This window comes from Streptomyces sp. NPDC050759, from assembly GCF_044456945.1.
In the GTDB taxonomy this organism is placed as follows: Bacteria; Actinomycetota; Actinomycetes; order Streptomycetales; family Streptomycetaceae; genus Streptomyces.
This window is the reverse complement of record NZ_JBITGI010000007.1, coordinates 398502-448484: the sequence shown is the minus strand read 5'-3', so window position 1 is coordinate 448484 and position 49983 is coordinate 398502. Positions and strand designations below refer to the sequence as shown.

Annotated in this window: 48 protein-coding genes and 1 rRNA gene (1 of these 49 cut by a window edge); 34 read left to right on the top strand and 15 right to left on the bottom strand. The window is 71.3% G+C overall.

Features of this window, described 5'->3' with window-relative positions; genetic code table 11:
- Positions 1–105: ribosomal RNA gene (rrf, locus tag ACIBJB_RS23445) — 5S ribosomal RNA — on the top strand; the annotation flags it as partial.
- 29 nt (positions 106–134) lie between these two features.
- Here rrf and ACIBJB_RS23440 read toward each other — a convergent pair.
- Positions 135–1118 carry a hypothetical protein gene (locus ACIBJB_RS23440; protein WP_398933053.1) on the bottom strand — a complete coding sequence of 328 codons (984 nt, stop codon included), beginning with the start codon at positions 1116–1118 and terminating at the stop codon, positions 135–137.
- Positions 1119–1376: 258 nt separating this feature from the next.
- On the opposite strand from ACIBJB_RS23440, the gene ACIBJB_RS23435 reads away from it, so the two are divergent.
- Complete coding sequence (locus tag ACIBJB_RS23435; RefSeq protein WP_398933049.1) at positions 1377–2159, top strand: hypothetical protein; 783 nt, start codon at positions 1377–1379, stop codon at positions 2157–2159.
- 54 nt (positions 2160–2213) lie between these two features.
- Here ACIBJB_RS23435 and ACIBJB_RS23430 read toward each other — a convergent pair whose 3' ends face one another.
- Positions 2214–3506 carry a DUF1015 domain-containing protein gene (locus ACIBJB_RS23430; RefSeq protein ID WP_398933037.1) on the bottom strand — a complete coding sequence of 431 codons (1293 nt, stop codon included), beginning with the start codon at positions 3504–3506 and terminating at the stop codon, positions 2214–2216.
- A 72-nt stretch (positions 3507–3578) separates the two neighbouring features.
- Here ACIBJB_RS23430 and ACIBJB_RS23425 point away from each other — a divergent pair, with 72 nt between their 5' ends.
- The 4 genes from ACIBJB_RS23425 (at position 3579) to ACIBJB_RS23410 (ending at position 7641) form a co-directional block, all read left to right on the top strand.
- Positions 3579–4607 carry an HAD hydrolase-like protein gene (locus ACIBJB_RS23425; RefSeq protein ID WP_398933036.1) on the top strand — a complete coding sequence of 343 codons (1029 nt, stop codon included), beginning with the start codon at positions 3579–3581 and terminating at the stop codon, positions 4605–4607.
- Positions 4608–4697: 90 nt separating this feature from the next.
- A complete protein-coding gene (locus tag ACIBJB_RS23420) occupies positions 4698–5741 on the top strand; it encodes a FecCD family ABC transporter permease (protein ID WP_398933035.1) in 1044 nt (347 codons plus the stop codon).
- Positions 5738–6775 carry a FecCD family ABC transporter permease gene (locus ACIBJB_RS23415; RefSeq protein WP_398933034.1) on the top strand — a complete coding sequence of 346 codons (1038 nt, stop codon included), beginning with the start codon at positions 5738–5740 and terminating at the stop codon, positions 6773–6775. The genes ACIBJB_RS23420 and ACIBJB_RS23415 overlap by 4 nt, the downstream gene beginning before the upstream one ends.
- Positions 6772–7641 carry an ABC transporter ATP-binding protein gene (locus ACIBJB_RS23410; protein ID WP_398933033.1) on the top strand — a complete coding sequence of 290 codons (870 nt, stop codon included), beginning with the start codon at positions 6772–6774 and terminating at the stop codon, positions 7639–7641. The genes ACIBJB_RS23415 and ACIBJB_RS23410 overlap by 4 nt, the downstream gene beginning before the upstream one ends.
- Here the strand turns inward: ACIBJB_RS23410 and ACIBJB_RS23405 are convergent.
- On the bottom strand, positions 7625–7972 hold the full coding sequence (locus ACIBJB_RS23405) for an SCP2 sterol-binding domain-containing protein (RefSeq protein WP_266379689.1): 348 nt from the start codon (positions 7970–7972) through the stop codon (positions 7625–7627). The two genes, ACIBJB_RS23410 and ACIBJB_RS23405, sit on opposite strands and share 17 nt — an antisense overlap.
- A 42-nt stretch (positions 7973–8014) precedes the next feature.
- Here ACIBJB_RS23405 and ACIBJB_RS23400 point away from each other — a divergent pair, with 42 nt between their 5' ends.
- The 6 genes from ACIBJB_RS23400 to ACIBJB_RS23375 all read left to right on the top strand — a co-directional run bounded on the left by ACIBJB_RS23400 (position 8015) and on the right by ACIBJB_RS23375 (position 14089).
- Positions 8015–8317: a hypothetical protein gene (locus ACIBJB_RS23400; protein ID WP_280856690.1), complete on the top strand. Its 303-nt coding sequence runs from the start codon at positions 8015–8017 to the stop codon at positions 8315–8317.
- 7 nt (positions 8318–8324) lie between these two features.
- Positions 8325–9140 (top strand): TlyA family RNA methyltransferase, encoded by an 816-nt coding sequence (locus ACIBJB_RS23395; protein ID WP_398933032.1) that lies wholly within the window; start codon positions 8325–8327, stop codon positions 9138–9140.
- The gene (locus tag ACIBJB_RS23390; RefSeq protein ID WP_057614516.1) at positions 9137–10042 is read left to right on the top strand and encodes an NAD kinase; all 906 of its coding nucleotides are present in this window, start codon (positions 9137–9139) and stop codon (positions 10040–10042) included. Before ACIBJB_RS23395 ends, ACIBJB_RS23390 begins: the two co-directional genes overlap by 4 nt.
- A 187-nt stretch (positions 10043–10229) precedes the next feature.
- Positions 10230–11948: a DNA repair protein RecN gene (gene recN / locus ACIBJB_RS23385; RefSeq protein WP_398933048.1), complete on the top strand. Its 1719-nt coding sequence runs from the start codon at positions 10230–10232 to the stop codon at positions 11946–11948.
- A 29-nt stretch (positions 11949–11977) separates the two neighbouring features.
- Positions 11978–12775 (top strand): hypothetical protein, encoded by a 798-nt coding sequence (locus ACIBJB_RS23380; RefSeq protein WP_398933031.1) that lies wholly within the window; start codon positions 11978–11980, stop codon positions 12773–12775.
- Positions 12776–12952: 177 nt separating this feature from the next.
- Complete coding sequence (locus ACIBJB_RS23375; RefSeq protein WP_398933030.1) at positions 12953–14089, top strand: glycosyltransferase family 4 protein; 1137 nt, start codon at positions 12953–12955, stop codon at positions 14087–14089.
- Between the two features lie 15 nt (positions 14090–14104).
- Here ACIBJB_RS23375 and ACIBJB_RS23370 read toward each other — a convergent pair whose 3' ends face one another.
- Positions 14105–15748, bottom strand: a complete 1644-nt coding sequence (locus ACIBJB_RS23370) for a PucR family transcriptional regulator (RefSeq protein WP_398933029.1) — start codon at positions 15746–15748, stop codon at positions 14105–14107.
- A 55-nt stretch (positions 15749–15803) separates the two neighbouring features.
- Here ACIBJB_RS23370 and ACIBJB_RS23365 point away from each other — a divergent pair, with 55 nt between their 5' ends.
- Positions 15804–16760, top strand: a complete 957-nt coding sequence (locus ACIBJB_RS23365; RefSeq protein WP_398933028.1) for an LLM class F420-dependent oxidoreductase — start codon at positions 15804–15806, stop codon at positions 16758–16760.
- Here the strand turns inward: ACIBJB_RS23365 and ACIBJB_RS23360 are convergent.
- Positions 16747–18129, bottom strand: coding sequence for an FAD-binding oxidoreductase (locus tag ACIBJB_RS23360; protein WP_398933027.1), 1383 nt, complete (start codon positions 18127–18129; stop codon positions 16747–16749). The two genes, ACIBJB_RS23365 and ACIBJB_RS23360, sit on opposite strands and share 14 nt — an antisense overlap.
- Positions 18130–18197: 68 nt before the next feature.
- On the bottom strand, positions 18198–20000 hold the full coding sequence (locus ACIBJB_RS23355) for a glycoside hydrolase family 15 protein (protein ID WP_398933026.1): 1803 nt from the start codon (positions 19998–20000) through the stop codon (positions 18198–18200).
- A 470-nt stretch (positions 20001–20470) separates the two neighbouring features.
- Between ACIBJB_RS23355 and ACIBJB_RS23350 the strand changes: the two genes are divergently transcribed.
- The 12 genes from ACIBJB_RS23350 (at position 20471) to ACIBJB_RS23295 (ending at position 34019) form a co-directional block, all read left to right on the top strand.
- The gene (locus tag ACIBJB_RS23350; protein ID WP_398933025.1) at positions 20471–22135 is read left to right on the top strand and encodes a CTP synthase; all 1665 of its coding nucleotides are present in this window, start codon (positions 20471–20473) and stop codon (positions 22133–22135) included.
- Between the two features lie 86 nt (positions 22136–22221).
- Positions 22222–22848, top strand: coding sequence for an NUDIX domain-containing protein (locus ACIBJB_RS23345; RefSeq protein WP_398933024.1), 627 nt, complete (start codon positions 22222–22224; stop codon positions 22846–22848).
- A 263-nt stretch (positions 22849–23111) separates the two neighbouring features.
- Positions 23112–25175 (top strand): tetratricopeptide repeat protein, encoded by a 2064-nt coding sequence (locus ACIBJB_RS23340; RefSeq protein WP_398933023.1) that lies wholly within the window; start codon positions 23112–23114, stop codon positions 25173–25175.
- A gap of 144 nt (positions 25176–25319) precedes the next feature.
- Positions 25320–26435: an alanine dehydrogenase gene (gene ald / locus ACIBJB_RS23335; protein ID WP_398933047.1), complete on the top strand. Its 1116-nt coding sequence runs from the start codon at positions 25320–25322 to the stop codon at positions 26433–26435.
- Positions 26436–26848: 413 nt separating this feature from the next.
- Positions 26849–27976, top strand: a complete 1128-nt coding sequence (locus ACIBJB_RS23330; protein WP_398933022.1) for a ParA family protein — start codon at positions 26849–26851, stop codon at positions 27974–27976.
- Complete coding sequence (locus ACIBJB_RS23325) at positions 27961–28527, top strand: hypothetical protein (protein WP_311718502.1); 567 nt, start codon at positions 27961–27963, stop codon at positions 28525–28527. Before ACIBJB_RS23330 ends, ACIBJB_RS23325 begins: the two co-directional genes overlap by 16 nt.
- Before the next feature lie 18 nt (positions 28528–28545).
- The gene (locus ACIBJB_RS23320) at positions 28546–29601 is read left to right on the top strand and encodes a segregation and condensation protein A (protein ID WP_398933021.1); all 1056 of its coding nucleotides are present in this window, start codon (positions 28546–28548) and stop codon (positions 29599–29601) included.
- The gene (scpB, locus tag ACIBJB_RS23315) at positions 29598–30251 is read left to right on the top strand and encodes an SMC-Scp complex subunit ScpB (RefSeq protein WP_398933020.1); all 654 of its coding nucleotides are present in this window, start codon (positions 29598–29600) and stop codon (positions 30249–30251) included. The genes ACIBJB_RS23320 and scpB overlap by 4 nt, the downstream gene beginning before the upstream one ends.
- On the top strand, positions 30251–31393 hold the full coding sequence (locus ACIBJB_RS23310) for a pseudouridine synthase (protein ID WP_398933019.1): 1143 nt from the start codon (positions 30251–30253) through the stop codon (positions 31391–31393). Before scpB ends, ACIBJB_RS23310 begins: the two co-directional genes overlap by 1 nt.
- 284 nt (positions 31394–31677) lie before the next feature.
- Positions 31678–32211, top strand: coding sequence for a TIGR03086 family metal-binding protein (locus ACIBJB_RS23305; protein WP_398933018.1), 534 nt, complete (start codon positions 31678–31680; stop codon positions 32209–32211).
- A gap of 78 nt (positions 32212–32289) precedes the next feature.
- Positions 32290–33006 (top strand): NUDIX hydrolase, encoded by a 717-nt coding sequence (locus ACIBJB_RS23300; RefSeq protein WP_398933017.1) that lies wholly within the window; start codon positions 32290–32292, stop codon positions 33004–33006.
- A complete protein-coding gene (locus tag ACIBJB_RS23295) occupies positions 33003–34019 on the top strand; it encodes an ADP-ribosylglycohydrolase family protein (RefSeq protein WP_398933016.1) in 1017 nt (338 codons plus the stop codon). Before ACIBJB_RS23300 ends, ACIBJB_RS23295 begins: the two co-directional genes overlap by 4 nt.
- Positions 34020–34041: 22 nt before the next feature.
- On the opposite strand, the gene ACIBJB_RS23290 is transcribed toward ACIBJB_RS23295, so the two are convergent.
- From ACIBJB_RS23290 to ACIBJB_RS23280, 3 genes are read right to left on the bottom strand one after another with little or no spacing between them, the layout of a single operon-like run.
- Positions 34042–34449: a Rieske (2Fe-2S) protein gene (locus ACIBJB_RS23290; RefSeq protein ID WP_398933015.1), complete on the bottom strand. Its 408-nt coding sequence runs from the start codon at positions 34447–34449 to the stop codon at positions 34042–34044.
- Complete coding sequence (locus ACIBJB_RS23285; RefSeq protein WP_280856673.1) at positions 34446–35027, bottom strand: DUF6529 family protein; 582 nt, start codon at positions 35025–35027, stop codon at positions 34446–34448. The genes ACIBJB_RS23290 and ACIBJB_RS23285 overlap by 4 nt, the downstream gene beginning before the upstream one ends.
- Positions 35028–35050: 23 nt before the next feature.
- A complete protein-coding gene (locus ACIBJB_RS23280) occupies positions 35051–35713 on the bottom strand; it encodes a hypothetical protein (protein WP_398933014.1) in 663 nt (220 codons plus the stop codon).
- 229 nt (positions 35714–35942) lie between these two features.
- Here ACIBJB_RS23280 and aroH point away from each other — a divergent pair, with 229 nt between their 5' ends.
- The 5 genes from aroH to der all read left to right on the top strand — a co-directional run bounded on the left by aroH (position 35943) and on the right by der (position 40410).
- Complete coding sequence (gene aroH, locus ACIBJB_RS23275) at positions 35943–36311, top strand: chorismate mutase (protein ID WP_062052069.1); 369 nt, start codon at positions 35943–35945, stop codon at positions 36309–36311.
- Positions 36308–37393, top strand: coding sequence for a prephenate dehydrogenase (locus ACIBJB_RS23270; protein WP_398933013.1), 1086 nt, complete (start codon positions 36308–36310; stop codon positions 37391–37393). Before aroH ends, ACIBJB_RS23270 begins: the two co-directional genes overlap by 4 nt.
- A 114-nt stretch (positions 37394–37507) precedes the next feature.
- A complete protein-coding gene (gene cmk, locus ACIBJB_RS23265; protein WP_398933012.1) occupies positions 37508–38194 on the top strand; it encodes a (d)CMP kinase in 687 nt (228 codons plus the stop codon).
- Entirely contained in the window at positions 38152–38853 is a 702-nt protein-coding gene (locus ACIBJB_RS23260) for a lysophospholipid acyltransferase family protein (protein WP_398933011.1), read from the top strand. The genes cmk and ACIBJB_RS23260 overlap by 43 nt, the downstream gene beginning before the upstream one ends.
- Before the next feature lie 78 nt (positions 38854–38931).
- Positions 38932–40410: a ribosome biogenesis GTPase Der gene (gene der / locus ACIBJB_RS23255; RefSeq protein ID WP_398933010.1), complete on the top strand. Its 1479-nt coding sequence runs from the start codon at positions 38932–38934 to the stop codon at positions 40408–40410.
- Positions 40411–40460: 50 nt separating this feature from the next.
- Here der and ACIBJB_RS23250 read toward each other — a convergent pair whose 3' ends face one another.
- Both ACIBJB_RS23250 and ACIBJB_RS23245 read right to left on the bottom strand, forming a co-directional pair.
- Positions 40461–40781 carry a hypothetical protein gene (locus ACIBJB_RS23250; RefSeq protein WP_398933009.1) on the bottom strand — a complete coding sequence of 107 codons (321 nt, stop codon included), beginning with the start codon at positions 40779–40781 and terminating at the stop codon, positions 40461–40463.
- Positions 40782–40842: 61 nt separating this feature from the next.
- Positions 40843–41625 (bottom strand): hypothetical protein, encoded by a 783-nt coding sequence (locus tag ACIBJB_RS23245; RefSeq protein ID WP_398933008.1) that lies wholly within the window; start codon positions 41623–41625, stop codon positions 40843–40845.
- A gap of 400 nt (positions 41626–42025) precedes the next feature.
- Between ACIBJB_RS23245 and ACIBJB_RS23240 the strand changes: the two genes are divergently transcribed.
- On the top strand, positions 42026–42667 hold the full coding sequence (locus ACIBJB_RS23240; RefSeq protein WP_398933007.1) for a transglycosylase family protein: 642 nt from the start codon (positions 42026–42028) through the stop codon (positions 42665–42667).
- Positions 42668–42696: 29 nt separating this feature from the next.
- Here ACIBJB_RS23240 and ACIBJB_RS23235 read toward each other — a convergent pair whose 3' ends face one another.
- From ACIBJB_RS23235 to ACIBJB_RS23225, 3 genes are read right to left on the bottom strand one after another with little or no spacing between them, the layout of a single operon-like run.
- Positions 42697–43356: an ABC transporter ATP-binding protein gene (locus ACIBJB_RS23235; protein WP_398933006.1), complete on the bottom strand. Its 660-nt coding sequence runs from the start codon at positions 43354–43356 to the stop codon at positions 42697–42699.
- Positions 43353–46169, bottom strand: a complete 2817-nt coding sequence (locus tag ACIBJB_RS23230) for an ATP-binding cassette domain-containing protein (protein ID WP_398933005.1) — start codon at positions 46167–46169, stop codon at positions 43353–43355. Before ACIBJB_RS23230 ends, ACIBJB_RS23235 begins: the two co-directional genes overlap by 4 nt.
- Positions 46169–46645: a hypothetical protein gene (locus ACIBJB_RS23225; protein ID WP_398933003.1), complete on the bottom strand. Its 477-nt coding sequence runs from the start codon at positions 46643–46645 to the stop codon at positions 46169–46171. The genes ACIBJB_RS23230 and ACIBJB_RS23225 overlap by 1 nt, the downstream gene beginning before the upstream one ends.
- A 123-nt stretch (positions 46646–46768) precedes the next feature.
- On the opposite strand from ACIBJB_RS23225, the gene ACIBJB_RS23220 reads away from it, so the two are divergent.
- Positions 46769–47317: a hypothetical protein gene (locus tag ACIBJB_RS23220; RefSeq protein ID WP_398933002.1), complete on the top strand. Its 549-nt coding sequence runs from the start codon at positions 46769–46771 to the stop codon at positions 47315–47317.
- The gene (locus ACIBJB_RS23215; RefSeq protein WP_398933001.1) at positions 47286–48581 is read left to right on the top strand and encodes an ABC transporter substrate-binding protein; all 1296 of its coding nucleotides are present in this window, start codon (positions 47286–47288) and stop codon (positions 48579–48581) included. The genes ACIBJB_RS23220 and ACIBJB_RS23215 overlap by 32 nt, the downstream gene beginning before the upstream one ends.
- A gap of 14 nt (positions 48582–48595) precedes the next feature.
- On the opposite strand, the gene ACIBJB_RS23210 is transcribed toward ACIBJB_RS23215, so the two are convergent.
- A complete protein-coding gene (locus tag ACIBJB_RS23210; protein WP_398933000.1) occupies positions 48596–49750 on the bottom strand; it encodes an epoxide hydrolase family protein in 1155 nt (384 codons plus the stop codon).
- Positions 49751–49812: 62 nt separating this feature from the next.
- On the opposite strand from ACIBJB_RS23210, the gene ACIBJB_RS23205 reads away from it, so the two are divergent.
- A protein-coding gene (locus tag ACIBJB_RS23205) for a helix-turn-helix transcriptional regulator (RefSeq protein ID WP_398932999.1) crosses the window boundary here: on the top strand, positions 49813–49983 show its 5' portion. The gene runs 870 nt beyond the window's last position; 171 of the gene's 1041 nt are visible here — the first part of the coding sequence; it begins with the start codon at positions 49813–49815; its stop codon lies beyond the right edge, outside the window.

The following is a 49983-nucleotide window of genomic DNA, read 5'->3' as shown; positions in this document are numbered from 1 at the left end:
AGCGTGAGGGAAACGCCCGGTTACATTCCGAACCCGGAAGCTAAGCCTTACAGCGCCGATGGTACTGCAGGGGGGACCCTGTGGGAGAGTAGGACGCCGCCGAACAATATTTGGAGGACCCCTGGTCCCAGCGTTCAGCTGGGACCAGGGGTCCTTTTGTTTTTAGAATGCTTGCTGTACCGAAGACAGGAGTCACCATGTCCACCAACTCTCCCGACGACCGACCGGAGCGCGACCAGCGGCGACGGGACAGTGGTGAGCGTGGCGGTTTCCGCCGCGACGACAACCGCGGTGCCGGCGACCGTGGCGGCAATGAGCGCGGCGGTAATCGCGGTGGCGGCTACGGCCGCCGTGACGACCGACGGAGCGATGACCGCGGTGATCGTGGTGGTTTCCGCCGTGACGACAGCCGTGGTGGGGACAACCGTGGTGGCGGCTATGGCCGGCGTGACGACCGTGACCGTGGGCCTCGTGGGGACGATCGTGGGCCTCGCCCTGCGTTCCGTCGTGACGACCGGCCGACCGGTCCCCGCCGTGACGATCGCGATCGCGACCGTGGGTTCCGACGCGATGGTGATCGGCCTGCCTTCCGCCGTGACGACCGAGGCGACCGGGGTGAGCGTGTAGAGCGCCGCGACAACGACCGTGGCGGCTTCCGCCGCGATGACCGCGGTGATCGCGGTGGTTTCCGCCGTGACGACAACCGCGGTGGCGACAACCGCGGTGGCGGTTACGCCCGGCGTGACGACCGTGACCGTGGGCCTCGTGGGGACGATCGTGGGCCTCGCCCTGCGTTCCGTCGTGACGACCGGCCGACTGGTCCCCGCCGTGACGATCGCGACCGTGGGTTCCGACGCGATGGCGACCGGCCTGCCTTCCGCCGTGACGACCGAGGCGACCGCGGCGACCGCGGCGACCGGGGTGAGCGTGTAGAGCGCCGCGACAACGACCGTGGCGGCTTCCGCCGCGATGACCGCGGTGATCGCGGTGGTTTCCGCCGTGACGACAACCGCGGCAGCTACGAGCGCCGCGACGATCGGCGGGATGACCGCCGTGACGACCGCCGGAGCGATGACCGCGGTGATCGTGGCGGCTTCCGCCGCGACAACGACCGGCATGACGACAACCGGCGTGACGACAGCCGAGGCGACCGGGGTGGCTTCCGGCGTGACGACAGCCGGGACGACCGTGGTGGCTTCCGCCGGGACAGCGATCGGCGTGACGATCGTGGCGGGCGCGGTGGGCCGCGTAGGGACGACCGGGGTGGGCGGCCCGGCGGGTTCCGTGGGCGGGACGACCGGCGAGGTAGCGACGACCGGCGTGGCGGCGGGCGTTTCCGCGACGAGCGGGAGCGCGATCGTGAGCCGATCAAGCGGCTGCCGATCCCCGAGGACGTCACGGGCGACGAGATCGACAAGGACGTACGGCAGGAGCTGCAGAGCCTGCCGAAGGGGCTCGCGGAGGATGTCGCCAAGAACCTGGTGATGGTCGCCCGGCTCATCGACGAAGACCCCGAGGGTGCCTACGGCTACTCCAAGGTGGCCCTGCGGCTGGCGTCGCGTGTCGCCGCCGTACGAGAGGCGGCCGGGTTCGCGGCGTACGCCACCCAGAAGTACAGCGAGGCGCTCGCCGAGTTCCGGGCCGCGCGGCGGATGACCGGGAGCGTGGAGCTGTGGCCGGTCATGGCCGACTGCGAGCGTGGGCTCGGGCGGCCGGAGAAGGCGCTGGACATGGCCGGGGCGCCCGAGGTGCACAAGCTCGACAAGGCCGGACAGGTGGAGATGCGGCTCGTCGTCGCCGGTGCCCGGCGTGACATGGGGCAGCTGGACGCGGCCATCGTGACGCTGCAGAGTCCCGAGCTGGCCTCCAACTCGGTGCAGCCGTGGACTGCGCGGCTGCGCTACGCGTATGCCGACGCGCTGCTCGCGGCCGGTCGGGAGAGCGAGGCGCGGGAGTGGTTCGCCAAGGCCGTGGAGTCCGACAAGGACGGCAGCACGGACGCCTCCGACCGGCTCGCCGAGCTGGACGGGGTCGAGTTCGTCGACGCCTTCGCGGACGACGAGGATGACGCGGACGAGCCTGGCGGCGAGGCTGCCGAGAAGGTCGCAGAAGAGGTCGAGGACGGCGAGGGCGTTGAGGACGGCGACCTCAAGGACTGACATGTGTTGACGGTGACAAAGGGGCGGGATCCCGGGATCCCGCCCCTTTGCGCGTTACACGTCCAGTGCGCGCAGGACCAGCCCCGACGCCGGCTTCGGACCGAACGACGTCGACTTTCGGGGCATCGTGACGCCCTGGCGGGCGAGGTCGCGTACGACCTCCTCGCGGACCGGGTGCATCAGGACGGCTGTTCCGCCGTCGCGTTCCGCCTTCTCGACCGTGGCGGCCGTGTCGTGGATGTAGGCGATGCGGGTGGGGTCGTCCTCGGGGATGTGCCAGACGTGGGCCAGGAGCGTGGCGTGCAGGACCGTGGCGTCCAGGGTGCGCCAGGCGATGGGACGGTCCGTGGGGACTGTGCGGGACAGGAGGTCCGGGTCGGGGCGGTCCACCAGGTGGAAGGCGCCGTCTCCGGCGAGGAGGAAGGCGTTGCCCGCGCAGGCCGAGTCGGCGAGGGCGTCCAGGGCCTCGGAGAGGGGCACGTCGAGGTGCTGTACCCGGAAGAGGCCGTCGAGGAGCGCCAGGGACCGGGCCACCGGGACGCCGTGCAGCAGGCGGTGGATGGCTCGGACGCGGAGAGGGTAGCGGGCCGTGTCCACGAGGAGGACCAGGCCGTGGTCCCAGGGGCTGGGGGAGGGGTGCTCCGCGCGCAGGCGGCGGTAGGTCGCCCAGCGGTGGTGGCCGTCGGCGATCAGGGCCTGGTGCCGGGTCAGGTCGGACCGGATGCGGGCCACTTCGGCGGGGTCGGTGATCGACCACAGGCGGTGGCTGTAGCCGTCCTCGGTGGTGGTGGCCAGGAGCGGGGGCTGCCCGGCCATGCGTTCGATCGCCGTCGTCGTGACGGACTCCGAGCCGTTGCCGCGGTAGGTGAGGAGCAGGGGCTCCAGATTCGCCGAGGTGGCGCGCATGAGGGCCGCGCGGTCGGCGACGACATGCGGCATGACGTCCTCGTGCGGCAGGACCACGCCCTCCGACGGCTCCGACAGGCGCAGGGTGCCGATGATCCCGCGCTGGAGCAGGCCGGCTCCGTCCTGCTGTTCGTAGACGTACAGGCCGGGCTCGGGGTCGGCGGTCAGGATGCCCTCGGAGAGCCAGCCGCGCAGGGTGCGGGCCGCCTGCTCGTTGCGTTCGGCCGGGGTCGTCGCCTGCGGGAGGATCAGCCGGACGATGTTGTACGGGTCGTTGGACTGGAGCTGGTGCAGGCCGTCGGGGCGGACCACGACGTCGTACGGCGGTGATGTCACGGCGGCCAGGCTGCCGACCCGGTCGGGGTCGTAGCGCAGGCCTCGGAACGGGGTGAGTTCCAGGCCTCGGCGCGCCGTTGCTTCCGGGTGACCTGCTGTGTTCATCCCGGCATCGTACGGGTGTCAGTGGCATGGGGGATGATCGGGGGAAAGCCGTCGAACGAGGAGCGATGCGGAATGAGCCAGGGCGTGAGGACGAGGCCCGAGGGCAGTGGGCAGGCCCTGAGCGAGGCGTACGACACCGCACTGCTCGACCTCGACGGGGTGGTGTACGCGGGCGGGAACGCGATCGCGCACGCCGTCGACTCGCTCGCCACCGCGCGCGAGGGGGGTATGCACCTCGCCTACGTCACCAACAACGCGCTGCGTACGCCCGACACCGTAGCGGAGCACCTCACCGAGTTGGGGATACCGACGGGCGCCGATGACGTCATCACCTCCGCCCAGGCGGTCGCGCGGCTGATCAGCGAGCAGGTGCCGGCCGGTGCGCGGGTACTCGTGATCGGTGGCGAGGGGCTGCGGGTCGCGCTGCGCGAGCGGGGTCTTGAGCCCGTGGAGTCGGCGGACGACGATCCGGCGGCGGTCGTGCAGGGCTTCGGTGGGCCGGACCTGCCCTGGGGGCGGTTCGCGGAGGCCAGTTATGCCGTTGCGCGCGGGGTGCCCTGGTTCGCCTCCAACACCGACCTGACGATTCCGAGCGGGCGCGGGATCGCACCGGGCAACGGAGCCGCGGTGGAGGTCGTACGGATAGCGACCGGTGCCGAGCCGCAGGTCGCGGGCAAGCCGTTGCCTCCCATGCACCGCGAGACGATCCTGCGGACCGGTGCGAAGCGGCCGTTGGTGGTCGGGGACCGGCTGGACACCGACATCGAGGGTGCGTTCAACGGCGAGGTGGACTCGCTGCTCGTGCTCACCGGCGTCACCGACGGCGCCCAACTGCTCGCCGCGCCGCCGCAGCACCGGCCGACCTATGTGGACGCCGATCTGCGGGGGATGCTCACCGGACAGCCCGAGGTCACCGAGGCGGGAGAAGGCTTCCGGTGCGGTGGCTGGACTGCGAGGGCCGGCGAGGAGCGACTGGAACTCGACGGTGACGGCGAGGCCCTGGACGGGCTGCGGGCGCTGTGCGCGGCGGCCTGGACGGCGGCCGGAGACGGTGTGTGCGAGCTGGACGGGGGGAAGGCACTCGCCAGGCTGGGGTTGTGAGTCGTAGGGGCGGGCAGGCGTTCCTGTGGGTCCGGGGACGTTCGGACCTCGGGATCGTGGCTGGTTGGCAGGGTAGGCTAACCTAACTGCGTGTTGGTCGACAGTCCTCCCGAACAGCGCGCGGAGACCGCCCCCGCGCCCCCAACCCGCCGGGCGATACGCGTCCTTGGGCTCCTCGTGTCCGTCGTGCTCCTGGTGCTCGTCGCGACGGCGAGCATCGCGGTCGGGGCGAAAGGGCTGTCCGTGGCGCAGGTCTGGCACGGCCTGTTCCAGGACACGGGTACCTATGGCGACGTCGTGGTGGCCGACCGGCTGTCGCGGACCGTCCTCGGCCTGCTGGCCGGTGCCGCGCTCGGTCTGTCCGGGGCGGTACTGCAGGCGCTCACCCGTAATCCGCTGGCCGATCCCGGGCTGCTCGGCATCAACGCGGGCGCGTCCGCCGCGGTCGTCACCGCGATCACCTTCTTCGGTGTCACCTCGCTCAGCGGCTATGTCTGGTTCGCCTTTCTGGGTGCGGCCGCGGTGGGCGCCCTGGTCTGGTTCCTCGGCGGCAGCCGGGGTGCCACTCCGGTACGGCTCGCGCTGGCCGGTACGGCGATCAGCGCGGCGTTGTACGGCTATCTCCAGGCCGTGATGATCACCGATGACCAGGCGCTCAACAAGATGCGGTTCTGGACGGTCGGTTCGCTGTCCTCGGCGAGCAACTCGACCATCCTCCAGGTGCTGCCGTTCCTCGCGGCCGGCTCGCTCCTCGCCCTCGCGCTGGCGCGGCCGCTCAACGCGATGGAGATGGGCGACGACACGGCCAAGGCCCTCGGTGCCAACCTCAACCGCACCCGGGCGCTGGCCATGCTCTCCGCGACCGTGCTGTGCGGGGCCGCGACCGCCGCCTGCGGGCCGATCGTGTTCGTCGGTCTGATGGTGCCGCACATCGTGCGCTCCTTCACCGGCCCCGATCTGCGCTGGATCCTGCCGTACGCGACCGTCCTGTCGCCCGTGCTGCTGCTGGGCTCCGACGTCGTCGGGCGCCTCGTCGCGCGGCCCGCGGAGCTCCAGGTCGGCATCGTCACCGCGCTCATCGGCGGGCCGGTCTTCATCTTTCTCGTACGACGGCGGAGGACGGCCCAGCTGTGAGGACCAACCGTGCCATCAGGACCCCCGGCGGGCTTTCCCTCCGGCTGGACGTCCGGGCCACCGTCGTCGTCGGCCTGATACTCCTTGCCGCGCTCACCGCGAGCGTCGTGCTCATCGGCACCGGCGACTTCCCGATCCCCGCCGGGGACGTGCTGAAGACGCTGCTCGGGAACGGCAACGCCGGGCAGGAGTTCATCATCAACGAGCTGCGGCTGCCGAGAGTCCTCGTCGGGCTCCTGGTCGGCGCCTCGCTCGGGCTCGGGGGCGCGCTGTTCCAGGCCATCTCCCGCAATCCGCTGGGCAGTCCGGACGTGCTCGGGCTCAGCCAGGGGGCGACGGCCGGGGCGCTCACGATGATCGTGCTGTTCTCCGGGAGCGCGGCCCAGGTCACCCTGGGCGCGCTCGTGGGTGGACTCGTGACCGGGTTCGCCATCTATCTGCTCGCCTGGAAGCAGGGCGTGCACGGATACCGGCTGGTCCTGGTCGGCATCGGTGTCTCCGCGATCGTCACGGCGGTCAACGGCTATCTGCTGACCAGGTCCACCCTCACCGAGGCCGCCCAAGCGGTCGTCTGGATGACCGGCTCGCTCAGCGGCCGGGACTGGACGCAGGTCTGGCCACTGCTGTGGCTGTGCGCCGTCCTCGTCCCGCTCGTCCTGGCCAACGCGCGGGGCCTCAGGATGATGGAGATGGGCGACGACGTGTCGAACGCCCTCGGGGTGCGTGTCGAACGCGTACGGCTGCTGCTGTTGGTCGCCGCCGTCCTGCTCACCGCCGCCGCCACCGCGGCCGCCGGACCGGTCAGCTTCGTCGCGCTCACCGCTCCGCAGCTGGCCCGCCGCCTCACCCGCTCGCCCGGCCCCAACCTGCTGCCGTCCCTGTGCATGGGCGCCACCCTCCTGGTCACCGCCGACTGGGTCTCGCAGAAGGTCTTCGGCGCGGACCAGCTGCCCGTCGGCGTGGTCACCGGAGTCCTCGGCGGCGTGTACCTGCTGTGGCTCCTGGTCACCGAGCGCAGGGCGGGCCGGATATGACCGCCGAGACCGTCCTCACCAGCGGACTGAACAACCCAGGGAGCACCGTGAACCGCCTGTCCGCCGACACCGTCACCCTCGCCTACGACCAGCGGGTCATCGCCGAGCAGTTGTCGGTGGAGATACCCGACAACTCCTTCACGGTGATCGTCGGCCCCAACGCGTGCGGCAAGTCCACGCTCCTGCGGGCCCTCTCGCGGATGCTCAAGCCCAGCCAGGGCAAGGTGCTGCTCGACGGGCAGGTCATCCAGTCGATGCCGGCGAAGAAGGTCGCCCGCACCCTGGGTCTGCTCCCGCAGTCGTCGATCGCGCCGGACGGGATCACCGTCGCCGACCTGGTCGGCCGCGGCCGCTATCCCCACCAGGGCATCCTGCGCCAGTGGTCCACCGAGGACGAGCGGGTCGTCCAGGAGTCCATGCGGCAGACCGGGGTCGCGGAACTCGCCGAGCGGTACGTCGACGAACTGTCCGGCGGCCAGCGGCAGCGGGTGTGGATCGCGATGGCGCTCGCCCAGCAGACCCCACTGCTGCTCCTCGACGAGCCGACGACCTACCTCGACATCCAGCACCAGATCGATGTCCTCGATCTGTGCGCCGAGCTGCACGAGGAGCAGGGCCGCACGCTGGTGGCCGTCCTGCACGACCTCAACCACGCCGCCCGGTACGCCACGCATCTCATCGCGCTGAAGAGCGGGAAGATCATCGCCGAGGGGCGCCCGAACGACATCGTCACGGCCGAGCTGGTCGAGGAGGTCTTCGGGCTGCGCTGCCAGGTGATCGACGACCCGGAGACGGGGACGCCGCTGGTGGTGCCGGCAGCGCGCAAGGCACGCGCGCGCGTGGAGGCCGCTACAGAAGCTTCCTGAGCTGGAACAGATCCCTGAGGCCCGCCTCCAGCTTCACCCGGCCCGAGCCCCAGGCCTTGGCGAAGTTCAGCTCGCCGTTCACCAGGGCCACCAGGTCGTCACCGGACATGGTGAGCCTGATCTGGGCCTTCTCCTTCGGAGGGCCCTGCAGGGTGTCGTGCACCACGATCCGGCCGCCGGTCATCCGGCCGACGAAGGTGACGTCGAGATCGGTGATACGGCAGCTCACCGAGCGGTCCATGGACGCCGCCGTGGCGGCATCCCCCTCGGCGTTCCGCATGTTGTCGGAGAGCTTTTCGAGTGCGGCACGGCACTCCTCGATCGTGGCCATCGCGCTCGACGGTACCCCAGCCGTTCGGGGTAGCGTCTGGGCATGAGCGACGCAGTTCCAGAGCCTTCACAAGAGGGCCCGGTCGAACCCGGGTACGACCCGGCTGCCCCCGCCCCTCTGAACGTCCCTCGCACCCCCACCGGCAACGCCGAGGTGGACGCTCAGCTGGAGCGGCTGGGCGACGCCGACCACCTCGCCACGGACGGACACATCGAGGTGTACGAGGATGTACACCGGGGGCTGCGCGACGCGCTCACCGCGCTCGACGCCCGCCCGGGACCTCCGGCGCCCTCACCGTCGTATGACCAGAGGGCACCCTCACCCTCGTATGGCACTAGGAGCTGAACCGAACGTGGCAGGAGTCGCACGCCGCCGTCTGGACGCGGAGCTGGTCCGCCGGAAGCTGGCGCGCTCGCGCGAGCATGCCGGCCAGCTGATCGCGGCCGGGCGGGTCACCGTCGGCAAGACCATCGCGACCAAGTCCGCCACCCAGGTGGAGACCGCGGCCGCGATCGTGGTGCAGAGCGACGACAGCGACCCCGGCTACGTGTCCCGGGGCGGGCACAAGCTCGCGGGCGCCCTTCAGGCGTTCGTGCCGCGGGGGCTCGTCGTCGAGGGGCGGCGGGCGCTGGACGCCGGGGCCTCCACCGGCGGTTTCACCGATGTGCTGCTGCGGGAGGGGGCGTCACACGTGGTCGCCGTCGACGTCGGCTACGGACAACTCGCGTGGTCTCTTCGGAGCGATGAACGCGTCACCGTCAAGGACCGTACGAACGTACGCGAGTTGACGCTCGAAGCGATCGATGGGGAACCAGTGGATCTTGTCGTGGGGGATCTGTCCTTCATCCCGCTCGGACTGGTACTGCCCGCCCTGGTGCGGTGCGTGAAACCGGACGCCGATCTGGTGATGATGGTGAAGCCGCAGTTCGAGGTGGGTAAGGAGCGGCTGGGCAGTGGGGGAGTCGTACGCAGCACGCAGCTGCGCGCCGAGGCCGTGCGCGGTGTCGCCGCGAAGGCGGCGGAACTCGGGCTCGGGGTGAACGGGGTCACGGCCAGTCCGTTGCCCGGACCCTCCGGAAATGTCGAATACTTTCTGTGGCTGCGTGCCGGGGCGCCCGCCCTGGACCCGGCCGATGTCGACCGTGCAGTTGCGGAGGGGCCGCGTTGAGCCAGAACCGAGCTCGTACTGTTTTTCTGCTCGCCCACACCGGGCGGCCCGCGGCCATTCGCAGTGCCGAGCTGGTCGTCAAGGGGCTGATGCAGTCGGAGATCGGCGTGCGCGTCCTGGAGTACGAGGCGGCCGACCTGCCGCTGCCGCCCGAGGTGGAACTCGTCAAGGAAGCGACACCGCAGTGCCTCGAAGGGTGCGAGCTGCTCATCGTGCTCGGCGGCGACGGGACGCTGCTGCGCGGCGCCGAGTTCGCCCGGGCATCCGGGGTGCCGATGCTGGGCGTCAACCTGGGCAGTGTCGGCTTCCTCGCGGAGGCCGAGCGGGACGATCTCGACAAGGTCGTCGACCGGGTGGTGACCAAGGCGTACGAGGTCGAGGAGCGGATGACCGTCGATGTCGTCGTTCACCGCAACGGGGACATCGTTCATACGGACTGGGCGCTGAACGAGGCGGCCGTGCAGAAGGCCGGCGCGGAGAAACTGCTCGAAGTCGTGCTCGAGATCGACGGGCGGCCGGTGACGGGCTTCGGGTGTGACGGGATCGTGCTGTCCACGCCCACCGGGTCCACGGCCTATGCGTTCTCCGCGGGTGGGCCGGTGGTGTGGCCCGAGGTGGAGGCGCTGCTGATGGTGCCGATCTCCGCGCATGCGCTGTTCGCGAAGCCGCTGGTGACCTCGCCGAACTCGGTGCTGGCGGTGGAGTTGCTGCCGCATATTCCGCCGGGTGTGCTGTGGTGCGACGGGCGGCGGACCTTCGAGTTGCCGCCCGGGGCGCGGGTGGAGGTGCGGCGGGGGGCTGTGCCGGTGCGGTTGGCTCGGCTGCATCACGCTTCGTTCACGGATCGGCTCGTGGCGAAGTTCGCGTTGCCGGTTTCCGGGTGGCGGGGGGCGCCGCATTAGCGCTGCGTAGGGGGTGGCTCGGGAGAGTTGTGCGACTCACCGCCGTCTGTGGCTGATCGCGCCCACGCGGCGGAGCCGCAAATCGATACAGCCCCGCGCCCCTGCAGGGCGCTTCCCTCCCCTGGGTGACAGGGTGCCTCGCACAGAGACACCCGGACCTCGTAAGGTCTTCATCGTGCTGGAAGAGATGCGGATACGGTCGCTCGGAGTCATCGATGACGCCGTCGTCGAGTTGTCGCCCGGGTTCACCGCTGTCACCGGTGAGACCGGTGCGGGCAAGACCATGGTGGTCACCAGCCTGGGGCTGCTGCTCGGTGGGCGGGCTGACGCGGCGCTCGTGCGGATCGGGGCCGAGAAGGCGGTGGTGGAGGGGCGGATCACGGTGTCCGCCGGCGACTCCGTCGTCGTACGGGCCGAGGAGGCCGGGGCGGAGCTCGACGACGGGGCGCTGTTGATCAGCCGTACCGTTTCCGCCGAAGGGCGGTCCCGGGCGCACCTGGGTGGGCGGTCCGTGCCGGTGGGCGTGCTCGCCGAACTCGCCGACGAGCTGGTCGCCGTGCACGGGCAGACCGATCAGCAGGGGCTGCTCAAGCTGACCCGGCAGCGGCAGGCACTCGACCGGTACGCGGGTGATGCCGTCGCCGTGCCGCTGGCCAAGTACACCGAGGCCTACCGGCGGCTGCGGGCCGTCTCCGTCGAACTGGACGAGATCGTCACGCGCGCGCGTGAGCGGGCCCAGGAAGCCGACATGCTGCGCTACGGGCTCGACGAGATCGCCGGCGTGGACCCTCGGGCAGGGGAGGACGTCGAGCTGGCCGAGGAGGCCGAGCGACTCGGGCACGCCGAGGCTCTGTCGTCGGCCGCCACGGCCGCCCACGCCGCCCTCGCCGGGAACCCCGAGGACCCCGAGGGCATCGATGCCGCGACGCTCGTGGCGGGCGCTCAGCGGGCTCTGGAAGCCGTACGGTCGCACGATCCGGCTCTGGCGGCGCTCGCCGACCGGATCGGGGAGATCGGGATCCTGCTGGGCGATGTGGCCGGGGAGCTGGCGGGGTACGCCGACGACCTGGACGCCGATCCGCTGCGGCTGTCGGCCGTCGAGGAGCGGCGGGCGGCCCTCACCGCGCTGACGCGGAAGTACGGCGAGGACGTCGCCACCGTGCTCACCTGGGCCGAGCAGAGTGCCGCGAGGCTCACCGAACTGGACGGCGACGACGAGCGGATCGACGAGCTGACCGCCGAGCGGGACGCGCTCAGGACCGAACTGGGCGGCCTGGCGCAGGCGCTGACGGACGCGCGTACGGAGGCCGCGGAGAGGTTTGCCGCCGCGGTGACCGCAGAGCTGGCCTCGCTGGCGATGCCCCACGCGCGCGTGTCCTTCGCCATCCGGCAGACCGAGGACCCGGAGGGTGTCGAGGTCGGCGGGCGCGCGGTCGCCTACGGGCCGGCCGGTGCCGACGAGGTCGAGCTGCTGCTCGCCCCGCATCCGGGTGCGCCGGCGCGGCCCATCGCCAAGGGCGCGTCCGGTGGTGAGCTCTCGCGCGTGATGCTGGCCGTCGAGGTCGTGTTCGCGGGGACGGACCCCGTGCCGACCTATCTCTTCGACGAGGTCGACGCCGGGGTCGGCGGCAAGGCCGCGGTCGAGATCGGGCGGCGGCTCGCGCGCCTCGCGAGGACCGCGCAGGTCGTGGTCGTGACCCATCTGCCTCAGGTCGCCGCCTTCGCCGACCGGCAGTTGCTGGTCGAGAAGACGAACGACGGGTCCGTCACCCGGTCCGGTGTGAAGGTCCTGGAGGGCGAGGAACGGGTCCGGGAGCTGTCCCGGATGCTCGCCGGACAGGAGGACTCGGAGACGGCCCGCGCGCATGCGGAGGAGTTGCTGGCCACGGCTCGGGCGGACGCGTGAGGGGTGCGTCCCTGGGAATCACCGCTGCGATGACGCGCGTCGGCATGACCGCTCTTCGGGCGGTGGCGCCGGGTGGGCGGGAGCGGTGGGAGCGGACGAACTACGCAGGGCGGACGGTCGAGTTGTACGCCGGGCCCGCGAGCGCCCTGGCGGTGGCCCTGGGGGCGGGACGGGTACGGCCCGCCGCGGGAATGGCCGTTGCCGTCGCCGGGCTCTGTGGGGCGTACGACGACCTCGCCGGCGATCATCGGCGGGGGTTCCGGGCGCATCTCGCCGCGCTGCGTCAGGGTGAAGTGACCAGCGGAGCCGTCAAGTTGTTCGGGATATCGGCGGCCGGGCTACTCGCGGGGGCGCTGATGAAGGAGCGCGTCGTCGACAAGGTACTGGCCGGAGTAGTGATCGCCGGGGCCGCGCATTTCGTCAACCTCGTGGATGTACGGCCCGGTCGGGCGGCCGGTGTCGTGGTGGCGCTGGGGGCGCCGGGGATGGTGCGGTCGGAGTTGGCCGCGGTGGCGGTGGGCGCGGCGGGGGCCGTATTGCCGGACGACCTTGGTGAGCGCGTGATGATCGGGGATGTGGGGGCACATGCGTGGGGCGCGGCTCTGGGGGCCGCGGTGGTCGAGGGCAACGGACGGCTGGGGTTGGTTGCGCATGCGGCCGCGGTTGTTGCTGCCGCTGTACGTGGGGCCGCGGTAAGTCGTGTGTCGGCTGCGGGCCGGTGGGGGGTTCTCGCGCCCCGCGGCGGAGCCGCAGATCGATACAGCCCCGCGCCCCTCAGGTCGGACACCTTCAGGTCGGAACAGGCTTACCGTCACTCTTGTGAGTGACCTCGACTCGCCGCACACGCCGTTCCCCCGTTCTCCCCATTCACGGAACACCCGTACGTCCTGGCATCCTTGGCAGAGAACCCATCACGCGTAGGAAGCGCGCGGTACACCCCTCCGCTCGACACCTTCTGTACGTTTCCTCGTGACCGTCCGACCCGAACCAGGAGCCCCGGCCACGTGACCCCCGTGAGCAGCCACTCACCGCACGGCCAGTCGCCGCTGCGCACCGTGCAGGTGCTGGGCGGAGGCAATGCCGGCAGCAGCGCGCATGTGCGCTCCCTGACCTCGGGGCTTGTCGCGCGGGGCGTGCGGGTCACGGTGTGCGCCCCCGCCGAGGCCGATCGGGCCTACGACTTCTCCGGGGCCGGTGCCGAGCATGTGCACGTGCCCCGCAGCAGCGACCCCACCTCCGTGGCCGTGCTGCGGGCGGCATGCGCGGACGCCGATCTCGTGCACGCGCACGGGCTGCACGCCTCGTTCCGCGCGGTGTTGGCGCTCAGCGGGCGGCGCACTCCGCTCGTCGTCACCTGGCACGACCGGGCGTACGCGGAGGGCGCGCGGGCTCATTTCGTGCGCCTTCTCGAACGCCGGGTGGTGAAGGCCGCCTCCGTCGTGCTCGGATCCACCTCGGCGCTCGTGGACCGGGCGCGCAGGACCGGTGCCCGGGACGCGCGACTCGCCGCCGTCGCCCTGCCCGGGCCGCGCGCAGTCGCCGAGCAGGAGGACCCGGACCGGCTGCGGCCCAAGGTGCGGGCCGAACTCGGGGCCACCGGGCGTCCGTTGCTGATGGCGGTCGGCTCCCTGGACCGGTATCGGGGCTACGAGACCCTGCTGGACGCCACACGCGCCTGGCGCCTTCTCGACCCCGTGCCGCTGGTCGTCATCGCGGGGGAGGGGCCGCTGCGGGCGGTCCTGCAGGGCCGTATCGAGGACGAGGGGCTGCCCGTTCGGCTGATCGGGCGGCGCGACGACATCTCCGAACTGCTCGCTGCCGCCGATCTCGCACTCCTGCCCAGCCGCTGGGAGGCGCGCTCGCTCCTGGCCCAGGAGGCCTTCCACGCGCGCGTGCCGCTCGTCGCGACCGAGGTCGGCGGCATCCCCGAACTCGTCGGCGACGCGGCCGAACTCGTCCCGTACGGCGATCCGGAGGCCCTCGCCGAGGCCGTCGTACGGCTGCTCGGGGATCCCGAGCGCCGGGAGCTGCTGAAGGAGCGGGGGGCGCGGCAGGCGGCGACCTGGCCGACCGAGGACGAGACGGTCGCGCAAGTGCTGAGCGTCTACGACGAGTTGACCCAGCCCCGGCCGCTCATCTGAAAGCCCCGAACCGGGCTAGGGCAGGTGCCGGCGTGCCCGTAGTGCCAGGCTCAACGCCAGAACCGTCTGCGGGTCGTCGAGGTCCGTGCCCAGCAACTCGCCGATGCGGGCAAGGCGGTTGTAGAGGGTCTGCCGGTTGAGGTGGAGTTCACGGGCCGTCTCCGCCTTGCGGCCCGCGTGCGCCAGATAGGTCTGCAGGGTGGGCAGCAGCGGCGGCTTGGAGCGGTCGTCGTGGGCGCGCAACGGGCCGATGGCGCGGTCCACGAAGGCCGCCAGGTCCGGGTGGTCGCGCAGCCGCCACAGGAGCAGGTCGATGTCGAGGCGGCGAGCGTCGTACCAGGGGCGGTCCGACAGGCCCTGCGCCGCGGTCGCCGTCTCGGCCGCGTGCCGCAGGCCCGCGGAGGCCGCCGCCCAGCTGCCGGCGACTCCGACGACCACGACCGGCGGCTGGGCGCCCGGGCGTTGCATCCCGGCCCGCTCCACGCCCGCCCGCAGCGCAGCCGCGACCCGGTCCGCCACCGTCGACCGCTCCGACTCCGAGCGCAGACCGAGCAGGACGAGCACACGGCCCTCGACGGGCCGTACGCCGAGAAGGACGGGCACGCCCAGCGAGGCCAGCTCCTCGGAGACCGCCCGGGCCAGTACCGCCCAGCCTCCCCCCGCGGTGGAGAGCGTGTCGCCCAGTCGCATCACCACGGGCAGCAGCGGGCCGGTGCCCGGCCTGAAGCCCAGCACGCGTGCCTGTGCCGGAGCGTCCTGCGCGGTGATGCGGCCCTCGGCGAGGTCGGTCAGGAAGTCGCCGCGTCCGCGTGCCGCGAGCTCCTCCTCCTGGCGGGCCTGCATCAGGACGACGGCCAGGATGCCCGCCGCGCGCTCGGCCGCCATGCGGTGCACGGGTGCCAGCGGCGCCCGTACGGGAAGCAGGACCAGCCGGGCCCGTACCGAACCCGCGCCGGGCCCGCCCCCGGGCACGTCCACGAGGACCGAGCCGGACGTCGGTGTGTCCTGGTGCTGGCCGCGCAGCCCTTCCCAGACCTGGAGCGGGTCGGCGCCCTCGGGTCCCTCCCCGGCGGCGTACAGGAGCCGGCCGTCCGTCGTCTCCAGGAACACCGGGTTGCCGCTGAAGTCGGCCAGGATACCGAGGGCCTGCGGGACACCGCCGCCGCCCAGCAGGGCCTCCGTGCAGCGGCGGTGCACTTCCTCCGCGCGCTGGAGCAGCGCGTAGTGCCCGTTGACGATCTCGGTGTGGATCTCCTCGGTGACCGCCACGAACGGCACTTCGCGATGCAACTGGACGAGCGGAAGGCCGGTCGCGCGAGCGGTGTCGACCAGGGCGGCGGGGAGACGGGTGAAACGCGGGCCGAGTTCGACGACCAGGGCCGCGATGCCGCGCTCGGCCAGGGTGCGGACGAACGCGCGCTGGTCGGCGGGACGGGTGCCGAGACCGTAGCCCGTGGTCAGCAGCAGCTCGCCGCCCTTCAGCAGGGAAGCGATGTGCGGGACCTCGCCCGCGTGCACCCAGCGCACGGTCCGGTCCAGCCGGTCCGCGCCCGCGAGAATCTCCGGGAGCCCGCTGCGCAGACCGGGCAGCTCCAGCGCGCGCTGCACGGTGATCCCGGCGCCCTGGGTGTCGAAACCGCTGTTCGTAGCGCTGTCCATGAGCCGGACGCTACCCGAGGCGTGACCGGCGCCGCGGCGGGGTAGCGGCCGGTGCATGGACTTCAGCGTGGTCGCCGTGGCACGGGAGGACGACAGTCCGGTCGAGGAGCCGCTCAGGGTGGCAACGGCCGCCGACCGGCTCGGATACCGGGAGGTGTGGGCGGGGGAAGGGCCGACGTGGGACGCGTTCGTGCTCGCCGCGGCGATCGGGCGGGCCACCGAGCGGGTCGCGCTGACCGCGGGCCCGGTCCCGGTCTCGGTACGCGACCCGTACACCTCGGCCCGGGGCGCCGCCTCGGTCGCGGCACTCGTCGGCCGCCCGGTCGGGGTGGCGCTGGGCACGTCCAGCAAACGGGTGGTCGAGGACGTGCACAACCGGCCCCGGGTGCGGCCCGCGGCCGTACTGGAGGAGCAGGCGGCAGCCGTACGACGGTTTCTGCACGCTTCTCCGGGCGAACCGGTCGTGCCCGGCAGCCCCTTCCACAGGCGTCTGCCGCCGCCCGGCGGCCCGCTGACGGTGGCCGCGTTCGGGCCCCGCGCGATCGCCACGGCCGCCGCGCACGCCGACCGCATGCTGCTGGACGTGGTCTCCCCGGAGCAGGTGCGGGCGCTCCGCGCGCGGCTGGACGCGGCGGCCCGGGAGGCGGGCCGGACGCCGCCCACGCTCGCCGCCTGGCTGCCGGCGGCCGTCGACCCCGACCCGCGGTCGCTCGCGCAGGTGCTGGGCAGCATCGCCGGATACCTGACCGTGCCGGGCTACAGCGAGGTGTTCGCCGAGGCGGGGTTCGGGGAGGCGGTGGAGCTCGCCGCGAGCGGGGCGGACCGGGAGACCCTGGTGCGGGCCCTGCCCGCGGCGGCCGCGGGCACGGTCGGACTGGTGGGCGACCTGGACGCCGTACGGGCCCGTGTCGACGCCTATACGCAGGCCGGGCTCGACGAGATCGCCCTGGTGCCGGCGACGGCGGGGGACCCGGGCGGCGAGCGCACGCTGACCGCGCTCAGGCCGGCGTGATGTTGTGGTTGAAGCGGAACACATTGTCCGGGTCGTACCGGCGCTTCACCTCGGAAAGCCGCCGGGTGTTCTCGGCGCCGACACCGGCCACCACCCGGTCCGCGCCCTCGTCGCCGATGAAGTTGAGGTAGACCGCGCCGGTGCTCCACGGCCGGACGTCGGCGCGCACGTCCCGGACCCACTGGACGCAGCGCTCGTCGTCCGCCGGGTCCTCCCAGATCCCGAAGGGGTGCACGACCCACCGCGCGTCCCGGTACGGCACCGGGAACTCGCGTGGCCCGTCGGCGATCGCCCCACCGAGCGGGAAGAGGACGTGCTGGGTGCCGGTCGGCACCGGCAGGGCGTCCGCGCGAGCGCAGAACGCGTCCACGAAGTCGTCCGGCGCGCCGGTGAGGTACTCCGCCGACCAGTAGTTCCGCATCCCGGCCGGATCGTCGAGCATGCACTGGACATCGGCGTACGGCATCGCCCCGACGATCTCCGTCACATGCGGCAGCGCCAGCAGCGGCTCGGCCGTCTTGCGCAGATCCGCCTCCCCGCCGGCGTACGTCAGCAGGGCACCGCACAGGAGGGTGCCGACCAGGTGCGGCGGTACGAACTCCTCGGGCGGGCCGGTGAAATAGAGCACACCGCCGGACGCCTCGTCCGGTCCTGCCGCGATGACGTCGCGGAAGGTGCGTGTGACCTCGGGGCCGAACTCCGGGAGGTACAGCAGCAGGGCGATGGAGAACTCGGGCAGTGCGTGCAGCTTCAGCGTCAGCGCGGTGGCGACGCCGAAGTTGCCGCCACCGCCGTGCAGGGCCCAGAACAGGTCCGGGTGGTCGTCGGCGCTCGCGTGGACGCGCTCGCCGTCCGCGGTGACCAGTTCCACACCGAGCAGATTGTCGACGGCCAGTCCGCACCACCGGTCGAGCCAGCCGCTGCCGCCGCCCAGGACGAAGCCGCTGACGCCGGTGGTCGAGGCCCGGCCGCCGGTGGTGGCGAGGCCGTGCGGCTGGCAGGCGCGGTCCAGGTCGCTCATCATGGCGCCACCGGCGACGCGCACCGCCTCGGCCCCGGGATCGATGGTCACCGCCCGCAGGTGGCGCAGGTCGATGACCAGCCCGCCGTCGTTGACCGCCATGCCCGCCACGCTGTGACCGCCGCCGCGCACCGCGATCGGCAGGTCGATGTCACGGGCGAAGCGGACGGCCCGTACGACGTCGTCCTCGTTCACGCACTGTGCGATCACCGCGGGCCGGCGGTCGATCATCGCGTTGAAGACGGTCCGGGCCTCGTCGTAGCCCGGATCGTCCGGGGCGAACACGTCGCCGGACAGATCCTCGCGCAACGCGGACAGCGCCGCGCCCGCCTTCGACGGGGATGCCATGAGGCGCCCCCTTTCGTGCAGGGGCTGATGAGATCCCAGCCTAGGCGGGCCCGGCGCTCAGGTCCTGTTCAGCCGCCGTACGCCCCCGACGCCGTCAGGCGCAGGGCCGTGTCGATGAGCGGAACGTGGCTGAAGGCCTGCGGGAAGTTGCCCACCTGGCGCTTCTGGCGGGGGTCCCACTCCTCGGCGAGCAGACCGAGGTCGTTGCGGAGCGCGAGGAGCTTTTCGAAGAGCTTCCTCGCCTCGTCCACGCGGCCGATCATCGCGAGGTCGTCCGCCATCCAGAACGAGCAGGCCAGGAAGGCCCCTTCGTCACCCGGCAGGCCGTCGACGTTCTCGTCACCGCCGGAGGTCGGGTAGCGCAGGATGAAACCGTCCGAGGTCGAGAGCTCCCGCTGGATCGCCTCGATGGTGCCGATCACGCGCTTGTCGTCCGGGGGCAGGAAGCCCATCTGCGGGATCAGGAGCAGGCTCGCGTCCAGCTCCTTCGAGCCGTAGGACTGCGTGAAGGTGTTGCGCTCCTTGTCGTAGCCCTTCTCGCACACGTCCCGGTGAATGTCGTCGCGCAGCTCGCGCCACTTCTCCAGCGGGCCGTCCGCGTCACCGGACTCGATGAGCTTGATGGTGCGGTCCACGGCGACCCAGGCCATCACCTTGGAGTGCACGAAGTGCCGGCGGGGGCCGCGCACCTCCCAGATGCCCTCGTCCGGCTCGTCCCAGTGCTGCTCCAGGTAGCGGATCAGCTTGAGCTGGAGCAGGGAGGCGTAGTCGTTGCGGGCCAGGCCCGTCATGTGACCGAGATGCAGCGCCTCGGTGACCTCGCCGTACACGTCCAGCTGGAGCTGGTGCGCGGCGCCGTTGCCGACCCGGACCGGGGCGGAGTTCTCGTAGCCGGGCAGCCAGTCGAGCTCGGCCTCGCCCAGCTCCCGCTCGCCCGCGATGCCGTACATGATCTGCAGGTTCTCGGGGTCGCCGGCCACTGCCCTGAGCAGCCACTCGCGCCAGGCGCGGGCCTCCTCGCGGTAGCCGGTGCGCAGCAGCGAGGACAGGGTGATGGCCGCGTCGCGCAGCCAGGTGTAGCGGTAGTCCCAGTTGCGGACGCCGCCGACGTCCTCGGGCAGCGAGGTCGTCGGCGCGGCCACGATGCCGCCGGTGGGGGCGTACGTCAGCGCCTTGAGGGTGATCAGCGAGCGGATGACGGCCTCGCGGTAGGGGCCGTGGTACGTACAGTGCTCGACCCACTCACGCCAGAAGTCCTCGGTGGCCTCCAGCGACTGCTCCGGCTCCGGCAGCGGCGGCGGCTGCTTGTGCGAGGGCTCCCAGGAGATCGTGAACGCGATCCGGTCACCCGGGGCGACCGTGAAGTCCGAGTACGTCGTCAGGGACTTGCCGTAGGTCTCGCAGTCGGTGTCGAACCACACCGAGTCCGGGCCCGCCACGGCGACCGTGCGCCCCTCGTGCTTGTGGACCCACGGGACGACACGGCCGTAGGAGAACCGCATGCGCAGGGCCGAGCGCATCGGGACGCGGCCCGAGACGCCTTCCACGATCCGGATGAGCTGCGGGGCGCCGTCACGCGGGGGCATGAAATCGGTCACTCTGACCGTGCCGCGCGGGGTGTCCCACTCGGATTCGAGGATGAGGGAGTCGCCGCGGTAGGTGCGCCGGGCCGCCCTGGGGGGCTGGGCGTCGGCCGCGTGGGCGGGGCCGATCCGCCAGAATCCGTGTTCCTCGGTGCCCAGCAGGCCGGCGAAGATGGCATGCGAGTCGAAGCGGGGCAGGCACAGCCAGTCCACCGTGCCGTCCCGGCAGACCAGGGCTGCGGTCTGCATGTCTCCGATGAGTGCGTAATCTTCGATGCGCCCGGCCACGTGCAACTCCAGTCGAACGGCCACGTCACCCCCTGCAGGAAAAGGGGGCTGTCGCTTGGTGCGGTCAAGGGGGTCGTTGTAATGCGTCGTTGAGCGGTGAAGCAAAACAGTCCTGCCGCTGTGAGGCAAAACGACAACTGTTGCTCAACGAACTGACGAGCTCTCGTTGTTCCGGCGCTTACGGGTGGGGGTGGTCCCGAGTTTCCGGCCGGGCTCGGCAGCGAGTGTCCGAGCAGGATACGACGCACGTAGATGATCTGCGTGCCGCTCCGGGCAACGCGGGTGGGCCGAACGGGTGAGCAACGGGTGAGAAACGGGTGTGTTGGTGCGGGTCCGTGTCGGCGTGTGCGCGGAGCGTGGCCGGAAGCCATCTCCCCGAGGCGCTGATACCCTGGTAGCCCGTGGACCGGTGGGCGTCTGACCCCCGAACCGCACCTCCAGATCGCGACCACGGGAGCCCCCTCTTGGCCATGACCGCTGCTTTTCGAAACAGCACAGCCACGACGACCAAGCACATCTTCGTCACTGGGGGTGTCGCCTCCTCGCTCGGCAAGGGTCTGACGGCCTCCAGCCTCGGCATGCTGCTCAAGGCGCGGGGCCTGCGCGTCGTGATGCAGAAGCTCGACCCGTACCTCAACGTCGACCCGGGCACGATGAACCCCTTCCAGCACGGTGAGGTGTTCGTCACCAACGACGGCGCCGAGACCGACCTGGACATCGGCCACTACGAGCGTTTCCTCGACCGTGACCTCGACGGCTCCGCCAACGTCACCACCGGCCAGGTGTACAACACGGTGATCGCCAAGGAGCGGCGCGGTGAGTACCTGGGCGACACCGTGCAGGTCATCCCGCACATCACCAACGAGATCAAGCACCGCATCCGCCGCATGGCGACGGACGAGGTGGACGTCGTGATCACGGAGGTCGGCGGCACGGTCGGCGACATCGAGTCGCTGCCGTTCCTGGAGACGGTCCGCCAGGTGAGGCACGAGGTCGGCCGTGACAACGTCTTCGTCGTCCACATTTCCCTCCTGCCGTACATCGGCCCGTCGGGGGAGCTGAAGACGAAGCCGACCCAGCACTCGGTTGCGGCTCTGCGGAACATCGGTATCCAGCCGGACGCGATCGTGCTGCGGTCCGACCGTGAGGTCCCGACCGCGATCAAGCGCAAGATCTCCCTGATGTGCGACGTCGACGAGGCCGCGGTGGTCGCCTGCCCCGACGCCCGCTCGATCTACGACATCCCCAAGACCGTGCACAGCGAGGGCCTGGACGCCTATGTCGTCCGCAAGCTGGACCTGCCATTCCGGGACGTGGACTGGACGACCTGGGACGACCTGCTCGACCGCGTCCACAACCCCGACCACGAGATCACCCTCGCCCTGGTCGGCAAGTACATCGACCTGCCCGACGCCTACCTCTCGGTCACCGAGGCGCTGCGCGCCGGCGGTTTCGCCAACAAGGCCCGCGTCAAGATCAAGTGGGTCACCTCCGACGACTGCAAGACCCCGGCCGGCGCGAAGGCGCAGCTCGAGGACGTCGACGGCATCTGCATCCCGGGCGGCTTCGGCGACCGGGGCGTGCTCGGGAAGGTCGGCGCGATCCAGTACGCCCGCGAGAACCGGATCCCGTTGCTGGGTCTCTGTCTGGGCCTGCAGTGCATCGTGATCGAGGCCGCGCGCAACCTCGCGGACATCCCGGACGCCAACTCCACCGAGTTCGACTCGGCCACCGGCCACCCGGTCATCTCCACGATGGCCGAGCAGCTCGACATCGTCGCCGGCGAGGGCGACATGGGCGGGACCATGCGGCTCGGCATGTACCCGGCCAAGCTCGCCGAGGGCTCCATCGTCCGTGAGGTGTACGACGGCAAGGAGTACGTCGAGGAGCGGCACCGTCACCGTTACGAGGTGAACAACGCCTACCGCGCCGAGCTCGAGAAGAAGGCGGGCATCCTGTTTTCCGGCACCTCGCCGGACGGCAAGCTCGTCGAGTACGTCGAGTACCCGCGCGACGTCCACCCCTATCTGGTCGCCACGCAGGCCCACCCCGAGCTGCGCTCGCGCCCGACCAGGCCGCACCCGCTGTTCGCCGGCCTGGTGAAGGCCGCGGTCGAGCGGCAGAGTTCCCACTAGCACGACAGTTGTACGGTGGCCGGGGCACACGCATTCAAAGGCGAGTGCCCCGGCTTCTTTTTTGCGCACGTGGGGAAGGACAGGGAATGACGATCAAGGACGCCCCGGAGGAGTGGGAGATCCGGGCGACGGAGACCCCCTTCGTGGGCAACAAGACCTCCGTCCGCACGGACGAGGTGGTCATGCCCGACGGGTCGGTGGTCCGCAGGGACTACCAGGTCCACCCGGGTTCCGTGGCCGTCCTCGCCCTCGACGACGAGGACCGGGTCCTGCTCATCCGGCAGTACCGGCATCCCGTACGGCAGAAGCTGTGGGAGATCCCCGCGGGGCTGCTGGACGTGCCCGGTGAGAATCCGCTGCATGCGGCCCAGCGGGAGCTGTACGAGGAGGCGCACGTCAAGGCGGAGGACTGGCGGGTGCTGACCGATATCTACACGTCGCCGGGGGGCTGTGACGAGGCGATCCGGATCTTCCTGGCCCGGGGGCTGTCCGAGGCCGAGGAGGAGCGGTTCGCTGCCGAGGACGAGGAGATCGATCTCGAGTACGCGCGCGTGCCGGTGTCCGAGTTGGTGCGGGGGGTGCTTGCCGGGGAGCTGCACAACGCCAGTCTGGTGGTGGGGGTGCTTTCACTCGTTGCCGCGCGGGCCTCCGGCGGGGTGGAGGGATTGCGGTTGGCCGATGCGGAGTGGCCTGCGCGGCCGTTCGAGGCGTGAGGTTTTACGGGGTGCGCCGTTGCTCCGGGGGTTCGTTGCGGGGTGATGGTCGCGCTGTGGCTGGTCGCGCAGTTCCCCGCGCCCCTATCTACCGGAACCGCTGAACCCGGTGATCATATGAACCGTTGATCCGATCGAGGGACTCCCGCGGCCTCGCCGCCGTGCTCTGCCAGGGCCGTTGCGCAGGGTGAACTAGGCTCTGAAAAGCCCGAACCGGGGTCACCGGCGGGCTTTGCGCGTGCGGTGGGACGGGAGTGTGGCCCGTGACGGATCAGGCGGTGGACACAGGCGGCGTACGGCTGTCGGGCGAGGGCCGATTCCTGGGGCGCACGCGGGAGTTGAAGGAGCTGCTCGCCGACATCGAGCGGGCGGGACTCGACACGCTGTCCGGCAAGAAGGCACCCCGCGCGCGGGTGCTGCTCATCGCGGGGCGCCCCGGATCAGGCCGTACCGCACTCGCCGAGGAACTCGTCCGGGCGGTAGCTGACCGTTACGGCGACGGGTTGCTGCGCACCCGGCTGAGCCGGCCCGACGGCACCCCGGTGCCGGTCGGGCACTCCGCTCGCGAACTGCTCACCGCGCTCGACGTGGCGGCGCCCGCGGGGGCCGCCGAGGACGACCTCACGGCGGTGCTGCGCGAGGCGCTCGCGGACCGTCGCTCGGTGCTCCTGCTCGACGACGCGGTGGCCGCGGAACAGGTGGACGCCCTGCTTCCGGATGCCCCGGAATGCCTGGTCGTGGCCGTTTCAGGAGGCCCGCTGACCGGGATCGCGGACGTTCGCCCGTGCACCCTTGGCGGCCTCGACACCAAGGCCGCGCTGGAGTTGCTGTCCCGGCACACCGGGTCGGTCCGCATCACCGTCGACCCGCGCGCCGCCGAGGGCCTGGTCGAGGAGTGCCAGGGCCACCCCGCCGCGCTGATGCTGGCGGGAGGCTGGCTCGCCGCGCGCCCCAAGGCGGCCGTCGCCGACCTGGCCAAGCAACTGCACACGGAGAGTGTTGAAGGGAGTCCCCTCAGCCGGGTCTTCAAGCTCGCCTACACGTCCCTTCCCGCGCCGGCCGCCCGGATACTGCGACTGCTCTCGCTGGCCCCGGCCGGCCTCGTCGATCCGCACACCGCCTCCGCGCTCGCCGGCTGCTCGGTGAGCGGCGCCCGCTCCACCCTGGACGACTTCGTCGCCCTCGGTCTGCTGCACGCCGTGGAGTCACCGCTGCCGCAGTACGAGGTACCCGGCTGTCTGTACCCCCTGCTCAAGGCCCTCGCCGACACCCAGGACCGCCCGGCCGAGCTGCAGCTGGCCCGGGCTCGCATGCTGGAGCGGACCGTACGGCTGCTCCAGTCCTCCCGCGCGATCACCGAGACCGACAGCCCCGACGCCCGCGAGAAGCTCCAGGGCATGCCGCCCTCGGTGCGCTTCCCGAGCCCCAGGGCGGCCGAGGACTGGCTGCGCATCCGCAGGCCGGCCCTGCTCGCCGCGGCCCGCCACGCGGTCGCCGACGGGGAGCTGGACACCCTGGCCCGGCGCCTGATGTCGCAGCTCGTGCGCGCGATGGTGGCCCACTTCGGCATGAAGGCCGCCGCCCCCGACCTCTACGACATCCACGGCCTCGTCCTCGACGTGGCCGAGCGGCGTGCCCTGCCGCGCGAGCGGGCCGCCGCCCTGCTGAACCTCGCCGACCTGGACGCCCAGACCGGCCGGACCCGGGAGGCACTGGCACGCTATCGGGCGGCCCTGGACGCCGGACGGGAAGCCAATGACCCGTACGCGACCGGCCGCGCGATGGAATCCGTAGGCGGCGCGCACCTGGAGCTCGGGGACTACGACCGGGCCGCCGACTGGTTCGGCCGGGCCCTCGCCCAGCGGCTGGCCCGGGACGAGCGCGCGGAGGCCGCCCGGCTGTACGGCCGTATCGCCGCCACGCACACCTACGCGGGCCGCTACGGCGAGGCGGTCAGGAACTGGCGGGCCGCGCTCGCCGGACACCGCAAGAACGGCGATGTGGCCGCGCACGCACGGGCGTTGAGCGAGCTCGCCCGCGTCCAGGAGTACGCCGGACACCCCGAGGAGTGCCTGCGTACCTGCCAGGAGGCCGTGGAGTGGGCGCGGCGCGCCGAGGACGTCCGGCTGCAGGCCGCGCTCCAGCTGCGGCTCGCCGACACGCTGGACCGTCTCGGCGATCCCGCCGCCGCCCAGCTGCACCGCGGCGCCGCCGAGCGGCTGCTGGGCGAGGAGGTTTCCGAGGAGGAACCCGGCTCTCAGCAGGTCGACGAGGCGAAACATGACGCTGATGCCTGCGAAATCCGTAGTACATCCGCAGAAGATTGATGCAATGAAAGGCTAGACAGCGGGAACACCTTCATTAGACTGGCTCTACCGCACCTTCTCCTGCGGTGTCTCCTGGTGTGCTCACGCATGCCCGGGTATGTGTTGTATTGCCCTACACACTCTGAGCCAAGGACCGTGATCCACGTGAAGGTCGGCATCCCCCGCGAGGTCAAGAACAACGAGTTCCGGGTGGCCATTACCCCCGCCGGTGTGCACGAGCTGGTGCGCCACGGCCACCAGGTCGTCATCGAGCGGGGCGCCGGCGTCGGCTCCTCCATCCCGGACGAGGAGTACGTCGCCGAGGGCGCCCAGATCCTGGACACCGCCGACGAGGTGTGGGCCGGCGCCGACCTGCTGCTGAAGGTCAAGGAGCCCGTCGCGGAGGAGTACCACCGCCTCCGCAAGGACCAGACGCTCTTCACCTACCTGCACCTGGCCGCCTCCAAGGAGTGCACCGACGCGCTGATCGAGTCCGGCACCACGGCGATCGCCTACGAGACCGTCGAGCTGCCCTCGCGGGCGCTCCCGCTGCTCGCCCCGATGTCCGAGGTCGCGGGCCGGCTCGCCCCGCAGGTCGGCGCCTACCACCTCATGCGCTCGGTCGGCGGCCGCGGTGTCCTCCCCGGCGGTGTCCCCGGCACCCAGCCCGCGCGGGCCGTCGTCATCGGCGGCGGTGTCTCCGGCTGGAACGCCACGCAGATCGCCGTCGGCATGGGATTCCACGTCACGCTGCTCGACCGCGACATCAACAAGCTCCGCGAGGCCGACAAGGTCTTCGGCACCAAGGTCCGGGCGATCATGTCCAACGCCTTCGAACTGGAGAAGGCCGTCCTGGACGCCGACCTCGTCATCGGCGCCGTCCTCATCCCGGGCGCCAAGGCGCCGAAGCTCGTCACCAACGAGCTCGTCTCGCGAATGAAGCCCGGAAGTGTCCTTGTCGACATCGCGATCGACCAGGGCGGCTGCTTCGAGGACTCGCGCCCGACCACCCACGCCGAGCCGACCTTCCAGGTCCACGACTCGGTCTTCTACTGCGTCGCCAACATGCCCGGCGCGGTGCCCAACACCTCCACCTACGCGCTCACCAACGCGACCCTGCCGTTCATCGTCGAACTGGCCGACCGGGGCTGGGTGGAGGCGCTGCGCCGCGACCCCGCGCTCGCCAAGGGGCTCAACACCCATGACGGCAAGGTCGTTTACCGGGAGGTCGCGGAGGCCCACGGCCTGGAGCACGTGGAGCTCGAGACGCTGCTCGGCTGAGCCTGTGACCTGCTCCGATAGCTAAGTCACCTTTTCGTAAAGGCGATACGTCAACAAGGCGCGTCAACGAGGCACATGCGGCCGGACCTTGCCCCGCAAGGTCCGGCCGGATGTGTGTATGGTCACTTTGCGACTCTCGGTCAACTCGCGTCGAACGTAACCCTTGAACCGATTCGTACACCGGCGAAACCTGCCGTGCGACTGCCGTACGCCCTTGACAGCGGGATGTTTCATTGCCGACACATCCTGCCGGGTCCGGCGGATTGTGTTGCTGTGAACACCCGACACGCCATAGAGTCGCCAACCGTCGGCATGGTGCCACGCTGACCTTGTCTAGAAGTTTCCTGGTCTCCAAGGAGGTAAGACGACTTGTGAATGAGTCGACATTTTCTCCCGGGGGTGGTCAACCAGGAATGCCTGCCGGGGCCCAGAGCCCCGCGGGGTTCGAGGCTGTCGGCTCCGTCGCGGTGCGCACCTTCGCAGCCCGTCAGAGTCCGCAGTCCCTGCGGACAGCACACCAGAGCATGGATGGCCATCACGTGAACGCCATGGCCGGCGACGGAAGTGGCGCGCCCCACAACCACTTCGCCGACTACGACGAACTGCCCGAGGGGCACTTCTACGACCCCGACGCCGAGTACGAGCCCGATCCGGAGTACGCGGCCACGCTCGCGCCCGATGCGGCCCGCCAGCGCCGTGAGCGCGTCGGTCCGACCGGACGCCCGCTGCCGTACTTCCCGATCCCGGGCCCGCTGACCGACCACGGCCCCGCGAAGATCATCGCGATGTGCAACCAGAAGGGCGGCGTGGGCAAGACGACGTCGACCATCAACCTGGGTGCCGCGCTCGCGGAGTACGGCCGGCGCGTGCTGCTCGTGGACTTCGACCCGCAGGGCGCGCTGTCGGTGGGTCTCGGTGTCAACCCGATGGAGCTCGACCTCACGGTCTACAACCTGCTCATGGAGCGGGGCATGGCGGCCGACGAGGTCCTGCTGAAGACCGCGGTCCCCAACATGGACCTGCTGCCGAGCAATATCGACTTGTCGGCGGCGGAGGTCCAGCTGGTCTCCGAGGTCGCACGCGAGTCGACATTGCAGCGTGCCCTCAAGCCGCTCATGGCCGACTACGACTACATCGTGATCGACTGTCAGCCCTCGCTCGGCCTCCTCACGGTCAACGCCCTGACGGCCGCGCACAAGGTGATAGTCCCTCTGGAGTGCGAGTTCTTCGCCCTGCGTGGTGTCGCACTGCTGACGGAGACCATCGAGAAGGTCCAGGAGCGGCTCAACCCCGACCTGGAGCTCGACGGGATCCTCGCCACGATGTACGACTCGCGCACCGTGCACAGCCGTGAGGTGCTCGCGCGCGTCGTCGAGGCGTTCGACGATCACGTCTACCACACGGTCATCGGACGCACGGTCCGCTTCCCGGAGACCACGGTCGCCGGTGAGCCGATCACCACCTACGCCTCCAACTCCGTCGGTGCCGCCGCCTATCGCCAGCTCGCCAGGGAGGTGCTCGCCCGGTGTCACGCCGAGTGAGTCTGCCGGGGGCCGACGAACTGTTCCGTACGACAGGGGGGATGGCGCTCCAGGCGTCCACTCCCCGGCGGGGGACCAACGGCGAGGCCCGGGTGCCGGCTCCCGCGGGGGAGTCGGACGGGGCGGCGGCCGAGGACGCGCCGCAGTCCGTGCCCGCGCAGGGCGGGGACGGTGACGGGGCGGAGCACGTCGCGGCCGACGCCGAGGCGGGCGAGTCCCGTAGCCGGGCCGCCACCGCGGAGCGCTCCGGGCCACGTCAGGAGGCGCAGGAAGGTTCTGCCCAGGCCTCCGGTGGCCAGCAGCGCGGCAAGCGCGGTCGCTCTCCCTCGCGGCGGCCCAGCGGGCGGGAACGGCACGACGAGAAGATCACCGTGTACGTGTCCGCCGAGGAGCTCATGGATCTGGAGCACGCGCGTCTGGTGCTCCGGGGTGAGCACGGGCTCGCGGTGGACCGCGGTCGGATCGTGCGGGAGGCGGTCGCCGTGGTGCTGGCGGACCTGGAGTCCCGCGGGGACGCGAGCATTCTCGTCCGCCGGCTGCGTGGGCGGTAGCGGTAGCCTGCGGGGGCTATGACCTCGAACGACGTTCCCGTGCCCGGCGGCTCCGCCGGCCGTCGGCGTGTGCTCGGCCGGGGGCCGGGGGCCGAGCCGGTCGCCTCACCGGTCGAGGTGGAGACCGAGCCGGTTGGGGTGGAGACCGAGCCCGTTGGGGTGGAGACCGAGCCGGTCGATGTGGCGACCGAGCCCGTTGGGGTGGCGACCGAGCCGGTCGCCGAGGCCGGGGCTCCGGCCGGGATCGGCGAGCGGGAAGAGGCCTCCGACGGTGTCTTCAAGGTTCGGCTGGCCAACTTCGAGGGGCCCTTCGACCTGCTGCTCCAGCTGATCTCGAAGCACAAGCTCGACGTCACCGAGGTGGCGCTCTCCAAGGTCACCGACGAGTTCATGGCGTACATCCGCGCCATGGGCCCGGACTGGGATCTCGACGAGACGACCGAGTTCCTCGTCGTCGCCGCCACTCTCCTCGACCTCAAGGCGGCTCGGCTGCTGCCGGCCGCCCAGGTGGAGGACGAGGCCGACCTGGCACTCCTCGAAGCGCGGGACCTGCTCTTCGCGCGGCTCCTGCAGTACCGCGCGTACAAACAGATCGCCGACATCTTCAACCGGCGTCTCGACGAGGAAGCCCGGCGTTACCCCCGTACCGTCGGCCTCGAACCGCACCACGCCGAGCTGCTGCCCGAGGTCGTCATCAGCATCGGGGCGGAGGGATTCGCGAAGCTCGCCGTGAAGGCGATGCAGCCCAGGCCCAAGCCGCAGGTGTACGTCGACCACATCCACGCGCCCCTGGTGAGCGTCCAAGAGCAGGCGGGGATCGTGGTCGCGCGGCTCAGGGAGCTCGGTGAGGCCAGCTTCCGGGTGCTGGTGGAGGATGCCGACGGCACCCTGACCGTCGTGGCGCGCTTTCTGGCGCTGCTGGAGCTGTATCGGGAGAAGGCCGTGGCGCTGGACCAGGAGACCGCGCTCGGGGAGCTGGTCGTGCGGTGGACCGGCGGTGCGCTGGAGGCCGAGCCGGTGGTGACCGACGAGTTCGACCGACCGCCCGAGCCGCCCAAGGAGGACAAGGCGTGAGCGAGGAGACCACCGAAGCGCCGGCGGGGCCGCCGGCCGTCGCCGACCTCGATCTGAAGCCGGCGCTGGAGGCCGTCCTGATGGTCGTGGACGAGCCCGCGACCGAGGAACACCTGTCGAAGATCCTGGAGCGGCCCAAGCGGCAGATCGCGAAGGCGCTCAGGGAGCTGGCCGACGACTACACCGTGCAGCGGCGCGGTTTCGAGTTGCGGTACGTCGCCGGCGGCTGGCGTTTCTACACCCGCGCCGAGTACGCACCGGCCGTGGAGCGGTTCGTCCTGGACGGCCAGCAGGCCCGGCTCACCCAGGCGGCACTGGAGACGCTGGCGGTGGTCGCGTACCGCCAGCCGGTCAGCCGCAGCCGGGTCTCCGCGGTGCGCGGGGTGAACTGTGACGGCGTGATGCGCACCCTTCTCCAGCGGGGTCTGGTCGCGGAGGCGGGCACGGAACCCGAAACAGGTGCGATCCTGTACGTGACGACGAACTACTTTCTGGAGCGGATGGGCCTGCGCGGTCTGGACGAGCTCCCGGAGCTCGCGCCCTTCCTCCCGGAGGCGGAGGCGATCGAGGCCGAGACCCAGGAAGCCGTACCGTCGTTCGATCCGGACGCCCCGGATTCCGAGGACGCAGACGACAAGACGGAACTTTGATGCGAAGCAGCAGCGGCAGGAACAGCAGCGGAAACAACGGCGGGAGCCGTGGTGGCAACAGCGGCGGCCGCGGCGGGAGCAGCGGTGGTCGTGGGGGGAGCGGCGGTGGCCGCGGTAACTTCCGCGGTGCCGGGAACGACCGCGACGACAAGCAGGGCGGCCGGCCGAAGAACCCGCGCCCCGAGGAGCGCCGCTACGACGTGGGACCCGGCGCCACCCACGAGGGACCGAAGTCCGGGCGCGGTGCCTCCGCGCGCGGCGGTGCCAAGGGCGGGCCGAAGCAGGGCCAGAACACCGGGCGCGGCCGTTCGGTGCCGGCGACCTCCCGCGAGTACGAGGCGCGGGCCGAGGAGCGCAACCGTGAGCGGTACGCCGGCAAGAAGGACGTGAAGCCGCCGAAGACCTTCCCGGGCGCCGAGCAGGAGGGCGAGCGGCTGCAGAAGATCCTCGCGCGCGCGGGCTACGGCTCGCGCCGGGCCTGCGAGGAGCTCATCGAGCAGGCGCGGGTCGAGGTCAACGGCGAGATCGTCCTGGAGCAGGGCAAGCGGGTCGACCCGGAGAAGGACGAGGTCAGGGTCGACGGCCTGACCGTGGCGACGCAGTCGTACCAGTTCTTCTCGCTGAACAAGCCCGCCGGTGTCGTCTCGACGATGGAGGACAACGAGGGCCGGCAGTGCCTCGGGGACTACGTCACCAACCGTGAGACGCGGCTCTTCCACGTGGGGCGGCTCGACACCGAGACCGAGGGCGTCATCCTGCTCACCAACCACGGCGAGCTGGCCCACCGGCTGACCCACCCCAAGTACGGCGTGAAGAAGGTCTACCTCGCGCACATCGTGGGCCCGATCCCGCGCGACCTGGGCAAGCAGCTCAAGGACGGCATCCAGCTGGAGGACGGGTACGCGAAGGCGGACCACTTCCGGGTCGTCGAGCAGACCGGCAAGAACTACCTCGTCGAGGTCACCCTCCACGAGGGCCGCAAGCACATCGTCCGCCGCATGCTCGCCGAGGCGGGCTTCCCGGTCGACAAGCTCGTGCGAGTCGCCTTCGGCCCCATCACCCTGGGCGACCAGAAGTCGGGCTGGCTGCGGCGGCTGTCGAACACCGAGGTCGGCATGCTGATGAAGGAAGTCGACCTGTAGTCCCCACGGACACACACGCGCGTGCGGCCGGTTCCGGAAGTCTCCGGGCCGGCCGATGCGTTTTCGCCCTCCCCGCGGTCTGTATCCGTGACGGACGGCTGGAGTGGGGTAGTGGGGATGGACGGAGTGGGCATGGACGCGAGGACCAGGATCCGTGACGAAGCGTGTCAGGTAGTGCTGGAGGGCCCTGTGCGGCCTTCGCGGCCCTGCGGGTCACCGCGGACCCGGCAGGCCCCTGTGGGGTCGCTGAGGGGCTGCTGTGGCGTTCTGGCGGAGGTGTTGTCATGAGCGCCGGGGAGCTGCTGGAGCGCTCGCTCGCCTATTCGCTGGGCAGCGTGGCGGGGACGAAGGCCGTGAGCCTCGCCAGTGCCACGCCGTGTGCCGGGTGGACTCTCGAGGAGTTGCTGGGCCATCTCGACGACTCCCTGGACGCGCTGTACGAGGGGCTGACCGGCGGACGGATCGGGCCGCTCCCGCACGCCGACCGGGTCTGCGGCTTCCGCACGCGCGCGTGTGCCGTGCTCGGCGCCTGGGCCGCCGGTCCGCCGGAGGACGTACTGGTGGGAGATAAGCCGCTGGACGTGCGGGTGATGGCCGCCGTCGGCGCCGTCGAGATCACCGTGCACGGGTGGGACGTGGCCCGGGCCTGCGGACGGCAGTGGCCCATTCCGGAGGGCCTCGCATCGGAACTGCTGTCCGTCGCCCAGTGCGTGGTGGGGGAGGAGGACCGGGGGGTGCGGTTCGCGCAACCGGTCGCCGTGCCGTCACGCGCGCGGCCTGAGACACGGCTTCTCGCCTTCCTGGGGCGGCACCTCTAGGGGCTTGTGGAACACCCTCGCGCTCTTTATAGTCGTAAGGACTATTAGTCATGCTGACCATAAAGGGGGCGAGCGCGAGTGGACTACGACAAGTACGCCCACGAACCCTTCGCCGTCACCGTCGACCTCGCCGTCCTCACCGTCACGGAAGGCGCCCTGCACGCGCTGCTCGTCGAGCGGGGGCAGGAGCCTTACGCCGGACACTGGGCGCTGCCCGGCGGGTTCGTGCACCCGGACGAGTCCGCCGAGACGGCGGCCCGGCGCGAACTCGCCGAGGAGACCGGGCTGTCGGACGTCTCCGGGCTGCATCTGGAGCAGCTGCGGACCTACAGCGAGCCCGACCGCGACCCCCGGATGCGGGTCGTCTCCGTCGCGTTCGCCGCGCTGCTCCCCGACCCTCCCGAGCCGCACGGCGGCAGCGACGCGGCCGAGGCCCGCTGGGTGCCGTACGACACGGCGGGGCCGCTCGCCTTCGACCACGACCGCATCCTGGCGGACGCCCATGAACTCGTCGGGGCCAAGCTCGAGTACACCTGCCTCGCCACCGCTTTCTGTGGGACGGCGTTCACTCTCGGCGAGCTCCAGCAGGTGTACGAGACCGTGTGGGGCACCACCCTCGACCGGCCCAACTTCCGCCGCAAGGTGCTCGCGACGCCCGGTTTCGTCGAGGCCGTCCCCGGCGCCGCCCGTCTCACCGGCGGCCGCGGCAAACCGGCCGCGCTCTACCGGGCGGGACCGGCCACCGCCCTGCACCCCCCTCTCCTCCGCCCGTCCCCGGAAGGACGCCCCGCATGACCACGACCGTGACCAAACGCGCCGCCACCGGAACACTCGTCGGCCTCGCCCTCGGGGACGCCCTCGGCTTCCCGACCGAGTTCAACGACGTGCCGTCGATCCTCGCCAAGTGCGGACCCTGGCGGGAGATGGAGCTGCGGACCCCGGCGATCGTCAGCGACGACACGCAGATGACGCTGGCGGTGGGCAGGGGGCTGCGCGCGGCGATGGACCGGGGTGTGCTCGGGCCCGAGATGGCGGAACCGGTCCGGCGGGAGTTCATCGCGTGGAACCGCTCCCCGGAGAACAACCGCGCCCCCGGCAACACCTGTCTCAGGGCCTGCGACCTGCTGGAGCGCACCGATCTGCCCTGGCAGCACGCCAGCCAGATCGGCTCCAAGGGCTGCGGCGCCAATATGCGCGTGGCCCCCGTCGGACTCGTTCCCGGCCTCAGTGACGAACAGCGCGCGGGCGCCGCCCAGTTGCAGTCCGGGCTCACCCACGGGCACCCGACCGCGCTCGCCGCGTCCGACCTCACCGTGCGTGCCGTGCGGCTGCTCACTCAGGGGGCCGAGCCGGGTGAACTGGTCGGTCTGCTGCGGTCGTACGCCATGGTGAACCGGGGGCAGTACCACGAGCGTTGGCTCGGCGACCTGTGGACCCGCAGCCAGGATGCGACGCCCGGGCAGTTCATCGCGCGTGGCTGGGACGAGTGCCTGGCGATCCTCGACCGGCTCGACGACGCCGTGCGCACCGCCTCGCCCGAGGAGGACCCGTGTCTGGCCACCGGGGCGGGCTGGATCGCCGAAGAGGCCCTGGCGACCGGGCTGTTGTGCTTCCTGCAGTTCCCTGACGAGCCGCTGACGGCCCTGCGGCGGGCCGCGTGCAGCTCCGGCGACTCCGACTCGATCGCCTGCCTGACCGGCGCCTTCGCAGGCGCCCACCTGGGGGCGGACGCCTGGCCGGTCGAGTGGGCCGACCGGATCGAGTACGGCAGTGAACTGGTGACGCTCGGGGCGCTCTGGGACGCCTAGGGTCTATCCGGCGGATCAGGCCCTAGGCGAGCTGGATCGAGTCGCCGCTGACCTTGATCTGCTTCTCGGGCAGCGGTTTGTTGGCCGGTGGGTTGGCCACCGAGCCGTCCGTGATGTGGAACTTGCTGCCGTGGCAGGGGCAGTTGATGGTGCCGCCGGACACGCTGGTCACCTGGCAGCCCTGGTGGGTGCAGATGTCCGAGAAGGCCTTGAACTCGCCCTCCTTGGGCTGGGTGACAACGACCTTCTCGTCCTTGAAGATCTTCCCGCCGCCGACGGGGATATCAGCGGTCTTCGCCAGTTCGGTGCCGGCCTCCACCGAACTGGACCCGGAGTCGCTGTTCTCGTTGCCGTACTCGCCGCAGCCGACGGTCAGCGTGGCCGCGCCCGTCGTGAGAAGGATCGTGCGCCGCGTCGGGCTGTGCGTCATGTCGTGACTCCGAAGGTGCGGAAGAACCAGAGGGCCGAGGTCAGCCAGAGGATTGTGAGAGCGGTGAAGACGAGCCCGCCGACGATCGGCAGCAGCCAGCCGGGAAGTCGCTCCGAGCGGAGCAGCAGCATCTTGGCACTGAACACACCGAAGAAGAAGCAACCCAGGAGGGAGTGCCACAGAACGCGTGATTCGTACGACTGGAAGCCCAGCGCGTACAGACAGTGCACCGCGACCGGCACCGCGACCAGGAAGGCCACACGGCCGGACCAGCGGTGCAGGGTGGCGGACCAGCTCGGGCCCGGCAGCTTGCCGTACACCATCAGGGCCGAGACGAGCTGCACGAGCGCGAAGAAGAACGCGACCGTCGCGAGCCACGACTTCACCGCGCCCGTGCTGCTGAAGCCGGCGAGGTTGAAGGCCGTCCCCGTCGGGTCGTGGACCTTGCCGTACGCGCCCAGGGCGACCGCCACAGCGGCGGCCACGAGGGCGGGGATCAGATAGCGGGCCGGGCCGGGGCGGCGCTCGGGTTCGGGCGAGGGCCAGCTCTGGGTCGCCGCGTTCGGGTCGACGGTCATGATCGGCTCCTTAGGACCCTGGGTCAGGGAGTTACCGGACGGGCCGTGAGCTGCTGTCCGTCGACCGTCACCGCACCGGTCTCGGGGTCGATCTCCGGCGCCGGGGAGGGCTTGCCGTCGCGCTTGAGGATGCCGACCTGCTCGCCGTCCGGAAGGACGATCCAGCCGCCTTCGATCTTCGCGCCGGCCACCGTGCTGTTCGCCCGGTAGAGCCCGGACGACTTGTTCGTCTTCCCGATGGTGAAGGCGTAGCTCCCGCTGCCGACGTGGGCCGTGCCGCGGATCTCCTTGCTCCCCTTCACCGTGCCGTCCAGGCTCGCGCCGCCCTTGCCGGTCAGCCGCAGGCTGCCGTCGTCCTTCACGTCACCCTGCAGCCACGACTCGATGTTGTGGCCGTCGCAGACGTACGCGATCGCCTTGTCGTCGCGCACGGTGATCGCGACCGCGGAGGAGTCGTCGTCGGTACGGCCCGTGTAGACGCCCTCGGCCACGGGGGTCCGTGACGGGGACGGGCTGGGCGACGCGGACGTCCGTGCCGGTGCGGGGCTCGCTGACGCCTTGGTGCTGGGCGACGGCTTCACGTACGACGACGTGGGTTTCTCCCCCGTGGTGGCGTTGAGCGAGAGCATGAACAGGCCGACCAGCAATCCCGCGAGCAGTGTCAGCAACGGTCCGGAGCGCTTCATGTAAGGGGCCTCCCCCGAGGCGAAGTTCCTGCCATCAGAGCGGACCCGGGGCCCCGAGTCCAGAGGCGCACAGGTGTGTTTTCACCCCAAGTAGCGGAACTGGGACATTCGGGTGACATTGGCACGGTCCGGAAGCCGTCTCAGGGTGCGGTCGCCGCGCACCTGCCCCGCATGGGCTGACTAGGCTGGACGGTCAAGAGCCGAACGCACATCAGCAAGGAGCAACGCCGTGGCGGTACGAGCGGTCCGGGGCGCCGTCCAACTCGAAAAGGACGAGGCCGGCCACATGGACGAGCAGGTCGGGGCGCTGCTCACCGCCATCATGGAGCGGAACGAGCTGACGGCGGACGACCTGATCAGCATCTGGTTCACGGCCACGCCCGACCTGCACAGCGACTTCCCCGCGGCCGCGGCACGCAAGCTCGGCACCGGCTTCGCCGACGTACCGCTGATCTGCGCCCAGGAACTCGACATCGAGGGAGCCATGCCCCGCGTCGTCCGTGTTCTCGCGCACATAGAGTCCGACCGGCCCCGCGCCGACATCGCGCACGTCTACCTCGGCGCCGCGGCAGCCCTGCGCAAGGACATCGCGCAGTGAGGACCGCACTCGTCGTCGGGACCGGGCTGATCGGAACGTCCGCCGCGCTGGCGCTGGCGGGGAGGGGCGTCATCGTCCACCTCGCCGACCACGACCCCGAGCAGGCCCGTACGGCCGCCGCGCTCGGAGCCGGTACCGACGAGGCGCCCGAGGGGCCCGTCGACCTCGCGATCGTCGCCGCGCCGCCCGCGCATGTGGCCGGAGTGCTCGCCGACGCGATGCGACGCGGGGTGGCTCGCGGATACATCGACGTGGCCAGCGTGAAGGGCGGGCCGCGGCGGGAGCTGGAGGCGCTGGGGCTCGACCTCTCCTCGTACATCGGTACGCATCCGATGTCCGGAAGGGAGAAGTCCGGACCGCTGGCCGCCTCCGGGGACCTCTTCGAGGGACGGCCCTGGGTGCTGACCCCCACCCGGGACACCGACACCGAGGTGCTGAACCTCGCGCTGGAGCTGGTCTCGCACTGCCGCGCGGTGCCGGTGGTCATGGACGCCGACGCCCACGACCGTGCCGTGGCGCTTGTCTCGCACATGCCGCATCTGGTGTCCAGCATGGTCGCCGCGCGGCTCCAGCACGCCGAGGAGGCCGCCGTACGCCTGTGCGGTCAGGGGATTCGGGACGTGACCCGGATCGCCGCGTCGGATCCCGGGATGTGGATCGACATCCTCTCCGCGAATCCGGGACCGGTGGCCGATCTGCTCACCGATGTCGCCGGGGACCTGGAGGAGACGGTGCGGGCGCTGCGGGCGTTGCAGTCCGCGGACGAGGCGAAGCGGCTCGAGGGCACGTCCGGGATCGAGGACATGCTGCGGCGGGGGAACGCCGGGCAGGTCCGGGTGCCCGGGAAACACGGGTCCGCTCCTCGGGCGTACGAGGTCGTGGCCGTGCTCATCGACGACCAGCCGGGGCAGCTGGCCCGGATCTTCGCGGACGCCGGGCGGGCGGGCGTCAATATCGAGGATGTGCGGATCGAGCATGCGACCGGGCAGCAGGCGGGGCTGGTGCAGCTGATGGTCGAGCCGTCGGCGGCGCCGGTACTGGCGGCGTCGTTGCGGGAGCGGGGCTGGGCCATTCGGCAGTAGGGCCGGCGTCGGGACGAGGGCGTCCGGACGAGTGACGCGCACCCAGTAACCTTGTGCGGGGCACAGTCGCGCCCCCACACCACTCGCCAGACCGCACCCGAAAGGTGTCCCCCCGTGGAAAACGGCGCCGCCCAGCCCGTGATTGTCGCCATAGACGGCCCCTCCGGCACGGGCAAGTCGAGCACCTCGAAGGCTGTCGCCGCGCAGCTGGGGCTGAGCTACCTGGACACCGGGGCCCAGTACCGGGCGATCACCTGGTGGATGGTGACCAACGGGATCGACATCGACGACCCCTCCGCGATCGCCGCCGTGGCGGGCAAGGCGGAGATCGTCTCCGGTACCGATCCGGAGAACCCGACGATCACCGTGGACGGGACCGATGTGGCAGGTCCCATCCGGACCCAGGAGGTCACCTCCAAGGTGAGCGCGGTGAGCGCGGTGCCCGAGGTACGGGCCCGGATCACCGAGCTGCAGCGGTCGCTGGCGGCCTCGACCGAGAAGGGCATCGTCGTCGAGGGGCGGGACATCGGTACGACCGTGCTGCCCGACGCCGACCTCAAGATCTTTCTCACCGCTTCGCCCGAGGCCCGCGCCGCGCGCCGCAGCGGGGAGCTCAAGGGTGCCGACGTCAACGCCACCCGAGAGGCGCTGATCAAGCGGGACGCGGCCGACTCCAGCCGGAAGACCTCGCCGCTCGCCAAGGCGGACGACGCGGTCGAGGTGGACACCACCAAGCTCACCCTCGCGCAGGTCATCGAGTGTGTCGTCACCCTTGTCGAGGAGAAGCGGGCGGGGAAGTGAGTACGGACTCCGCCGGCAGGGCTGCTTCGCAGAAGGGCGCCGAGGTCGGGCGGCGGATCGGCGTCGGGCTGATGTACGGGCTGTGGAAGCCGCGTGTGCTCGGCGCCTGGCGGATGCCCGCGACCGGGCCCGCGATCCTCGCCGTCAACCACTCCCACAACATCGACGGCCCGATGGTCATGGGCGTGTCACCCCGGCCGACGCACTTCCTGATCAAGAAGGAAGCGTTCATCGGCCCGCTGGATCCCTTCCTGACGGCCATCGGACAGGTCAAGGTGGACCGCTCGGTGGCCGACCGCGGGGCGATCACCCGAGCGCTCGATGTCCTCAAGGCCGGCGGGGTGCTCGGTATCTTTCCGGAGGGCACCCGGGGCGAGGGCGACTTCGCCTCCCTGCGGGCCGGACTCGCGTACTTCGCGGTGCGCAGCGGGGCACCGGTCGTTCCGGTCGCCGTGCTGGGAAGCTCCGAGAAGCCGGGACGGTTGATAAAGGGGCTGCCTCCGCTGCGCAGCCGCGTCGACGTCGTCTTCGGCGACCCCTTCGAGGCGGGCGACGGCAGCGGACGGCGTACCCGCAAGGCGCTGGACGAGGCGACCGAGCGCATCCAGAAGCAGCTCAGCACCCACCTGGAAAACGCCAGGCGCCTGACCGGGCGCTAGGCGACACTGAGTAGTGGATCAGTCCGGCGGAACAGCCGGGGGTCCACCGATCACCACGATGAACGAGGTACGGACTTCATGAACGACCACATCCACTCCGAGGGCTCGGGCGAGGAGCACGACCACGGGGCGCTTGGCGATGCCGAGTACGCGGAGTTCATGGAGCTCGCCGCGGAAGAGGGCTTCGACGTCGAGGACGTCGAGGGGGCCATCGAGGCGGCCGGGCACGGTCCGCTGCCCGTGCTCGCCGTCGTCGGCCGCCCCAATGTCGGCAAGTCGACTCTGGTGAACCGCATCATCGGGCGCCGCGAGGCCGTCGTGGAGGACAAGCCCGGCGTCACCCGCGACCGTGTCACCTACGAGGCCGAGTGGGCGGGGCGCCGCTTCAAGGTCGTCGACACCGGCGGCTGGGAGCAGGACGTCCTCGGCATCGACGCCTCCGTGGCCGCGCAGGCCGAGTACGCGATCGAGGCCGCCGACGCCGTCGTGTTCGTCGTCGACGCCAAGGTCGGCGCGACCGACACCGACGAGGCGGTCGTACGACTGCTGCGCAAGGCCGGTAAGCCGGTGGTGCTGGCCGCCAACAAGGTCGACGGCCTGAGCGGCGAGTCCGACGCGGCGTACCTGTGGTCCCTGGGCCTCGGCGAGCCGCACCCGGTCTCGGCGCTGCACGGCCGGGGCACCGGCGACATGCTGGACGCCGTTCTGGAGGCGCTGCCGGAGGCGCCCGAGCAGAGCTTCGGCACCGCGATCGGCGGGCCGCGCCGCATCGCTCTGATCGGCCGCCCGAACGTCGGCAAGTCCTCGCTGCTGAACAAGGTGGCCGGCGAGGAGCGGGTCGTCGTCAACGAGGTGGCCGGCACCACCCGTGACCCGGTCGACGAACTCATCGAGCTCGGCGGTGTCACCTGGAAGTTCGTCGACACCGCCGGTATCCGCAAGCGGGTCCACCTCCAGCAGGGCGCCGACTACTACGCCTCGCTGCGTACCGCCGCCGCCGTCGAGAAGGCCGAGGTGGCGGTCATCCTGATCGACGGCTCCGAGTCCATCTCGGTCCAGGACCAGCGGATCGTCACCATGGCCGTGGATGCGGGCCGCGCGATCGTCCTCGCCTACAACAAGTGGGACACCCTCGACGAGGAGCGCCGCTACTACCTGGAGCGGGAGATCGAGACCGAACTCGGCCAGGTCGCCTGGGCGCCGCGCGTCAACGTCTCGGCGCGCACCGGCCGCCACATGGAGAAGCTGGTCCCCGCGATCGAGACGGCTCTCGCGGGCTGGGAGACGCGTGTCCCGACCGGCCGCCTCAACGCCTTCCTCGGCGAGCTGGTGGCCGCCCACCCGCACCCCGTCCGGGGCGGCAAGCAGCCGCGCATCCTCTTCGGCACCCAGGCCGGCACCAAGCCGCCGCGGTTCGTGCTCTTCGCCTCCGGGTTCATCGAGGCGGGCTACCGGCGCTTCATCGAGCGCCGGCTGCGCGAGGAGTTCGGCTTCGACGGCACCCCGATCCATATCTCGGTGCGGGTGCGCGAGAAGCGCGGCGCGAAGAAGAAGTGACGTACGCATGAGGAAGGGCGGCCCCCACCGGGGCCGCCCTTCCTCATGCGTCACATCCCTCTGCGCGGAGGTGGCAGCGCCGCCGGGACATGACGCATCCCGGTGTGCTGCTGCCCGATGTGTCCCACCCGCTGCCACTGCGACTGCTGGCGGGCGCTGAACGCACCCGTGCTGTACGAGCTGTACGAGCTGCTGAACGAGCCCGAGGCGTGCGGGGTGTTCCCGAACGCGGTGAAGCCCAGCTCCTCCTCGCCGCTGCGGTCACCCGGCAGCGAACGGAAGGTCTTGACGTACTCGGAGTAGAGCGCGTCGTAGATCGGCGTGGCCGATGGTCCGCCGGGAAACCGGCGCGGAGCGTCGTATGGGTGCACGTATGTCCAAACGACACCGGGACCCCGGGGATGCGGTCCGGCGTGATCCTTCAGCCGGTTGTCAGGTCCCGGCGAGCGGCATCGCGGCCGCGACCAGCTTGCCGTTCGCCGCCGCCTTGTCGAGGGCGTCCCGCAGCAGGTCCTCCCGGGGCTGGCGTCCGATCGAGCCCACCGGTGCCGCGAACATCAGCACCTGCTGGTGCTTGTTGGCGGCGGCCCGCCAGGCCTCGGTGACCTGGAGCGGCTGGTGCGCCTGCCACCAGGCCACCGGCTGCCCGCCGTTCGGCGACGGCTGGAGCACGGCGTGCAGCTGGCCCACGGCCAGTAGTACCGACCACCCGTGCAGAACGGACGGCACCGCCTCGATCGCCGTCAGCGGCATGAACCCCTGCTCGATCAGCAGCGGCAGGAAGTCGTCGCCGAGCCCCGTCGCGCCCGGCCGCACGATCGGCCCGGTCGGCTCCACGACCAGCGCCGGGTGCAGCTCTCCGGCGATCAGGATCAGTCCGCTGGTCACCCCGAGCACCGCCTGCTCGGGTACGACCTGGTCCGGGTCCAGGTCGACGGTGTCGCCGGTGATGGACTTCACCGCGCCGCGGAGCTGCTCCTCGGTGACCTGGACGACCTGTGAGGGCAGGCAGCCGGCGTGGGCGAAGGCCAGGACGGCGGTCTCGTCGCCGATGAACAGGACGGTGCTGGTGCGCTCCTGTGCGGAGTCGCCCTGGGTGCGGCAGGACGTGCAGTCGTAGCTGCCGGGGGCGTTCTCTCCGGCGAGCAGCCGGTCGGCTTCTTCGTCGCCGATCTCGGCGCGAACCTCGTCGCTGACGTCGAGCATGCGCGGCACGGGTGACTCCCTCGGGAAGCGGTGCCCGGGTGGGTCCCGGGCTCATGAAGAAGACAACGGGCGATCTGTGGCGGGAGTCACGCCCCAGGGCGAACGGAATCGAACCATCCACCGCGCAGGGTCACCTCGGGTGCGGAATCGGGCACTCAGTGTCAAGTCGTTGGAAGCCCAAGGAAGTTGGTTGCGTGAAGCGGGTCACAGATCGACTGGGCGACTGGTCGACAAATCAGGAAATCAGCGAATGAAGTGGGTGGCCGAAAATTGCCGATACCCGAGGTAACGGCCAACCGGCCTGGAATGACAAGGTGTTGGTTGCTGACGCCTCCACAGGCTCTCTACATTCCTCCGCCGTGTGCAACGAGCACCGCTCGGGACCCCGAGTCCTTCGAGAGGGAAATACATGTCCGAATGTGCTGATACCACGCGCGACAACGCTCGTAAGACCCGAACCACCGCGGCCCTTGCCGGGGCCGCCCTGCTCGCCCCGCTCGGACTGCTGGCCGCGGCCGGCAACTCCGCGGCGGCGGACGGCGGAGTATGGGACCGCATCGCCCAGTGCGAGAGCGGCGGGAACTGGCACATCAACTCCGGAAACGGTTATTACGGCGGACTCCAGTTCTCCGCCGGCACCTGGCGTGCGTACGGCGGTACGGCCTACGCGCCCACCGCCGACCAGGCCACCGAGGCGCAGCAGATCGCGGTGGCCACCAAGGTGCAGCGCGCCCAGGGGTGGGGCGCCTGGCCGACCTGCTCGGCACGCGCCGGGGCGTACGGCAGCGCACCCGCCGCCTCGTCCGGCTCGGCGGGCTCCTCGTCACAGACCAAGGCCGCTCCTTCCAAGCCGGCGAAGACGCCGGCCCGTTCGGAGAGCCACACCAACCGCGGCGCGTCCCGTGGCGACTACACCGTCCGCTCGGGCGACACGCTCAGCAAGGTCGCCGCCCGGCACGGGACCACCTGGCAGAAGGTCTACGCCGCCAACAAGGCCGTCATCGGCGCCGATCCCGACCTGATCGTGCCCGGGCAGCGCCTCGACATCTGAGAGCTCCCCCGTGGGTGCGGCCGGGGCGGTCAGCCCCGCCCCGGCCGCAGCTCCGCCGCTTCTCCGCTGAACACGACCACCCCGCGCCGCAGTTCGTACACGATCGCCGTCCGGTCGTGCAGTGCGGGTGGGAGCCGTTGCTCGGCCACGACCACGCACGCGTCCAGTGCCGCCAGGAGTTCGTACGTGCGGGCGGCGACCGTGGGGGACATGCCTTGCGCGGGTTCGTCGACGAGGACCACGCGTGCGCGTGCCAGGAGAGCTCGGGAGATCGCGAGCATGCGTTGTTCGCCGCCGGAGAGGGTGTCGGCGCGGCGGGGGAGCAGGCGGGCGAGCCGGGGGTAGGCGTCCAGGGCCAGGTCGGGGTCGCGGGCGGCCAGTTCGAGGTTCTCGCGGACCGTGAGAGAGCCGAACACGGACTGGCGTTCGGGGACCAGGCACAGACCGCGGCGGGCCCGCTCGTACGCCGGTACGCGGGTCACGTCCGTGCCGTCCCACACCACGCTGCCGTCGGTGAGCGGCACTGTTCCGGCCAGGGCGCGCAGAGTCGTCGTACGGCCGGAGCCGTTGCGGCCCAGCAGGACGGTGAGGCCGGGGCCCGGCGCGGTGAGGGTGATGCCGTGCAGGGCCTCCAGGGGGCCGTAACGCACGCGCGCGTGCCGGAGCGAGATGGCCGTGACGGCTGTCATACGGCGGTCTCCTGGGCGTCGAGTGTGTCCAGCACGTGGGCCGGAGGGCCGGAGACGATGATGCGGCCCGCGGTCATGACGTGCACGACGTCCGCGAGGTCGGCGACCAGGTCGAGATCGTGTTCGACGACGACGAGGGCGGTGCCGTCGGCTGCGAGGGCCCTGAGGATGCGGGCCAGGGCGGTCACCTCGGCGGTGTCGAGGCCGGCGGCGGGTTCGTCGAGGAGGAGGACGCTCGGGGTGCCGGCGAGGGCTCTGGCGAGTTCCACCCGACGGAGGGTGCCGGTGGGCAGGTCGGCCGCGGGGGCGTCGCGCAGGGGGCCGTCGAGGGCGAACAGTCTCAGGGCGCGGTCCACTGCGGCCGGATCCAGTGACCTGCCCTGTTCGGCTCCGACTCGGACGTTCTCGGCCACGGTCAAGGTGGGGAAGACCGCGAGTTGTTGGAAGGTGCGGGCGATACCCAGGCGGGTGCGGGCGTGGGCGGGGAGGCGCGTGATGTCGCGGTCGCCGTAGCGGACCTGGCCCTGGGAGGGGCGGACCGTTCCTGCCAGGCAGTGGAAGAGCGTGGACTTCCCGGCGCCGTTGGGGCCGATGATCGCGGTGATTCTGCCGGGCGGGACGGCGAGGTCGACTCCGTCGAGTGCGGTGAAGCCGTCGTAGCGGGCCTGGAGGCTGTGTGTGGTGAGGACTGCCCGGCCCTCGGCCGGGTTCGCGCTCCGACCCGCACCACCCGTGCGGATCTCGCGGCCGGGTGCGGGTGGCCCCGGTGGGGGCGGAGCGTCGTCGGCGGCGTGCGGTGCGGGGGCGCGGCTGCGGCGGGACGGGCCTTGTTCGGCACCGTCGGGATCGGTGCGGTGAGGCGTGCCGGGTGTGGCCGAGTGGGGAGTCGCCCTCGGGGTGGTCGCCGTGGTGACGGGGCTCGGCCTGTGGCTGGGTGTCGTGTCGGCGATCGATGCCGTTGCCGCGGGTGCCGCCCGTTGCAGTCGTCTCCGTGCCCGGAGGCCCGCCGCCGTCAGCCTTGCCTCCCGGCGAGGCCGCAGCCTCCGCACCGCCTCGTACGGCCCCCCGGGGAACCGCCCCACCAGCACCGCCAGTACCCCGACCAGTGCGGCCGCCACCCCTCCCCGGGCCCCCGCGTCCAGGCCGACCAGGAGGGCCGCCGCGGTCAGGGCGCCCAGGGTGCTGTCGGCGCCCAGGACGACCACCGCCGCGAACCAGAGGAGGCCCCGGACGGGGTCGTAGGCGGTCGGGTCGAAGGCGCGCAGGCCCATGCCGAGCATTCCGCCGCCGAGCGCGGCCAGGGCGGCGCCCGCCACGAACGCGAGGAGCTTCAGGGCGGGGACCCGGACGCCTGCCGCCGAGGCTCCGGACTCGTGGTCGCGCATGGCGGCCAGCGCCCTGCCGGTACGGCCCCTGCGCAACGCGTGGGTCGTCAGGAGGGCGAGCGTGAGCAGGGTCAACTCCAGGACGTAGTAAGCGCGGTCGCCCTCCAAGCCCGCCGGGCGGTCCAGGGACAGACCGGACGTGGCGTACGGCTGGGCGAAGACGAAGCGGCTCACGCCGACGCCGACCGCGAAGGTCGCGAGGGCCAGCGCCAGACCCCGGCGGGTGATCGCCGGCCAGCCGGTCAGCAGGCCCAGGGGGGCCACCAGGACCACCGCCAGCGCCAGCGCCGCCAGTTCCGGCAGCCGGGGCAGGCCCGGGAAGCGGCCCGCCGCCAGCAGGGCGGTGAACAGGGCGCCCACGCCCGCGTAGGCCGCCTGCCCGAGGGAGATCTGGCCGCCCCGGCCCGTCACGACCACCAGGGAGAGCAGCACGACGCCCAGCGCCGGCACCTGGACCGAGGTGTGCAGGTCCGAGCCCGCGAAACCCAGGGGGATCAGGAAGAGGATCACCGCGACGATCCATGCGCCCTGAGGCGTCGGCACGCGCGCGGTGGCCGTCCGGGGGAGCGCGTCGCGGGTACCGATGCGGGGGAGTGCCAGGCACGCGACGAGGAGGGCCACGACGAACAGATTCGCCCCCACCGCCTGGAGCAACGGTTCGCCCCGGCCCGAGAGGTGCAGCCGGGTCAGCTGGCTCTGGGCCACCCCGACGCCCAGCGCCACCACCACGGCCACCGGCAGGCTGCGCATCCGCGCGGCCACCGCGACCGCCACCACCTCCATGACGAGCAGGGGCAGCCCGTACGGGTCCAGGCGGACGAAGGGGGCCAGCAGAACGCCCGTCAGGCCCGCGGTGAACGCCCCGAACGCCCAGCCGGCCGCCGCCACCCGGTCGGCGTCGATCCCGCCGAGCACGGCCAGCCCGCGGTCGTCCACGACGGCCCGCAGCTCCCGTCCGAAGCGCGTCCAGCGGATCACCGCGCCGACACCGGCCGCCAGGACCAGGACGACCGCCAGCTGCCCCCACGGATCCGCGGACACCAGCTCCGGGGCGTCGTCCCGGGCGCCCTGGCCCCACAGCAGCGCGGCCCCGCCCACCAGCAGCACGAAGACGCCGATGGAGGCCACCAGGGTCTGGGCCGGATCGCCGCCCAGGACGGACAGGGGCCGGAAGACGAAACGCTCCAGCACCACGCCCGTCACCGGCGCCAGGATCAGCAGGGTCACCACCGCCCCGGCCCACAGCGGCCAGCCCCACTCCACCACGCACTGCCGCAGCACGTACGCGCACACCATCGCGATCGCCCCGTGCGCGAAGTTCAGCACCCCGGTCGCGCGGTACGTCACGATCAGGCCGACTCCGGTGAGCGCGGCCGCGCCGCCGACCGACAACCCGGCGAGGGTGAGGTCGTAGGTCAGCGACGACATCAGTCGGTTTCCTCGACGGGCTCGCAGATCGGACAGGGGCCCAGCTCCCCGCTCGCCAGGAGCTTCGCGTCCACCGGGACCGACTCGACCTTCCCGGCGACCAGCGGGCAGTCCGCCCGGTGCCAGAGCGTGCCGCCGGGCACCATCAGCAGGTCCCCGCTGACCGCCAGGGGCGCGCCGGCCGCCGCGGCGGACTCCTCGGCTTCGGTGGGCTCCGCGGCGACCAGGAGGCCGTACAGCTCCTCCACACGCGCGGCGGCGAGCGCGCCCCGGCCGTGGGTGAGCAGGACCGCCCCGGCGACGATCAGCGCGGCGCCGGGCACCGTGCAGGAGGCGAGGTAGGGCAGCTGCCGCTCGGCGTACCGCTCGCCGGAGACGCCGTACCAGCCGAGGACGCACAGCACCGCGCCCGCGGCGAGCGCGGCCCAGCCGGCCCACAGAACGGGGTGCACGGTCCGCAGTCGGGCTGTCCGCATCTGTGGCTCCCACATGTCGCGTGCCTGTCCATGTAAGCCAATCGCTTGCACTATGCCTTCTGGAAGCTGACCCTGAAAGCACCGGGCGCACATGGCCCGGACCGACACCCGGTGGTGAGCCAGATGGTTCTCGGGAGCGACCGCACGTGGGGGAACGGCAGCCGGGGGCTGATGGCGGTGGGGTTCGCCCTCGCCGTGGCCCTCACGGCGTGCAGCGACGACAGCGGCGGCGGCAGCGAGAGCCCGCCGCCGACGCCTTCCGTGGAGCGGACCACACCGTCCGCGTCCCCGTCGCCGAGCGGACCCGCCGACGCGGGCGCCGCCCGGCGGGAGATCAAGGCGAACTGGGAGAAGTTCTTCGACCCGAAGACCTCCACCAAGGACAAACAGGCCGTCCTGGAGAACGGCGACGAGATGGGGCCGGTGCTCCAGGCCTTCAGCGGTGACCAGCGCGGCGGACAGGTGCAGGCGAAGGTCACGGAGATCGGGTTCACCAATCCGACCGCGGCCGACGTGACGTACACCCTGCTGCTGAACGGCGCCACCGCCCTGCCGGACGCTTCCGGGACGGCGGTCAAGGAGGACGGCACCTGGAAGGTGTCCGTCAACACCCTGTGCGCGCTGGTCCAGATGAGCGGCAATGCCACGGCGTCGGCTCTTCCGGGCTGCTGAGGCCGTCCTCGCGGTCCTGCTGCTCACGGTGGGCACGGCGTGCGGCAGCCGGCTGCCGGAGAGCGACTTCGAGCACCGGGAGCGGGCGACCCCCGCGCAGGACGACACCCCGATCCGGGTCGGCATCGTCACCAGCGCCACCAGCCCGGTCGGCGGCAGCGCCTTCACCGGCCCGCGCGACGGCGCCAAGGCGTACTTCGAGCGCCTCAACGCGCGCGGGGGCGTCAGCGGCCGCCGGATCGAGGTGCGCGAGTGCGACGACGGCGGCAGCGGGGTCGGCAACAACACCTGTGTGCACCGGCTGATCGACGAGGACAAGGTGGTCGCCCTGGTCGCGACCACCGCCCTCGACTACGCCGGCGCCTCCCGCGTCTCCCACGCGCGCGTGCCCGACATCGGAGGCCAGCCCCTCGGCGCCGCATACGACACCTGGCCGCACCTCTACGGCATCTACGGCAGCCTCGCGCCCCGGAACGGCACGGCCGGCTGGGGCGGGAAGCAGTACGGCGGCACCGAGGTCTACCGCTATTTCAAGCGCGAGCACGGGGCCCGTACGGCGGCGGTCGTGTCGTACAACCAGGCCGCGTCCGCCGCCTACGCCCGGCTCGTCGAGCAGGGCCTGAAGGCCGAGGGGTACAAGGTCGTCACCGAGCAGGTCGACTTCGCGCTGCCCAACTTCCGTGCCGTGGCGGCCGACCTGAAGGAGCAGGGCGCCGACCTGGTCTTCGACGCCGTCGACAGCCATGGCAACGCCCAGCTGTGCGAGGCGATGGACGCGGCCGGCGTCGAGGTCACCGCCAAGGTCACCAACGTGCAGAACTGGACCTCCACCGTCCCGGACGACTACCAGGACGCCCCGCGCTGCCGCAACGCCCTGTGGGCGACCGGATCCAGTCGCAACTACGAGGACACGGACCATGCGGCCGTACGGGAGTTCAGGGAGGCCACGAAGAGCCTCAAGACGCACTCCCAGTGGCAGCTGGAGGGTTGGGCGGCCGCGATGTGGTTCACGGATGCCGCCAAGTCGTGCGCGGCGGCACAGGGCATCACACGCGCGTGTGTCGACACCTACATGAACCACACCCAGGACTACACCGCGCACGGCCTGCTCCTCCCCGTCCGCTTCGAGCGCCTGGCCGAGCCACCGAGTTCCCGCAGGACCTGTCTCTCGGTGGCCCGCTGGCAGGACGGCCGGGGCTGGATCTCCCAGGGCGACATGAACCGCACCTGCTTCGACGTCCCGCAACTGCCGTATCAGCAGTGAGCCACCGCACGCCCTCACCGCAGTGAACCGAAGAACTCCCTGACGTCACCGGCCAGCAGTTCGGTGACCTCCAGGGCCGCGAAGTGGCCGCCGCGGTCGAACTCCGTCCAGCGGACGAGGGTGTTGGCCTGCTCCGCCCAGCGGCGGATCGCCACGTCCTCGCCGAAGTTGGCCACCGCGGTCGGCACTCCGGAGGTCGCCGTCGGGAACCAGTCCGGCACATGGCTGTTCTCGTAGTACATGCGGGCCGCGGAACCGGCCGTACCGGTCAGCCAGTACAGCATCACGTTGGTGAGCAGGGTGTCCCGGTCGATCGCGTCCTCCGGCAGCGTGGCCGAGGAGTGCGTCCACGCCTGGAACTTCTCCATGATCCAGGCCAGTTGGCCGACCGGCGAGTCGGTGAGGGCGTAGGAGAGAGTCTGCGGACGGGTCGACTGCAGGGCGTTGTAGCCGAAGCCGTCCGTGGTGAACTCGGCGATGCTCGCGAGGCTTCGCCGCTCGCGGTCGGTCAGCCCCTGCTGCGCCTCCTCGTCGACCGGGCCGAGCGGGATGAACCCGACCGAGGCGGCGTTCACATGGACACCGACCACGGACTCCGGAGCGATCCGGGCTAGCGCGGGGGAGATCAGCGCGCCCAGGTCGCCGCCCTGGGCGCCGTAGCGCTTGTAACCGAGCCGGTGCATCAGCTCCGCCCACGCGCGGGCGACCCGGTTGACGTTCCAGCCTTTGGCGCGCGTCGGCCCGGAGAACCCGAAGCCCGGGATGGACGGGATCACCAGATGGAAGTCCTCGCTCAGCGAGCCGATCACACCGAGGAACTCGACGACCGAACCCGGCCAGCCGTGCGTCAGGATCAGCGGGAGCGCGTCCGGCCGGGACGAGCGGACGTGCAGGAAGTACACCTGGGCGCCGTCGATCTCGGTGACGAACTGCGGGAGCTCGTTGAGGGCGGCCTCGTGCTTGCGCCAGTCGTAGGCACCGCGCCAGTACGCGGCGAGTTCGCGGACATACGGCAGGGAGGCGCCGTACTCCCAGCCCGCGTCCGGGAGCTCGTCCGGCCAGCGGGTGAGGTCCAGGCGGGTGTGCAGGTCGTCGAGCTGCGCCTGAGGGATGTCGATCCGGAAGGGGCGGATCTCACGGTTCTCTGTGGTCGCGCTGTTGTCTGCCATGAGTCCACGGTAGGAAGGCTTGCGGACAACTGCTGTCCGCAAGGACTGGCAGACTCGATTTCATGTTGGAGACCTCGGCACGACTCCTGCGCCTGCTCTCGCTCCTGCAGGCCCACCGTGAATGGTCCGGCGCCGACCTGGCCGACCGTCTCGGCGTCACCCCGCGCACCGTGCGCCGGGACGTGGACCGGCTGCGCGAGCTGGGCTATCCCGTCAACGCCAGCCCGGGCACC

Excerpts from the sequence above, each read along its gene's own strand:
- ACIBJB_RS23440 (WP_398933053.1), bottom strand. The coding sequence starts at position 1,118 with ATGCCGGTCGTTGTCGCGGCGGAAGCCGCCACGATCACCGCGGTCATC.
- ACIBJB_RS23430 (WP_398933037.1), bottom strand. The coding sequence starts at position 3,506 with ATGAACACAGCAGGTCACCCGGAAGCAACGGCGCGCCGAGGCCTGGAA.
- ACIBJB_RS23425 (WP_398933036.1), top strand. The coding sequence starts at position 3,579 with ATGAGCCAGGGCGTGAGGACGAGGCCCGAGGGCAGTGGGCAGGCCCTG.
- ACIBJB_RS23410 (WP_398933033.1), top strand. The coding sequence starts at position 6,772 with ATGACCGCCGAGACCGTCCTCACCAGCGGACTGAACAACCCAGGGAGC.
- ACIBJB_RS23405 (WP_266379689.1), bottom strand. The coding sequence starts at position 7,972 with ATGGCCACGATCGAGGAGTGCCGTGCCGCACTCGAAAAGCTCTCCGAC.
- ACIBJB_RS23400 (WP_280856690.1), top strand. The coding sequence starts at position 8,015 with ATGAGCGACGCAGTTCCAGAGCCTTCACAAGAGGGCCCGGTCGAACCC.
- recN (WP_398933048.1), top strand. The coding sequence starts at position 10,230 with ATGCGGATACGGTCGCTCGGAGTCATCGATGACGCCGTCGTCGAGTTG.
- ACIBJB_RS23380 (WP_398933031.1), top strand. The coding sequence starts at position 11,978 with ATGACGCGCGTCGGCATGACCGCTCTTCGGGCGGTGGCGCCGGGTGGG.
- ACIBJB_RS23370 (WP_398933029.1), bottom strand. The coding sequence starts at position 15,748 with ATGGACAGCGCTACGAACAGCGGTTTCGACACCCAGGGCGCCGGGATC.
- ACIBJB_RS23365 (WP_398933028.1), top strand. The coding sequence starts at position 15,804 with ATGGACTTCAGCGTGGTCGCCGTGGCACGGGAGGACGACAGTCCGGTC.
- ACIBJB_RS23360 (WP_398933027.1), bottom strand. The coding sequence starts at position 18,129 with ATGGCATCCCCGTCGAAGGCGGGCGCGGCGCTGTCCGCGTTGCGCGAG.
- ACIBJB_RS23350 (WP_398933025.1), top strand. The coding sequence starts at position 20,471 with ATGACCGCTGCTTTTCGAAACAGCACAGCCACGACGACCAAGCACATC.
- ACIBJB_RS23345 (WP_398933024.1), top strand. The coding sequence starts at position 22,222 with ATGACGATCAAGGACGCCCCGGAGGAGTGGGAGATCCGGGCGACGGAG.
- ACIBJB_RS23330 (WP_398933022.1), top strand. The coding sequence starts at position 26,849 with ATGCCTGCCGGGGCCCAGAGCCCCGCGGGGTTCGAGGCTGTCGGCTCC.
- ACIBJB_RS23320 (WP_398933021.1), top strand. The coding sequence starts at position 28,546 with ATGACCTCGAACGACGTTCCCGTGCCCGGCGGCTCCGCCGGCCGTCGG.
- ACIBJB_RS23310 (WP_398933019.1), top strand. The coding sequence starts at position 30,251 with ATGCGAAGCAGCAGCGGCAGGAACAGCAGCGGAAACAACGGCGGGAGC.
- ACIBJB_RS23305 (WP_398933018.1), top strand. The coding sequence starts at position 31,678 with ATGAGCGCCGGGGAGCTGCTGGAGCGCTCGCTCGCCTATTCGCTGGGC.
- ACIBJB_RS23295 (WP_398933016.1), top strand. The coding sequence starts at position 33,003 with ATGACCACGACCGTGACCAAACGCGCCGCCACCGGAACACTCGTCGGC.
- ACIBJB_RS23290 (WP_398933015.1), bottom strand. The coding sequence starts at position 34,449 with ATGACGCACAGCCCGACGCGGCGCACGATCCTTCTCACGACGGGCGCG.
- ACIBJB_RS23285 (WP_280856673.1), bottom strand. The coding sequence starts at position 35,027 with ATGACCGTCGACCCGAACGCGGCGACCCAGAGCTGGCCCTCGCCCGAA.
- ACIBJB_RS23280 (WP_398933014.1), bottom strand. The coding sequence starts at position 35,713 with ATGAAGCGCTCCGGACCGTTGCTGACACTGCTCGCGGGATTGCTGGTC.
- der (WP_398933010.1), top strand. The coding sequence starts at position 38,932 with ATGAACGACCACATCCACTCCGAGGGCTCGGGCGAGGAGCACGACCAC.
- ACIBJB_RS23240 (WP_398933007.1), top strand. The coding sequence starts at position 42,026 with ATGTCCGAATGTGCTGATACCACGCGCGACAACGCTCGTAAGACCCGA.
- ACIBJB_RS23235 (WP_398933006.1), bottom strand. The coding sequence starts at position 43,356 with ATGACAGCCGTCACGGCCATCTCGCTCCGGCACGCGCGCGTGCGTTAC.
- ACIBJB_RS23230 (WP_398933005.1), bottom strand. The coding sequence starts at position 46,169 with ATGTCGTCGCTGACCTACGACCTCACCCTCGCCGGGTTGTCGGTCGGC.
- ACIBJB_RS23225 (WP_398933003.1), bottom strand. The coding sequence starts at position 46,645 with ATGCGGACAGCCCGACTGCGGACCGTGCACCCCGTTCTGTGGGCCGGC.
- ACIBJB_RS23220 (WP_398933002.1), top strand. The coding sequence starts at position 46,769 with ATGGTTCTCGGGAGCGACCGCACGTGGGGGAACGGCAGCCGGGGGCTG.
- ACIBJB_RS23215 (WP_398933001.1), top strand. The coding sequence starts at position 47,286 with ATGCCACGGCGTCGGCTCTTCCGGGCTGCTGAGGCCGTCCTCGCGGTC.
- ACIBJB_RS23210 (WP_398933000.1), bottom strand. The coding sequence starts at position 49,750 with ATGGCAGACAACAGCGCGACCACAGAGAACCGTGAGATCCGCCCCTTC.